This is a genomic window from Bradyrhizobium manausense (assembly GCF_018130615.1).
GTDB lineage: Bacteria > Pseudomonadota > Alphaproteobacteria > Rhizobiales > Xanthobacteraceae > Bradyrhizobium > Bradyrhizobium manausense_A.
The window spans coordinates 1-57,671 of record NZ_JAFCKB010000005.1 but is presented as its reverse complement, the minus strand read 5'-3'; the positions used below and the strand labels follow the sequence as shown (position 1 = coordinate 57,671).

The window sequence follows — 57,671 nt, the reverse complement described above, 5'->3', positions numbered from 1 at the left end:
ATTGCTTGGAGGACGCCAGCTTACCGACGTCATCCGCCTCGCGCGCGGAAATGACGACGTCGGTCGAGAAGATATAGTCGGCGTCGCGGCCGGAATCCTCGTCAAAGACCCAGCTCTTCAGGTCATTGGCATCGGCAATGCCGACCACGACCGGCTCGAGATCGAGATGCCGGTTGGAGACGTGCATCACCACGGCGCCGTGCGGGGCGAGCTTGTCCTTGTAGATCTTCATCGCTTCTTCGGTCGCGAGGTGAATCGGGATCGCATCCGACGAATAGGCGTCCACGATGATGAGATCGTAGGCGCCGTCAGGCTCCCTGGCGAAGGTGAGGCGTGCGTCCCCGATCACCGGCTTCAGCTCCGGCTGGCAACTGGAGATGTAGCGGAAATTCTTCGGATCGCGTGCGGCGTCGACCATGGACTGGTCGATCTCGAAAAACTTCCAACTCTCGCCGGGCTCAGCGGCGCAAGCCAGCGTGCCGGAGCCGACGCCAATCGCCGCGACCTTCAACGGTGCGCCCTTGCGCTCCCGGATCGCAGTGATGGCCTGACCGATGCCGCCGTCCTTGTGATAATAGGTGATCGGCTCGGGCCGGCCGGTGACCGGCGTGCCGTCATTATTGCGGAAGCGCTCGGCGCCGTGAATCGTGGTGCCGTGCATCAGCACGTGGAAATAGCCGCCCGGCGTCACCACGATCTTGTGGACGCCGAAGAAGCTGCGCACGGTGGTAACGCGGCCTTCATCGGCCGGATAGATCCGAGTCAACGCCAGCGCCACCGCGACCGTGGCAAAAATTTTCCAGCGGTCGGCATTGAGCGCCAGCGCCAGCAACGCCGCGAGCACACCGACGGCGCCGGCAATCCAGACGCGGTGATCCTCGAACCAGGTCGCCAGATCGCCCGTCATGTAGGACGGCGCAACGAGCACCGCTGCGAGGGCGGCAAGCGCCGGCCAGTACCATTTGACCACGCCCGCGAGACGTTCGTTCGCCGGCGGCCGGCACAGCGCGGCGAGCGCGACCAGGATCGGATATTCGGCGATCCATGAGAAGGTGAAGGGCGCGACGAGGCCGGCAAAGAGACCGCCGACCATGCCCCCGAACGACAGCGCGACATAAAAGCCGGTGAGATACTTCGCGGCAGGTCGCGTCCGTGCCAGCTCGCCATGGCAGGCCATGGCGATGACAAAGAAGCACAATTGATGACCGCCGAGCGTGAGCAGCAAATTCTGCTCGCCGCCAAAGGCGAGCAGGAAGATGACGCCCGCGATCGCGACCGGCTGCAGCATCAGCATCCATTTGTGTGGCAACAGCGGCCGCGACTGGAACACCACCACCCAGGTCAGAAGGTAAAGCGACAGCGGCAGCACCCACAACAGCGGCGCCGCCGCGACGTCGGTCGAGATGTGTGCGGTGACTGCGATCAGCAGGCCGGACGGCACCGCGGCAAGGAAAATCCAACGCAACCGTGTCACCAGGGGCGGTGTCGGTACGCTTGGGTCGTCGGTCCGCGCATCGGTCACCGCAAGCCGCGGCGAACGCAACAGCAGCACGCCGCAGCACGCGATCAGCAGGATCAGCAGGCCATAGCCGCCGGTCCAAAGCCGGTTCTGCGCGTGCAGCGTGAACATCGGCTCCAGTAGGAAGGGATAGGACAACAGCGCGAGAAAACTGCCGATGTTGGAAGAGGCATAGAGGAAGTACGGATCGCGCCCGTCGGGATGCCCGGTGCGCACGAACCAGGCTTGCAGCAGCGGATTGTTGGCAGCGAGCGCGAAGAACGGCAGGCCAATCGACATCACGAACAGGCCGAGCAGCCAGAATGCATATCCGGTGCTGGGCGGCTCGCCATAGGCGCTGGCGATGCCGAGCGGCAGCGTGACGAAGGCCGCGCCGAGCAGGCCCAGATGCACCACGACCGCCACCATGCGATTCCTGACCTGCATGAGGAGATGCGCGTAGGCATAGCCCGCCAGCAGTAGCGACTGGAAGAACACCATGGCCACCGACCACACCGCCGGCGAGCCGCCGAGCCGCGGCAGCACCATTTTCGTGAACAGCGGCTGCACCGAGAACAGCAGCAGCGCACTGACGAAGATCGCGGCCGTGTAGACCGTCAGCAGCAGCCGGTTGCGCGACGAGGACGGCTGCTCCGTGGCGGCGGGTTGCACGATCGAATCCATGGGAGCTCCGGCATTCCCCCGGCGGGCGCCGGGCGCGCGCAATGGAGCACACCGCGCCTGAACCGGCAATAAATGGTCTCGTGATGTTGCCGCAGCGACTGCTTGATATTAGACGGTCATTCCGGGGCGATGCAAAGCACCCAACTATGGTGCGCAATTGCGCACCTGGGAACCTCGAGATTCCGGGTCTGGTCCTTCGGACCATCCCGGAACGACGCCAGGAACATCATGAGCGAAACCGACGTCGTCATCATCGGCGCTGGCCATAACGGCCTCACCTGCGCGGCCTATCTCGCGATGGCGGGCTTGCGCGTGCATGTGGTCGAGCGCCGCAAGGTGGTCGGCGGAGCCGCGGTCACGGAGGAGTTTCATCCGGGCTTCCGCAACTCGGTCGCGGCCTACACCGTGAGCCTGCTCAATCCGCAGGTCATCCGCGACCTCGGGCTTGCCGAGCAGGGCCTGCGCGTGGTCGAGCGGCGCGCGCAGAATTTTCTGCCCGCGCCCGACGGCAACTATCTCCTCACCGGCGAGGGCCGGACAACAGCGTCCGTGGCGCGGCTCAGCATGCGCGATGCCGATGCGCTCGACGGGTTTTCGCGCGAGCTCGAAGAGATCGCCGACGTGCTGCGACAGTTCGTGCTCCGCGCGCCGCCGAACCTGCTCGCCAATTTTGGCCTTGGCGCGATCCGCGAGGCCGCGAACGCGCTGACGACGGCCAACATCCTGCGCGGGCTCACGCTGGAGCAGAGCCGCAGCCTGCTCGATCTCTTCACCCGCTCCGCCGGCGAGATCCTGGACGAGCGGTTCGAGCACGATCTCGTCAAGGCGCTGTTCGGCTTCGATGCCATCGTCGGCAATTATGCGAGCCCCTACGCCGGCGGCTCGGCCTATGTGATGCTGCATCACGCCTTTGGCGAGGTGAACGGCAAGAAGGGCGTCTGGGGCCACGCCATCGGCGGCATGGGTGCGATCACGCAGGCGATGGCGCGCGCCGCGCGCGCCCGCGGCGTCACGATCGACCTGGATACCGGCGTGCGCGAGGTGATCGTCGAGCGCGACCGCGCCGTCGGCGTGATCCTGGAGAACGGCGAGACCATCCGCGCGAAATACGTCGCGGCGAACGTCAATCCCAAACTGCTCTACACGCGGCTCGTGGCGGCTGATGCCTTGCCGGCGGATTTCCTCGCCCGCATCCGTCACTGGAAGAACGGCTCCGGCACCTTCCGCATGAACGTGGCACTCGACCGCCTACCCTCCTTCACGGCGTTGCCGGGCAATGGCGATCACCTCACTTCAGGCATCATCCTGGCGCCGAGCCTCGGCTACATGGACCGTGCGTATCTCGACGCGCGGGCGCAGGGCTGGAGCCGACAACCGATCGTCGAGATGCTGATCCCCTCGACGCTCGACGACACGCTGGCACCCGCGGGGCAGCACGTTGCGAGCCTGTTCTGCCAGCATGTCGCGCCCGAGCTTCCCGACGGCAAATCCTGGGACGACCACCGCGATGAGGTCGCCGATCTCATGATCGCGACGGTGGACGGCTACGCGCCGGGCTTTGCGGCAAGCGTGCTCGGCCGCCAGATCCTCTCCCCGCTCGATCTCGAGCGCCAGTTCGGGCTGCTCGGCGGCGATATCTTCCACGGCGCGCTGACCTTGAACCAGTTGTTCTCGGCACGGCCAATGCTGGGCCATGCCGATTACCGCGGCCCCCTGAAAGGCCTCTATCACTGCGGCTCCGGCGCCCATCCCGGCGGCGGCGTCACCGGCGCCCCCGGCCACAACGCGGCGCAGGCCATTCTGAGAGACTATCGCAGCCTGTTCGCAAGCCGTGGATAGGCCTGTGGATAGATATGTTGACAGTGCTGTGGGGAAGCCGTGGAAGCTTGGCTCGATCGCTTGGGACATGCGCGAGCAAGGCTGTGGAGAAGCGACAGGATAAACCGGGTATAGGCCGGTGGATGACGCGGCGATCATGAGTGGGCATCCGGTAATGTCTCAGTTTGAAATTTCGTCACTTGCGATCTGAAGAAATCACGTAGGGCGCAACCAACCCGCTCACACAATCATCAAAATCCTTCCCTTTGGCCTCGGGATATAGTCCTTTGCAGGTGCTCCAAGCGTCTCTGAAATGAGCGCTAAACTTCGCGTCAGGTTTGTTAGCTGTCAGCTTCAAAGCGAAGATTGCACCAAATATCACGGCGGCGGCGATCGCGACTCGTTTCATTGCTGCGTCCATCTCTTGCGAAGCTTACCGCTAAGTGCCGCCGATACCCCGCCGACCAACTGCGGCCAAGACCTTACGATTGATGTTTTCGCGTGTTTCCGCCTGCCTAACGGAAAGAACCCGCTTGAGCTTAGTATCTTGTAAGAATCTGTGAGACACTACCGGGCATCCGCAGCGACAACTGCCTTGGTCGCTCCCCCAAAAACGACTTCGCCCGCCGGAGGGCAATTCCTCAGCGGGCGGTCGTCGAAAAAGCCATCTATGAAGAAAGGAGCCCCCGTTGGGAAATGGGAGGCAGAAATTACTTCAAGGAGCTGCTAATCGAACCGAACTTGTCGTTCATCGTGGAGCCGAGGTTGTTCACCACGGTGATGATCGCCAGCGCGATGCCGGCCGCAATCAGGCCGTACTCGATCGCGGTCGCGCCGGACTCGTCGGACCAGAACTTCAGAACCATGCGCTTCAAGATTTGCCTCCATTCCATTCCAGGGTGTGTCGGGTGGTTCCAACACTCCGGAAATGTACGGAGCACAACCTACGGCCCAGTTAACCGGGGAACCGCAAGTTATACGGAAAATTGGGAACAAAAGTTCCCCAAATTGAACCCAACGGAACCCTATAATGCAGCCTTCTCCTACCCATCGCGCCAGCTTTTCAATCGGCAATGAGGCTGCTGCCAGGCGTGTCGTCGACGTTCTCACGGAGGTGTTTTTCGAGGGCGATGCGGCGGTTGCCGCCTTCGAGCGGCCGGACGGAGAATGGGACGTCACGCTGCATTTTGCCGAGGCGCCGGACCAGGCTTTGCTTCGCGAACTCGTTGCAACCTCAGCAGGAAATGCCATCGCAGCGAAGCTTGCCTTCGACACGGTCGAGGCCAAGGATTGGGTCAAGGCGAGCCTGCAGGACCTCGTTCCCGTGCCGGCCGGACGGTTCGTCGTCCACGGCAGCCACGATCGCGATCGCGTGGCGCCAAACAAGCTCGCCATCGAGATCGAGGCAGCGCTCGCCTTCGGAACCGGACACCACGGCACCACGCGTGGCTGTTTACTTCTGCTTGACCATGTCCTGAAACATGCACGGCCGAAACGCGTGCTCGACCTCGGCACCGGAACGGGCGTGCTGGGAATCGCCGCCGCCAGGACGCTGCATCGTGCGGTGCTGGCCTCCGACATCGATCCGCCTTCGGTGCGGGTCGCGGCCGAGAACGCGGCCCTGAACGAAGCCGGACAATATGTGCGGGTGATCCGGGCCACCGGCTTCGCTGCACCGGATTTTGCCAAAAGCGGCCCGTTCGACCTGGTGCTGGCCAACATCCTTGCCAATCCGTTACGCCAATTGGCAGGTCCGATGGTCCGGCACCTTGCGCCCGGCGCCCGCGTCATTCTCTCCGGCCTGCTGACCCACCAGGCGCCCGCCGTGATCGCGGCCTATCGCGCACGCGGCCTCGTGCCGCTCCGGCATCTGCGGATCGAGGGATGGAGCAGTTTATTGCTGCGGAAGATGGGATGAGCGAGGTGGGCGCTCTCTCGCCCCGCTTGCGGGGAGAGGGTTGGGGTGAGGGGGAGTCTCCACGGGGACGGTGAACGCGTGGAAAGTCCCCTCACCCGGATTGCTCCGCAATCCGACCTCTCCCCGCAAGCGGGGCGAGGTGAACAACGCCCTACTCCGCCGGCTTGTCGTCCTGGCGCAATGCGCGCTCGCCCTGCAAGGACCGCCTGGCGCGACGCTCGGCGAAACGGTCGATCATCTGGCTGATGATGCCGCGCGGCTTTTTCGGTGTCGTTACGGCCGGTGCGCGGCGCACCGGCGGCGAAATCTTTTCAAAGGTGAAAGATGGCATCGTGTGTCCCCTCGCCGTTGAGATGAACCACCCGCGCGAATTTCCTTGTTATCCGGACGAAGCGCAACTGCCGCATCCACTACTCCACTCAATTCGAACGGAACATTTTCAAGCACAGTCCATGCCAGATGAGATGGCAATTGCGTCCACATTGCGGACTGATCCCCATGATCCTAAACTGAGCCATGTTCGAAGCACACTTCCAGACATTCGAGGAGCCTGAGGCCGGTGTCGCATTGACGGCACGCCTGGCTGCACTCCGTGAAGAACTCGCCCGCCGCAAGTTGACCGGCTTCGTCATTCCGCGCGCCGACCAGCAGCAGAATGAATATGTGGCGCCCTCCGAAGAACGGCTCGCCTGGCTCACCGGCTTCACCGGCTCGGCGGGGCTCGCGGTGGTGCTGGCCCAGGAAGCCGCATTGTTCGTCGACGGTCGCTACACGATCCAGGCGGCCAAGCAGGTCGATGCCAAGGCGTGGTCAGTGGAATCGCTGATTGATCCGCCACCGGAGAGCTGGGTCTCGGCACATCTCAAATCCGGCGATCGCCTAGGATTTGATCCGTGGCTGCACACTTTTACGGCAGCTGAGCGGCTCTCTGCCGCCTGTGCCAAGGCCGGCGCCGAACTGGTGGCGGTCGACAGCAACCCGGTCGATACGGTCTGGCAGGACCGGCCTCAAGCCCCGGTCGCGCCGGTCGCGATCCACGGCCTGCAATATGCCGGCGTCGCCGAGGCCGAGAAGGTGGCGCAGATCAAGAGCGAGATCGAGAAGCTCGGCGCCGACGCGCTGGTGCTGTCGGACAGCCATGCGGTCGCCTGGACCTTCAACATCCGTGGTGCCGACGTCGCGCATACGCCGCTGCCGCTGTCCTACGCGCTGGTGCCCAAGGTCGGCCGTCCCACGATTTTCATCGACCACCGCAAGCTCTCGAACCTGACGCGCGATCATCTCGAGCAATCCGCCGACGTGCGCGAGCCCGATGCGCTGACGCCGACGCTGATGGCGCTCGCCAAGAGCGGCGCTGCGATTGCGCTCGACAGCGCCACGGCGGCCGATGCCCTCAGCCGCTTGATCGCCGGCGGCGGCGGCAAGCCGGTGCGCGGCAGCGACCCGATCGCGCTGCTGAAGGCCGTGAAGAACGCGACCGAGATCACGGGCACCCAGACGGCACACCGGCGCGATGCAATCGCACTGGCGCGGTTCCTCGCCTTCATCGATCGCGAGGCAGGAAGCGGCAAGCTCACCGAGATCGACGCCGTGGAAGCGCTGGAGACCTTCCGCCGCGACACCGGCGCGCTGAAGGACGTGTCATTCCCGACCATCTCCGGCACCGGCCCGAACGGCGCCATCGTGCACTATCGCGTCACGCGCAAGAGCAACCGGCGCATCGTGCCCGGCGACCTCCTGCTGATCGATTCCGGCGCCCAATATGAAGACGGCACCACCGACGTCACCCGCACCATGGCCGTGGGTGAGCCGACGGACGAGATGCGCGACCGCTTTACCCGCGTGCTGCGCGGCCATATCGCGATCGCGCGCGCAATCTTCCCCGACGGCACCACAGGCGCGCAGCTCGACACACTGGCGCGGCAATATCTCTGGGCCGCCGGCGTCGATTTCGAGCACGGCACCGGCCACGGCGTCGGCAGCTATTTGTCGGTGCACGAGGGACCGGCGCGGATCTCGAAGCTCGGCACCACGCCGCTGAAGCGCGGCATGATCCTCTCCAACGAGCCCGGCTATTACAAGACCGACGGCTTCGGCATCCGCATCGAGAACCTCGAGCTCGTGGTCGCCGCCGACATCAAGGGCGCCGAAAAATCGATGAACGCGTTCGAGACGCTGACGCTGGCGCCGATCGATCGGCGCTTGATCGATGTTGCGATGCTGGGCAAGGACGAGCTCGACTGGTTGAACGCCTACCACGCCCGCGTGCGGGCCGAAGTCGCGCCGGCGCTGGATGAGGCGACGAAGGCGTGGCTCGACCAGGCGACGGCGGCGCTGACGTAGCGCCGCGCATGGCGCTACGCGACCGGCGCAAGGCTTGACCGCTTTCGCCCGTACTCACGACGAAATTTGCACGCTCCTGACGCAGTTTGCCCGTAAAATAACGGCCTCCTGCACACTGTTATTATGACAGTCCCGGAATCGGTATAGCCGCATTCCGAAACGCCGATGTCCGTCTTGTGTGAGCACGCTACAGTCGATTCGACTTCGAAAGACGGACACTTATGCACGGCATGATCAGCAGGCCGCCGGACGCGGCAATGAAGAACATCGCGACCTCGCGCGTGGTGTTGCTGCTGCTGGTCGTCATGACCGGGATCGCGCCGATCTCGCTTTACATCCTGGTTCCGGCGCTGCCCGTGCTGGCGACGACGTTCGGACGCGACATCTCGATCGCGCAGATGACGGTGTCGCTCTACATGGTCGGCATCGCGCTGTCGCAGCTGATCATGGGGCCGCTGTCGGACAAGTTCGGCCGGCGCCCGGTGCTGCTTGGCGGCCTCGCGCTGATGGTCGCGGCGAGCGTCGCCTGCATCTTTGCCGAGACCCTGCCGCAGCTGATCGCGGCGCGCTTCTTCCAGGCGCTCGGCGGCGCGTCCGGCATGGTGATCAGCCGCGCCATCATCCGCGACATCTATGAGCGCGACCGCGTCGCCTCCATGATCAGCCTCGTGGTCGCCGCCCTGATGATCGGCCAGATGGTCTCGCCGCTCACCGGCGGCCTGATCGAGACCGCGTTCGGCTGGCGCGCGATCTTCTACGCCGTCACGATCGGCGCGATCGCCGTTGCTGTCGGCATCGCGTTGGCGCTGCCCGAGACGCGGCGCGATCGCGCGGTCGGCAGCGGCGGCTTTCGCAGCGACGTCGGCACTCTCATCAAGAGCCGTGCCTTCATCGGCTATGTGATGTGCCAGGTGCTGGCATCGCAGATCATCTTCACCTTCGCCGGCGGCGGTCCCTACATCGTCGTGACGCAGATGGGCCGCAGCAGCGCCGAATACGGCGCGTGGTTCGCCACGACCGGATTTGCTTATCTGGTCGGCAACCTGCTCTGCGTGCGCTTTGCGCCACGCCACTCGCTGGAAAAGCTGATCTGGTTCGGCCTCGGCCTGCAACTCTGCGGCAGCCTGTTGAACCTGCTATGGAGTTTGACCGGCTGGAACGAAGCGCCCGCCTGGCTGTTCGGCACGCAGATGATCGTGATGGTCGGCAATGCCTTCGTGATGGCGAATTCCGCCGCCGGCGCCATCAGCATTCGCCCCGAAGCCGCGGGCACCGCGTCGGGCGCGATGGGCTTCCTGCAGCAGGGCATCGGCGCGCTTTTGTCGCAATTCGGCGCCTATCTCGGTGGCCACTCCGCAACGACGCTGCCGCTGACCTCCGCCGTGCTCGCCATCTCGCTGCTCTGCGCCTCGACAATGCTCTTCATCGTCCCCCGCCGGGAGATAGTGGTGAGCGAGGAATTGATCGAACAGGCGGAAGAGGAAGAGACGGGGATGATGTGAGACTTTTTCTTCGTCATTCGGGGGCGCCTTAAAGAGGCGAACCCGGAATCTCAAACTTCCGGGTTCGATGCTTCGCATCGCCCCGGAACGACGGCACCGACTTCACTCCCCGATCAGCGTCAGCCACTCGTCCTCGGTCAGCACCTTGACGCCGTGCTTGTTGGCGTCGGCGAGCTTCGAGCCTGCACCGGGGCCGGCGACGACGAGGTCGGTCTTCTTCGACACCGAGCCCGAGACCTTGGCGCCGAGTCGCTCGGCGGTGGCCTTGGCTTCGTCGCGCGTCATCTTCTCCAGCGAGCCCGTGAACACCACGGTCTTGCCGGCAACCGCCGAATTGCCCTTCGGCTTCTCAGCGTCGACGATCTCGATCTCTTTCGTCAGCCGCTCGACGATGCCGCGATTGTGGCTCTCGCCGAAATAATCGGCGATGCTCTTGATCACGGTGTCGCCGATCTGGTCGAGCGCGTCCATCTCCGCCATCGCCTCCTCGTCGCCCTTGGCGACCTTGAGGCAGGCGTCGTGGAAGGCCTCCCAGGATCCATAGCCGCGCGCGAGCGCCAGCGCCGTGGTCTCGCCGACATGGCGCATGCCGAGCGCATAGACGAAGCGCTCCAGCGCGATTCTGCGCCGGCTCTCGATCGCGCCGAACAGATTGCGCACCGAGGTCGCGCCGTAGCCCTCGATCTCTTCGAGCTTGAGCTTGACGTTGCGCTTCTCGAGCGTGAAGATGTCGGCGGGCTCCTTGACCCATCCCTCATCGAAGAAATACTGCAGCTGCTTCTCGCCGAGACCGTCGATGTCGAAGGCGCGCCGCGACACGAACAGTTTTAAGTGCTCGATCTTCTGATAGGGGCAGGCGAACTCGCCCGAGCAACGGGCACGGGATTCCTCTTCGCCGGCCGCCGTCTCCCCGCGCACGACGTCGGTGTGCAGCGGGCACGGGCACTTCTTCGGGAAGTGATATTCCTTGGCACTCTTCGGCCGCTTGTCGAGGACGACGTCAACGACCTGCGGAATCACGTCGCCGGCGCGCTGGATCACGACGGTGTCGCCGATCCTGATGTCACGGCCCTCGCGCAGAACCTCGCCCTTGTTGCCGATGCCTTTGATGTAGTCCTCGTTGTGCAGCGTCACGTTCTGCACGATCACGCCGCCGACGCCGACCGGCTCGAGCTTGCCGACCGGCGTGAACGAGCCGGTGCGGCCGACCTGGATCTCGATATCGCGCAGCACCGTCATGGCGCGCTCCGCCGGGAATTTGTGGGCGATGCCCCAGCGCGGCGTGCGCGAGACGAAGCCGAGACGCTCCTGCCAGTCGATGCGGTCGACCTTGTAGACGACGCCATCGATATCGTAGTCCAGCTCGGCGCGCTCCTCCTCGATGCTCTGATGGAACGCGATCAACTCCTCGACAGAGTGGCACAGCTTGGTCAACGGATTGGTCTTGAAGCCGCAGCGCTCGAACCAACGGATCATGCCGCTCTGCGTCGCTTCCGGCATCGCACTCATCTCGCCCCAGGCATAGGCGAAGAAGCCCAGCGGACGCGAGGCGGTGATGGTCGGGTCCTTCTGCCGGAGCGAGCCCGCAGCCGAATTGCGCGGATTGGCGAAGATGGTGTCGCCGGCGGCCTTCTGGCGCTCGTTGAGCGCAAGAAAGGCCTTCTTGGTCATATAGACCTCGCCGCGTACCTCGCAGATGTCGGGGACGTCGCGCCCCTTCAGCTTCTGCGGTACGTCTTCGAGGGTGCGGATATTGGCGGTGACGTCTTCGCCTTCCGCCCCATCGCCGCGCGTCGCCGCGGTGACGAGTTCGCCGCCCTCGTAGCGCAGCGACATCGACAGGCCGTCGATCTTCGGTTCGGCGGAGAAACTGACCCTGTCGTCGTCGAGCTTCAGGAAGCGCACGATCCGGCCGACGAAGTCGCGCACGTCCTCGTCGGCAAAGGCGTTGTCGAGCGACAGCATCGGAACGGAGTGCCGCACCTTCCTGAAGCGCCCGGATGGCGCCGCGCCGACCTTCTGCGACGGCGAATCTCCGCTGACGAATTCCGGGAAGCGCTTTTCAATTGCATTGAAGCGCTGGCGCTGCGCGTCGTACTCGGCGTCTGTAACGGTGGGCGCATCCTCTTGATAGTAGCGCCTGTCATGCTCTTCGAGTTCGAGCGCGAGCCGCATGTGCTCGACCTTGGCCTGCGCCTTGGTGAGATCGGCAACGTCACGAAGCGTTCTGGATTTTGCTGCTCTGGCCATGGTGCTTGGATACGACGGAGCGGGCGGGAGGGTAAAGGCGGGTTAGTCTCTTTGTTCCCCGGATGCAGCGCAACGCGCCACGTCCGGGATACACAACTACGCCGTCGCCGCCTTGAGCAGTCGCTCCGCAGCCGCCCTCGCCTCGGCGGTGATCTCGGCGCCGGCGAGCATGCGGGCGATCTCTTCGCGGCGGTGGTCGGCGGCGAGCGCATTGACGCGGGTGGCGACGCGCTTGCCCTTGTCCAGGGCGTCCTTGGAGATCAGGAGATGCTGGTCAGCGCGCGCGGCGACCTGGGGGGCATGCGTCACCGCCATCACCTGCACCTTGCCGGCGAGCCGCGCCAGCCGCGCGCCGATGGCGTCCGCCACCGCGCCGCCTACACCGGTGTCGATTTCGTCGAACACCAGCGTCGGCGCCGAGCCGCGGTCGGACAGCACCACCTTGAGCGCCAGGAGGAAACGTGAGAGCTCGCCGCCCGAGGCGACCTTCATCATCGCCCCCGCCTTGGTGCCCGGGTTGGTCTGCACCCAGAACTCGACGCGATCGAAGCCTTGCGGGCCCGGCGCGGCTTCGTCGGTCGCGACCTGGGTCATGAATTTGGCGCGTTCGAGCTTGAGCGGCGCGAGCTCGGCGTTGACGGCCTTGTTGAGTTTTTCGGCCGATTTCTGCCGCGAGGCGGAGAGCTTTTTCGCGGCCGCCGCATAGCGGCTATCTGCCTCGATCGCGGCCTGCTCCAGCTTCTTCAAGCGCGAGGCACCGGCATCGATCAGCACGACATCGGCGGCGTATTTGGCGGCAAGCGCGGCCAGGCCGTCGACCGGCGTCGAATATTTGCGCGAGGCGGCGCGCAATGCGAACAACCGCTCCTCGATGCGTTCGAGCTCGGCCGGGTCGAAATCGGTTGCGGCGAGCGCCGCCTGGAGATGCTGGTCGGCCTCCTCCAGCGCGTTGATGGCGATGTCGATCGCCTTCACCGCGGGCTCGACCAGCGCCGGCGAGTTGACGCCGCGGCGTTCCAGCCGGCGCACGGCGGCCGACAGGGCCGCAACCGGCGAATTATGGCCGCCGACGACCTCCTGGGCCTCGCGCAGGTCGGAGGCGATCTTCTCGCCCTGCATCATGGTGGTGCGGCGTTGGGCCAGCGAGGTCTCCTCGCCGTCCTTGGGCGCGAGCTGCTTCAGCTCGCCGGACGCGTGGCGCAGATAGTCGGCCTCCCGCGCGGCGCGCTCCATGCCGGCGCGATGCTCTTCCAGCTCGCTATTGGCGCTACGGCGCGCATCCCAGAGGGTTTCGACGGCCGCGACGTCCTTCTCGAGGCCGGCAAAGGCATCGAGCAGGCGGCGATGGGTGGTGGCATCGACCAGCGCGCGCTCGTCATGCTGGCCGTGGATCTCCACCAGGGCGGCGCCGACGGCCTTCAACGTCTGCACGCTGATCGCCTGGTCGTTGATGAAGGCGCGGGTGCGGCCGTCGGCGAGCTGCACACGGCGGAGAATCATCTCGCCGGTGTCGTCGAGCCCGTTCTCGGCCAGAATTTTCGTCGCGGGGTGATTCTTCGGGATATCGAAGACGGCGGTGACCTGCCCCTGCTCCGCGCCGTGGCGCACGAGGCCGGCGTCGCCGCGGCCGCCAAGCGCCAGTGCAAAGGCATCGAGCAGGATGGATTTGCCCGCACCAGTCTCGCCGGTCAAAACCGCAAGTCCGGTGGCGAATTCGATATCGAGCCGTTCGATCAGGACGATGTCACGGATCGACAGACGCGCCAGCATGGAACCAGATTTCCTAGCCGAGACCTATAGGCCTATCTTCTTGAAGGTCCGGCTGATCCAGGACCCCTGATTCTCGCTCGGCTCGAGACCGCCGGATTTTACAAGATTATAGGCGTCCTTGTACCACCGGCTGTCGGGAAAATTATGCCCGAGCACGGCGGCGGCGGTCTGGGCCTCGCCGACGATGCCGATCGACATATAGGCCTCGGTGAGACGGTAGAGCGCCTCCTCGACGTGGCGCGTGGTCTGATACTGGGTCACCACGGCCTTGTAGCGGTTGATCGCGGCCGTGTAGTCACGCTTCTGCATGTAGTAGCGGCCGACATTCATTTCCTTGCCGGCGAGCTGGTCGCGCGCACCCTCGATCTTGGCCTTGGCGGAGGTCGCATATTCGGACGTCGGATATTTGCGTACCACCTCTTCCAGCGAGGCGATCGCCTTCTCGGTCCGGCCCTGGTCGCGGCTGATATCCGGGATCTGGTCGTAGTGCGAGGCCGCGATCAAATATTGCGCGTAAGCAGCGTCCGGGCTGCCGGGATGCAGGGTGACGTAGCGGGTGGCAGCGCCGATGCAGCTGTCATAGTCGCCACCCTGGTAGGACGCGTAGGCCGACATCAGCAGCGATTTGCGCGCCCAGTCGGAATAAGGATGCTGGCGGTCGACCTCTTCGAACTTCTTGTTCGCCGCCTTCATGTCCTTCTTTTCGTTCATGAGGTACAAGCCCTCATTGTAGATCTTGTCGGCAGGCTCCTCGACGAATGTATCGTCCTTGTTGGTGAACTTGTCCCACAGCGAGCCGGTGCCGCAGCCGGCCAGCGGCAACGCGAGCACAAAGAGGGTCGCGGCCTGAAGCAGCCCCCGGGCTCGCGGTGAAACCAAGAGATATCCGCGCGTCATACGCTGTGCCGACATGAATTTATGACCTGACGCCCTGTGATGCGGTGCCCGCCAGCCCATGATCCCCGTCACGGGCGCGAAATGTGACCGTGGCGCCTGCCGCGCGACCACGCCGGTGTAACCGAAAACGATTGTTAACCCATCGGATAGGCAGGCATTCCGCCCGGATTAAGGCGAAAGCGCCGCAATCCTAGTCGATCATGGTTACCAGGAGTTTCCCGGAGAAAGCGCCGCTTTGGCCGCGTGCCGCAGCAGGCGATCAGGACACGTCCGGCCCGTAGGCCGCGGCGATCCGGCCGCCAACGATACCGCTGCCGACCTCAACCACGTTACGCGTGGTGCGGCGGGCCGCCTCGCCTTCGACCACCCGCCAGGCGGTACGATCGGCCAGCAGCGCGGTCAGGACGGCGTGATTGAGCTTGTGGCCGCCCCGCACCGAGCGATAAGCGGCGAGCAGCGGCAGGCCAGCCAGCGCGAGATCGCCAATCACGTCCAGCACCTTGTGGCGGGCGCATTCGTCGGCGTAGCGCAGGCCCTCGGTGTTGAGCAGCCGCTCGTCGTCGAACACGACTGTATTTTCGAAGGAGGCGCCGAGCGCATAGCCCGCGCTCCAGAGCCGGGCAACATCACCCATCAGGCCGAAGGTCCGGGCGCGGCCGACGTCGCGGCGGAAGCGTTCCGGGCTGACGTCGAAAGCGTAGCTCTGCTGGCCGATGACGGGATTGGTGAAGTCGATCTCGACCTCGGCGCGGAAGCCATTGGCGTACGGACGGATCTCGCCGAAGGAGTCACCCATCTTGACCGAGATCGGCTTCAAAACCTGGATGAACCGGCGCTGCGCCGGCTGGCTGACGACGCCAGCCTGGTCGATCGCCGCGACGAAGGCTGCGGCGCTACCGTCCATGATCGGTACTTCGGGACCGTCGATCTCGATGGTGGCGTTGTCGACACCCATGCCGCGCAGCGCAGCCAGCACATGCTCCGCGGTGGACACCAGCGGACCGCTGCGATCGCCGAGGACGGTGGCGAAATCGGTCGCAACCACCTGCTCGGCGGTTGCCTGGATCTCGCGGTCACTTCCCTCAAGGCCGGTACGGACAAAAATAAAACCCGCATCGACAGGTGCAGGTCCGAGCGTAAGGGTGACGGGAAGGCCGGAATGAACGCCGACGCCAACCACGGTGGCTTGCGCGCGAAGCGTTGTTTGCCGGCTAAATTTCATTAGGAACCGCCCCACTACGACCCACTGCGACTTATACGAGACCCGATTGATCGATCGAGATCGACCGTCCGAATCTCCGTATCCCCAAGTCACGTCGAACCATAGTCACTGCCCCAAACAGCGCCAACTCACGCTTTTTTACCGATTGTTACCCCAAACCCGCCGTATTCGCGCCAAGGCTTAACCAAATTGCGCCGAGGTTTTGGGTCGTTACCGTCAGCTTTACTGAAGCACCGAACAGGTAATTAATGATTTAAAATCAGTTGCTTGAATGCGCAATCCGGATATGCACGGGACAAAAGGAAAGGTCCCGGCAAGCTTCCCGCCGGGACCTTTTTTCGTCTGCCTTATTGTAACAATTCTCAGGTCGCCTGCCGCCGCAGGAAGGCCGGGATATCAAGATGGTCGTCTCCCTGTGGCGCCGGCGCAACAGGTGCGGGGCGGCCATGAGCGTCGAGACCCTGCGGCGCGGGCCGGCGGGCATATTCGGATACCGGCTCGCTGGCAGCGATCTGCTGCTGCACCGTCCGCTGCGGCTTGCGCTCGGGCAGCGCCGGCATGGCGGGACCGGCGGTGCGGGCAGCGATCGGAGCCTCGGTCTCCTCGTCACGACGGCCGAGGCCGACATTGGCAAGGCGCTGCAGCAGGGACAGACGGGTCTTCTGCGGGGTCTCCTCTTCCACCTCGCCACGGGCCTGGCGAAGCTCGGCCTGGGCCGGCATCGGCAGCTCCTCGAGGCGCGGCATCCGCGGCGCGCGCGCCGGGGCCCGCTCGGCCTGCGGCGGGATGAAGGTGTCCGGCGTCATCGGCTCATGCATGGCGACGGGGGCCTGCTCGGGCTCCGGAAACAGCGTGGGCTTCTGCGCGATCGGGCGCACGGTGACGTCACCATAGGTCTGCGGGGCGGGCGCCTGCGGCACTTCCGCAACAGCAGCGGCGATGGCGGCCAGCGCCGCACGTTCGACATTCGGACGCGGCGCGACGGGCGCGGCTGCGACCGGCGCGGCGGCCGGGATCTGCGATTCCAGCTTCTGGGCGCGCTCGGCCAGGCGCTGGTTGTCGGCGCGGAGACGTGCGGTCAGGTCGGCAAGACGGCTCTCGGCAGCGGCGGCCGGAACTGCGGGAGCCTGCTGCAGCTGCTGCGGCGCGACATTCGCGACCGGAGCGGAGGTGGCCTGGCTGTTGCGGGCGATTGCATCCTTCTCGATGCCGGTCGCAACGACCGAGACGCGGATCAGGCCGTCGAGCGCTTCGTCGAAGGTGGCGCCAACGATGATGTTGGCATCCTGGTCGACTTCCTCGCGGATGCGGGTCGCGGCTTCGTCGACCTCGAACAAAGTGAGGTCCTTGCCGCCGGTGATCGAGATCAGCAGGCCCTTGGCACCCTTCATCGAGCTGTCATCGATCAGCGGATTGGCGATCGCGGCTTCAGCGGCGGTCAGCGCGCGCTTGTCGCCGGAGGCTTCGCCAGTGCCCATCATCGCCTTGCCCATCTCGCGCATGACGGCGCGGACGTCGGCGAAGTCGAGGTTGATCAGGCCTTCCTTGACCATCAGGTCGGTGATGCAAGCCACGCCCGAGTAAAGCACCTGGTCAGCCATCGCGAAGGCGTCGGCGAAGGTGGTCTTCTCGTTGGCAACCCGGAACAGGTTCTGGTTCGGGATGATCAGCAGCGTATCGACCACCTTGTGCAGCTCGGCAATGCCGGCTTCAGCGGTGCGCATGCGGCGGCCGCCCTCGAAGTGGAACGGCTTGGTCACGACGCCGACGGTGAGGATGCCCATGTCGCGTGCGGTCTTGGCGATGACGGGAGCTGCACCGGTGCCGGTGCCGCCGCCCATGCCGGCGGTGACGAACACCATGTTGGCGCCCGAGAGATGATCGCGGAGCTCGTCGATGACTTCTTCAGCGGCGGCCGCGCCGACGTTCGGCTGCGAACCTGCGCCGAGCCCTTGCGTCACCGCGGTGCCCATCTGCACGATGCGCTGCGCCTTCGACATCGTCAGCGCCTGCGCGTCGGTGTTGGCGACCACGAAGTCGACGCCCTGGAGGCCCGCCGTGATCATGTTGTTGACGGCGTTGCCGCCGGCGCCGCCGACGCCGAACACGGTGATGCGGGGCTTCAACTCGTGAATATCAGGGACGTTGATGCTGATGGTCATGTTTGCCTCTCGATCACGCGCGCGTGGGTTCGCCCCGGCCTGCGGCCGCGGGAGTTGGTGAAAATCGACAATTGCGGAAAGCGGTCATCAAAAGCCCTCGCGTAGCCATCGTCCGACCTTTCCGAAATAACCGCCGGTCCCTGTCCTGACCTGCTGCCGCGTATGCCGCGGTTCGACATGTTCGTGATGAACATATTGCGGGTAGACGAGAAGTCCGGCCGGCACCGCGAACGCGGCGTTCTTCGCCTCGTTGGGCAGCCGGCCAAAACCGAGCGGACGTCCGACCCGCACGGGCCGGCCGAGAATTTGCGTTCCGAGCTCGACGAGGCCGGTGAGCTGCGAGGCGCCGCCCGAAAGCACGACGCGGCCCTTGGGCTCTGCCGCGAAGGGCGAATCCTTCAGCTTGTCCCGAACCATTTCGAAGACTTCCTCGGCACGATGCTTGACGATGTTGGCGATGGTGGCGCGCGAAACGATCTGCGGCAGATCCTGGTCGTCACCGGCCGTCGGCACAGACATCAGCTCACGCGAGTCCGATCCGCCGGTGATGACGGTGCCGTATAACGTCTTGATTCGCTCGGCATCGGCAATGGTCGCCGAGAGTCCGCGCGCGAGATCCATCGTGATGTGTTGCCCGCCGACCGCAAATCCGGCCGCGTGCACGAAGCGGCCGCCGGAATAGACCGCGATCGTGGTGGTGCCCGCGCCCATTTCGACCACGGCGGCGCCAAGATCGGCCTCGTCGTCGGTCAGCACCGAAAGGCCGGCCACATAGGGGCTCGCCGCCATGGCCTCGACGTTGATGTGACAGCGTTCCACAGCCAGCATCAGGTTCCGCGCCACGGTGGCGTCACAGGTGACGACATTCATGTCGACACCGAACTGATGTGCGACCATGCCGCGGGGATCACGAATGCCCTTGACGCCGTCGAGCGTGTAGCCGACGGGCAGCGCATGCAGCACGGTGCGGCCCTCGCCGGTGGCGTGGCGCATGCCGGTGGAGGTGACACGGCTGACGTCGGCCGGCGTGACCGCGCCACCGCGAATGTCGGCCGCGGCTTCGACCAGCTGGCCCGAGAGACGACCGCCGGAGACCGACAGCAAAACAGAGTCGACCCGGACCTTGGCCATTTTCTCGGCAAGCCCGACGGCCTGGCGCACCGCCTGCTCGCATTCAGTGAGATCAACCACCGCGCCGGCCTTCATGCCGCGCGACTGGATCTGGCTGTAACCGATCAGTTCAACCGCATGGGTGCGGCCGCGCAGCGCTTCGCTCGGCGCCGACGGCTTCAGCCGCGCGATCATGCAGGCGATCTTGCTGGTGCCGATGTCGAGGCAGGCGACGAGGCCGCCGCGCTTGTGCGGCATCGGGCGGGTCTTCGGCGTCTGGGTGCGATCAAGACCGGTCATGCGGCGTCCCCGGCCTTCTTTTTCTTCTTGTCCTTGAACAGATCCTCGCGCGCCTTGGCGGCGTCGTCGGACAGCTGCACCACCAGACGGTCGGGCAGGCGCATGTCGATCGCGACGATGTCCTTCGAGAACAGCCGGTCGTCCTTGTCGAGCTTGGAGAGCGCAGCGAGCGCGTTACCGACATCCTGCTCCGGCAGGCGGATGTCGAGGCCGTCCTTCAGCCTCAGGTTCCAGCGCCGCTCACCGACATAGATCGCAGCCTTGGTCACCGCATTCACCTGCGGATAGCGCGCGAGCAGCGCCAGGAAGTCGCGCGCTTGCGTGTCGGCGCCCTTGCCGACCACGAGCGGCAGCGACAGGAACCGGCGCGAGACATAGGGTTCGAGCAGCGCACCGTCGTCGGCGATGACGGAGAGCCGGCCGGCCTCCTGCCACAGCGCGAACGCCTTGCGCTCGGTGATCTCGATCATGAGCTGGCCCGGATAGAGCTTCAACACGGTCGCGTCTGCGATCCAGGGATTGGCCTTGAGCTTGTCGCGGACGTCGTCGGCATCGAGGAACAGCAGCGATGAGCGGCCGCTGACGCCACCGATCGCGAGGATCTCGTCCTGGCTGAGCTGCTTGCGACCGTTGATCACGACCGAGGTGATGCGGAAGCCGGCCGAATTGGCCATGGCGTTGCGCGCATCGCTGACTGCGGTGACGAAATCCTGGAGATGGCCGCCCTTGACGATGCCGAGGCCGCAGCTGCCGATCAGCAGCAGCACGGTCAGGGTGATCCCGACCCGGCGCGGCGCATAGCGCTCGACCAACGCGACGATACGCGGCGGCGGCTCGCGCTCGACGACAGCCTTGGCCTTGATTTTCTGCTTGGCGATGGCGCGCTTCTCAGCGCGCTTGTCTTGTACCCACTCGCGCAGAAGCACGACCGCTCCGATAGCGGCCGCCTTCAGGTCAGCTTGGGGCCTCAGCGATCTCACAAACGACCGGGTGAGGCTTCCTGCACCATCCATTGCACGAGCTCGTCAACAGTTTGCCCACGACACTGCGCGGGTCCTGGCGAACATGACGTCTCGGACTTGCCGGGCCGGGTGATGGTCTTCGGTAGAAGAAGCCGCTCCCCTTCAAAGCGTTCGCCGGCCGGATACATCCGAGACGGCTCACGCACCGGCAGCCAAAACGCCATATGCGCCGCCAGCGTTAACCTTCGGACGTCCTGGTAAACAAAAGGTAAAATTCGTTAACGCGGGATGCTTTTTGCCGAGGCCAGTGAGGCAGTTGCGCCACAATATCCGGCATTTTACCGGTTTTGGCCGCCAAACCGGGCGTTTTGGCCAATCCGGCCGTTAACCAGTCCTAACTATTTCCCCACCCGCCGCACCGCCAGCTCGATCAGGTCGCGCAGGAAGTCGACGAATTCGATACCCTCGGCTTTCAGCGCCTTGGGGTAGAGCGAGGACTTGGTCAGCCCGGGCAGCGTGTTGGTTTCGAGATAGACCAGCCCCTTCTCCGAGACGATGAAGTCGGAGCGGGAATAGCCGGTGCAGGACATCGCGCGATGCGCCAGCATGGCCTGCGCCTTGAGGGCGGCGGTGACCTCGGGGGTGAAGCGGCCGGGGCAGATCTCCTGGGTCGACTTCAAGAGATATTTCGCCGCGTAGTCGAAATTGCCCTCGCCCGGAATGATCTCGATCGGCGGCAGCGAAATGATCGAGCCGTCGGTACGCTCCAGCACGCCGCAGGTGGCTTCGATGCCGGCGATGTAGGGCTCGATCACATATTCTTCGTGCCCGGCTGCGTTGCGGACGGCGACGAGATCCTGCTTGGCGTTGACGAAGATCAGGCCATAGCTCGAGCCATCGCGCGCGGGCTTTGCGATCAGCCTGCCGTATTCGGCGAAGGCGTCATCGATGTTCTCGAGCGCGATGTTTGCCGGCGGCGTCACGCCACCGAGCGCAGCAAAGCGCTTGGCCGCGATCTTGTCGAAGGCGAGATGCGAGGACGCCGAGCCGGAGCCGGTGAACGCCACGCCGCGCGCCTCACACATCACCTGCAGTTCGCCGTTCTCGGCGCATCCGCCATGCAGGCTCAGCACCAGCACACGGTCTTCCGCCTTGGCCTGGTCGAGCGCCTGCGCGAGCGGGATGCCGCGCGTTCCCGGCATAAACTCGTCCTCGAACGGACGGGCATGTTCGAGCAGCTGCTTCGACTGCACGACATGCACCTTGTCCTCAATATCCCAAAACCAAAGATCGGCCTCCGGCAGCGCCTGATGCAACGCTTGGGCGGACGCGACCGAAACCAGGCGTTCGCGGTTAGAGCCGCCGAAGAGGATGGTGATGCGCATTCGTACCCTCATACTTGGTCATTCCGGGGCGCGCGAAGCGCGAACTATGGTGCGCGGTTGCGCACCTGAGAATCTCGAGATTCCGGGTTCGATGCTAACGCATCGCCCCGGAATGACGGTGATCATGAAACCCCGACCCGCTTGATTTCCCAGTGCAGCTCAATTCCGGAATTTGTCTTCACGCGCTCGCGTACGGTCTCGCCCAGCGTCTCGATGTCGTGCGCGGTGGCATCGCCCGTGTTGATCAGGAAATTGCAGTGCATCTCCGAGACCTGCGCGCCGCCGACACGCAAGCCGCGGCAGCCGGCGGCATCGACCAGCTTCCAGGCGGAATGGCCGGGCGGATTCTTGAAGGTCGAGCCACCGGTCTTTTCGCGGATCGGTTGCGCGGTCTCGCGATGGCTTTGCACCTCCGCCATGCGCGCGCGGATCGCATCAGCGTCCCTGATCTCGCCGCGAAAGCGCGCGGAGGTGAAGATGATGGAGGGATCGACGCCGCTGTTGCGATAGTCGAATTTCATGTCGGCGTTGGAAAAGACGTGCTTGGTGCCGTCGCGCCCGACGCCGCGCGCCTCGATCAGCACGTCCTTGGTCTCGCCGCCATTGGCGCCCGCGTTCATGCGCAGCGCGCCGCCGATCGTGCCAGGAATGCCAAAATAGAATTCGAGCCCGCCGATATTGGCGCCGGCGGCCACCTCCGCGACGCGCTTGTCGAGCGCTGCCGCACCCGCGGTGACGATGTCACCGTTCGCAGTGGCCTCACCAAAAGCGCGCGGCGCGAGCCGGATCACCGCGCCCGCAATGCCGCCGTCGCGCACGATGAGGTTGGAGCCGACACCGACGACATGGACGGGAATATCGCTAGCGAGATGCGCGAGGAAATAGGCGAGATCATCCTCGTCCGCGGGCGTGAACAGCACCTGCGCCGGCCCGCCGACACGAAACCAGGTGAGCTCGGCCAGCGACTGGTTCGCAAGCAACCGGCCGCGCAGCTCCGGCATCGCAGCTTTGAGTGAGGGGGTGATATCGGGGAAGCTCATAACGCTTCCTCGAGTGCGGCGGGAGGGAGCGCAGTGTGCTGTGCGGCGAATAGCCGATGCGACATCAGCATTCACCCCAGCGCCTTCAACTGGTCCGGCAGCGCATACGCCCATTGCGTGATGTTGCCGGCGCCGAGACACACGACGAGATCGCCCGACTTCGCCACGCCCTTCACGATGCCCGCAAGCTCCGGCGCTGCCGGCAGCGGAATCACCTCGCGGTGGCCATGCGCACGCAGACCGGAGACGAAATGATCGCGGTCGACGCCATCGATCGGCGTCTCGCCCGCGGCATAGACGTCGGCAACGATCACCGCATCGGCATCGTTGAAGCAGGTGCAGAATTCCTCGAACAGCGATTGCAGGCGGGTGTAGCGATGCGGCTGCACCACGGCGATGATCTTGCCGTTGGTGGATTCCCGCGCGGCCTTCAGCACCGCCGCGATCTCCACCGGGTGATGGCCATAATCGTCGATCACGGTGACGCCGTTCCACTCGCCGGTCTTGGTGAAGCGGCGCTTGACGCCGCCGAAGCCGGCGATCGCCTTGCGGATTGCGTCATCCGAAACGCCGAGCTCGCGCGCGACCGCAATCGCGGCCGTCGCGTTGGAGGCGTTGTGACGGCCCGGCATCGGCAGCATGAGATCGGCGATCTCGTGCACGGCGCTGGTCTTGCGATCGCGGAACGCGACCTTGAATTTCGAGCCGCCGCCCATCGGAGTGAGATCAAGCAGCCGCGCGTCGGCCTGTGGATTCTCGCCGTAGGTGACGATGCGGCGATCCTCGATCTTGCCGACGAGGCTTTGCACCACAGGATGATCGATGCACATCACAGCAAAGCCGTAGAACGGCAGGTTCTCGACGAAATGCCGGAACGCATCCTGCACGGCATCGAACGTCTTGAAGTGATCGAGATGCTCGGGGTCGACATTGGTGACGATCGCCACGTCCGTCGGCAGCTTCAGGAACGTGCCGTCGCTCTCGTCGGCCTCCACCACCATCCAGTCGCCAGCGCCGAGACGCGCGTTGGAGCCGTATGCATTGATGATGCCGCCGTTGATCACGGTCGGATCGAGCCCACCAGCATCGAGCAGCGTTGCGACCATCGTGGTGGTCGTGGTCTTGCCGTGCGTGCCGGCGATCGCGACGCAGCTCTTCAGCCGCATCAATTCGGCCAGCATCTCGGCGCGGCGCACCACGGGGATGCGCCGCTCGCGCGCCGCCATCAGTTCCGGATTGTCGCGCTTGATCGCGGTAGAGACCACGACGACCTCGGCGCCGTCGACATTCTCGGCCTTGTGGCCGACGGACACCTTCGCGCCCTTCTTGCGCAGACGGTCGAGATTGTAATTGTCGGAGGCATCCGAGCCCTGCACGGCATAGCCGAGATTGACCAGCACCTCGGCGATGCCGCTCATGCCGATCCCGCCGATCCCGACGAAGTGGATGGGTCCGATCTCGCGCGGCAGTCTCATGCTTTGTCCTATGGTTCCGTCGTCATGCCCGGGCTTGTCCCGGGCATCCACGAATCCCAAGCTACTTCATGCAAGACGTGGATGCACAGCCACTCGGTATACCGAGTGCCGTCTCTTTTTAAAGGACCAAGTCGGGATAAATCCGACTTGGATGGACAAGCCCGGCCATGACGGCAAAAATACGAAAATCCGTCCGTTTAGGCTCAGATTCCCGCGACTTTGACCACCAAATCGGCCAGCCGCTCGGCGGCGTCGAGCCGGCCTGCCCCCTTCGCTGCGGCGGCCATGTCGGCAAGGCGCGCCGGCTCGGCGGCGAAACCGGAGATCTCGGCAGCAAGGCGGTCAGAGGTGAACTCGGGCTGAGGAATGCGGATGGCGCCGTCGACCTTGGCCAGCACGCCGGCATTGGCGAACTGGTCCTGGTCGATCGAGCCGGGCAGCGGCACCAGGATTGAGGGCCGGCCGATCGCGGCGAGCTCGGCCACAGTGCCGGCGCCGGAGCGCGACACCACCAGATGATTGGAGGCGAGCCGCGCCGGCAGATCGGTGAAGAACGGCGCCAGCTCGGCCTTGATCTTGAGCTTGCCGTAGACCGCGCGGACGCGGCCCATGTCTTCGTCGCGGACCTGCTGGGTCAGGATGAGCCGGCCCCACAATGCGGGCTCGAGCCGTTCGATCGCGCCCGGCACGATATCGGCCATGATACGCGCGCCCTGGCTGCCGCCGACGACGAGAAGGCGCAGCGGGCCGTTCACTTCGGGGGCGGCATATGGCACCGCCGCAGCGGCAAGCACCGCCGGCCGCATCGGCGTGCCGACCGTCGTGGTCTTGCCTGCCAGCGTCGGATCGCGGTCGAGCACGCCCGGCAACGATGTCGCGATGGCGCGGACGCGCCCCGACAGGAACCGATTGGCGCGGCCGAGCACGGCATTGGCGTCGTGGATGATGCCGGGCACGCCCGCGAATTTCGCAGCGATCAGCGGCGGCAATGTCGGATAGCCGCCGAAGCCGACGACGGCAACAGGCTTCAATCGCTTGATCAAGCCGTAGGCGGACAGCGTGCCGGTGGCGAGCGTGAGCCCGGCATAGGCGATCTGAAGCGGATTGCGGCCGCGCGCGGTCTCGCTCGCAACGACGTCGATCATGTCCTTGCTGAACAGCCCGCTGTAGCGCAGCGCGCGCTCGTCCGTAACAAGGCGCACGCGGAAACCACGCCGGATCAGTTCGACGCCGAGCGCCTCGGCCGGAAACAGATGGCCGCCGGTACCGCCCGCGGCGAGAAGAATCAGGGGGGACGTGTCCATGGTGAGGGACTTTTACAAGGTCTTTCTCGTCATTGCGAGCGCAGCGAAGCAATCCAGACTGCCCCCGCGGAGACACTCTGGATTGCTTCGTCGCTCCAGTGCAAAATTGCTTTGCAATTTTGTCACGAGCTCCTCGCAATGACGGCTTACGCGTAACTCCGCATCGCGTCGGCGTGGCCGCTGGCCTCGACCTCGGTGCGCGGACGCAGCCGTGTCAGAGCCAGCATCATGCCAACGCCGTAAGCCAACGACACGATCGAGGAACCGCCATAAGAGATGAACGGCAGCGTCATGCCTTTGGCGGGGATGAGCTGGAGGTTGACCGACATGTTGATCGCCGCCTGCACGCCGAACAGGATGGCGAGGCCCGAGGCGGCAAAGCGCGAGAACATGTCCTCGTTGGCATAGGCGCGCGACAGCGTGCGGATCACGACGAAGGCGAACAGCGCCAGCATGGCGAGGCACAGGATGATGCCGAACTCTTCGGCGGCGACCGCGAACACGAAGTCGGTGTGGCTGTCCGGCAGGCTGCGCTTGGCGATGCCCTCGCCAGGCCCCAAGCCGAACCAGCCACCGTTGTAGAAGGCCTCCATCGCGGTATCGACCTGGAAGGTGTCTCCGGAGGCCGGGTTCATGAAGCGCTTGATGCGGCCCGCGACGTGCGGAACGAACAGGTAAGCGCTGAACAGACCGGCCGCGCCGAGACCCGCAAGGCCGAACACCCAGATCATGCGCATGCCCGCGATGAAGAACAGCGAGCCCCAAACCATCAGGATCAACATGGTCTGGCCGAAATCCGGCTCCATCACCAGCAGCGACACCAGCATCAACAGCAGCACCAGCGCCATCGACGTCGCCGGCATTTCCGGCCGCTTGGTCGATTCCGCGAACAGCCAGGCCGCGATGACGACGAACGAGGGCTTTGCGATTTCGGAGGCCTGGATGTTGACGCCGAGCAGCGTGATCCAGCGCCGCGAGCCCTTCACCTCGGGGCCGATGGCGAGTGTCACGACGATCAGGATGATGCTGACGGTGAAGATGATCAGTGCGCTGCGCCGGATCGAGCGCGGCGACAGGAAGGAGACGCCGACCAGCACCATGAAGGACGGCGCCAGGAACATCACGTGGCGGCTGAAGAAGTGGAAGGGATCGAGGCCGATGCGGGTCGCGACCGGCGGGCTCGCCGCCAGCGACAGGATGACGCCGGTCAGCATCAGCACCAGGATCGCGCCGAGCAGCGGCTTATCGACGGTCCACCACCACTCGGTAAAGGGGGTGCGTTCTTCACGGGAGAGCATGGGCGGCCGCTTTCGGACAGAGGTCCGTCCATTGGTCGCCGAGGTTGGTTACCGCAGGGTTAAGGGAATGGATATCTTTGGCGATAGATCCGCCCGCGGCCCTATTCGTAGTCGATCGCGATATCCCCGGCACGCTGCTCGCGCTTGTAGATCTGGTCCGGCTCCGGAATGAAGCCGATCCTGACTGCCCGCTCGCTGCTCCAGGCGACGACGACCTCGAGATGCCCGCGCACGCTGACAAAGGTCGGCGTGCTCTCGGGCGAGAACGTCCGGCCGCGCGCAATGATGCTGGCTTGCGTGCTCTCAGGTACCGTCGTTCCGCACGTCTTCCAGACCACGACGACCAGCTTGGCGCCGCTCGGAGAGGCGAACAACTTCTGGCGAACGACGCGGCACGCGCCGAACTCGTGCATGACGCTATCGAAGAGGACGACACAGAGGAAACCGACCGGCACAGCCAGAGCGACGACAAGTCCGATCCAGCGTCGCCGCGGCATCCTCACACCACCGGCTTCACGCCCGGCAGCGCCTGCACCAATTCGCGGAACTTGGTGCCGCGGATCTCGAAGTTGCGGTACTGGTCGAAGGAGGCGCAGGCCGGCGACAGCAGCACGACTGCGTCGGCAAGCCCCGAGGCTTCCGCGTCACGCGCGGCATGGTCGACCGCGACATCAAGCGTCTGGCTGATCTCGTGCGCGACCGAACCAAGCGTGCCGGAAAACTCCTGCGCGGCTTCGCCGATCAGATAGGCCTTGCGGATGCGCGGGAAGAAGGAGGTCAGGCTGGTGATGCCGCCCGCCTTCGGCTTGCCGCCCGCGATCCAGAAGATGTCGGCAAAGGACGACAGCGCATGCGCGGTGGCGTCCGCGTTGGTGCCCTTGGAATCGTTGACGAACAGAACGTTGCCGCGGCGGCCGACCTGCTCCATGCGGTGCGCCAGGCCCGGAAAGCTGCGCAGGCCGTTCTGCAGCACATCCAGGCTGATGCCCATCGCGAGCGCGGCCGCGGCGGCGCAGGCTGCGTTCTGCGCATTGTGCTGGCCGCGCAGCGAACCGATGCCGCCGAGCTTCGCGACTTCGCTTCGCGCGCCGCCCGCCGTGCGCACGATGGTGCCGTGCTCGACGTGAATGCCGGAAGCCAGCGGATTCTTGACGGAGATCCGCACCACATTCTTGCCGGCGCGATCGAGCCGGTCGGCGATGTCGCGGCAATAGCCGTCATCGACGCCGATGATCGAGGTGCCGCCTGCCTGCACGCCTGCAACGAGGCGCTCCTTCACCGCGGCGTAATGTTCGATCGTGCCGTGACGATCGATGTGGTCTTCGCTGACATTGAGCAAGATGCCGACGGAGGGATCGAGCGAGGGCGTGAGGTCGATCTGGTAGGACGACATCTCGATGACGTGGACGCGGCCCATGCGCGGCGGCTCCAGCGACAGGATCGCGGTGCCGATATTGCCGCCCATCTGGGTGTCGTAACCGGCGACTTTCGTCAGATGCGCGATCAGGGCCGTCGTGGTCGACTTGCCATTGGTGCCGGTGATGGCGACGAACGGCGCGTTCGGGGCGTGACGGCGCCGCTCGCGGCAGAACAGCTCGATATCGCCGATCACCTCGACGCCGGCTTCACGCGCCTTCAGCACGCTCCAGTGCGGCACCGGATGCGTCAGCGGCACGCCGGGCGCGAGCACCAGCGCTGCGAAATTCGCCCAGGAGACGTTGCGCAGGTCCGCGGTGATGAAACCGGCCTGTGCTGCCTTGGCGACGTTCTCCGCATTATCGTCGGCGGCGATCACCTCGGCACCACCCGCTTTCAGCGCGTGGCAGGAGGCGAGCCCCGAACCGCCGAGGCCGAACACCGCGACCGTCTTGCCGGCGAAGGAAGTAACGGGGATCATGCCTAGACCCCGGTCATTCCGGGGCGACGCGACAGCGTCGAACCCGGAATCTCGAGATTCTCAGGTGCGCAACCGCGCACCATAGTTCTCGCTTCGCAAGCCCCGGAATGACAGCAAGATTGAATCACCGCGACCATGATCACCGCAGCTTCAGCGTGGAGAGGCCGGCGAGCGCCAACATCACCGAGATGATCCAGAAGCGGATCACGATCTGCGGCTCGGTCCAGCCGAGCTGCTCGAAATGGTGGTGGATCGGCGCCATGCGGAAGATGCGCTTGCCCGTGAGCTTGAACGACACCACCTGCACGATGACGGAGACCGCCTCCAGCACGAACAGGCCGCCGATCACCGCAAGCACGATCTCGTGCTTCACCGCGACCGCGATCGCACCGAGCATGCCGCCGAGCGCGAGCGAGCCGGTGTCGCCCATGAAGATCGAGGCCGGCGGCGCGTTGAACCAGAGGAAGCCGAGGCCGGCGCCGAGCAGCGCGCCGCAGAGCACGGCGAGCTCGCCGGTACCGGCGACATATTTGATCTGGAGATAGTCAGCAAACACCGCGTTGCCGGCGAGATAGGCGATCATCGCAAAGCTCGCGGTCGCGATCATCACCGGCACGATGGCGAGGCCGTCAAGACCATCGGTGAGGTTCACCGCATTGCCGGCGCCGACGATGACGAAGGCGCCGAACACGACGAAGAACCAGCCGAAATGCAGCACGGTGTCCTTCAGAAAGGGAATCGTCAGCGCGGTCGACGCGGGATCGCGGTTCAGCCGCACCAGCGCATAGCAGGCGACCAGCGCGATGATCGCCTCGATCAAGAGGCGCAGCTTGCCGCCGAACCCGCTCGTGGTCTGCTTGGTCACCTTGAGGTAGTCGTCATAGAAGCCGACGAAGCCGAAGCCGAGCGTCACCGCCAGCACGATCCAGACATAGGGATTGAGCGGATTGCACCACAGCACGGTGCCAACCGTGAGGCCGGACAGGATCATCAGCCCGCCCATGGTGGGCGTGCCCTTCTTGGCCAGATGCGATTGCGGACCGTCGGTGCGGATCGGCTGGCCCTTGCCCTGGCGGATGCGCAGATGATCGATGATCCAGGGCCCGAACAGGAACACAAACAGCGCGCCAGTGACGATGGCGCCGCCGGTGCGGAAGGTGATGTAGCGGAAGACGTTCAGAACGGTGCGCACGGCACCGAAGCTCGGAAATGTGTTGGAGAGCTCGATCAGCCAGTAAAACATTCAGACGGTCCTATGGCGCCTTTCGCACGCAGAGATTTTTCAGACGCAGATGTCGCCGCACGCGCGTTCGCGTATCTTCAGCATGGGGCGGGCGACCTCCAAGAAACTTGACGGCAGGAAACCGGCCGGTATTTGCACCGCAAATACGGTGGGATTCGGGAACGACGCTTTCCAAGCAGTTTACGCCTTTGCCTGCAAGGCGGCCACTAGGCCCGGCACAAACTTGTTGACCCAGAACATCTTCTTGCTGCCCTTGACAACCACGACATCGCCTGCCTTCAGCAGGCCCGCAACCTCACTGGCTCTAAGCGTCGCGGGATCGTCGTGCCAGCCGAGCCGTTTGCCGGCGGGAAGCGCGTCATAGAGGTGACGCATCAGCGGGCCGACGCAATAGATGCCGTCGATGCCGTCGAGATGCGTTGTGAGGGCGGTGTGGTAGCTTGGTGCGTCGTCGCCCAGTTCCAGCATGTCGCCAAGCACCGCAATGCGGCGGCCGCCGGTCATGTTGCGCGCCAGCAGACTTTGCAGCGCAGCAGCCACGCTCGCCGGATTGCCGTTAAAGCTGTCGTCAATCACGGTGACGCCACCGACCGCCTGCTCCACGCCGCGGCCGGTCATGATGCCGACGCGGTCGAGCTTGATGGCGAGCGTCGCCACATCGAGATGCGCGGCATGGATTGAAGCGAGCGCAGCGAGCGCGTTCTGCACGCGGTGTGGTGCGCCCGGCGTGAGACTGAATGCGATCTCCTTCTTGCCGATCCCGGCCACGATCTGCCAGCTCTCGCCATGTGGGGCGTGCGCGACCTCGTGCACCTCGGCTTTCTCCCCGAAGCGCACCACCTTGCCCTTCCAGTCGGGCGCCTTGATCCCGGCCGGCAGCACCAGCACGCCGTCCTCGGGCAGGCCGAGCGCGATCGACACCTTCTCGCGTCGGATCGCGTCGAGCGAGCCGAGCTTTTCCAGATGCACCGGCTGGACATTGACGACCAGCGCGACCGTTGGCCGCGTCAATTCGCTGAGCCGCGCGATCTCGCCAGTCTGGTTCATGCCCATCTCGACGACCCAGAGACTGGCATCGGGCCGGGCGTTGCACAGCGTCAGCGGCACGCCCCAGAAGTTGTTGAAGCTGGAGGGGCTCGCATAGGCATTGGGATAGGCCGCCAGAAATTCCTTGGTGCTGGTCTTGCCGGCGCTGCCGGTGAGCCCAATCACTGGCCCGCGAAATCGCGCACGTGCAGCGCGTGCGAGGCCCCAGAGGCCGTCGATCAGCGTGTCCTTCACCACGATCTGCGGAACGCGAACGCCCGCGATCTGATGCGGCACGATCATCGCAACCGCGCCGGAGGCTTCCGCCTTGTCCGCGAACTCCCAACCGTCGCGCGCGCTGGCGAAGGCCGAGATGAAGCCACCGCTCGGCGTACCGGATAGCGCAACGAACAGGCTGCCCGGCTTCACCAGGCGGCTGTCCTGGGTGACGAAGTCGATCGGCGTGTCCGGGAATGATCCATCCGCGCCCAGCGCACGCGCCACCTCGGCAACCGTCCATAATGGCCCGCTCATGCGACCCTCGATGCTAATGCGGCGGCGACCGCCTCGTGATCACTGAACGGCAGAACCTCGCCGCCGACGATCTGCCCGGTCTCGTGCCCCTTGCCGGCAACGAGCAGCGCATCGCCCCCTTCGAGCTCCTCGATCGCAGCGCGGATCGCCGCTGCGCGGTCGCCGATCTCGCGCGCGCCTTTCGCGGTAGCGAGAATCGCGGCGCGAATGGCCTCGGGCTTCTCGCTGCGCGGATTGTCGTCGGTGATGATGACGCGGTCGGCATTCTCCGCCGCGATCTCGCCCATGATCGGCCGCTTGCCGGCGTCACGATCGCCGCCGGCGCCGAACACGACAACCAGCCTGCGCTTCGCGTAAGGGCGCAGTGCCTGCAACGCTTTCGCCAGCGCATCGGGCTTGTGGGCGTAGTCGACGAAGATCGGCGCGCCGTTGCGCTCGCCGACGCGCTCGAGCCGGCCCTTGGCGCCTTCGAGATGCTCGAGGCTCGCAAACACATTGGCTGCATCACTGCCGGTGCCTATCGCAAGACCGGCCGACACCAGCGCATTCTCGATCTGGAATTCGCCGACCAGCGGCAGTCGCACCGCATAACTCTTGCCGCGATGCTCGAGCGCAAGCTTTTGCGAGAAGCCTTCGACCACCGCCTCGGCGAGACGGATACCCTCGCCTGACCCATCGCCGTTGCGGCCGACCGCCATCACGCGCAGACCGCGCGTCTTCGCAGCATCAACCGCCTCCGCCGAGCAATCATGATCGGCGGAGATCACCGCGGCGCCGCCGGGCGGAACGAGCTCGCGGAACAGCCTGAGCTTTGCAGCGAGATAATGCGCGACGGTCGGATGGTAATCCATGTGATCGCGCGAAAGGTTGGTGAAGCCGCCGGCGGAGACGCGCACGCCGTCGAGGCGATATTGATCGAGACCGTGCGACGACGCCTCGAACGCAAGATGCGTCACGCCCTCCTGCGCGATCTCATTGAGCTGCCGGTGCAGCGCGATCGGATCCGGCGTCGTCAGCGAGCCGTAGACGGTGCGCTTCGGCGAGACGAGGCCGATGGTGCCGATGCTGGCGGAGGCATGCCCCAGCCGCTCCCAGATCTGGCGCGTGAACGCGGCAACCGAGGTCTTGCCACTGGTTCCGGTCACAGCGGCGATGGTTGCAGGCTGTGCCGGGAAAAACTTTGCGGCGGCCATCGCCAGCGCGCGGCGCGGATTGCCGACAGCGACGAACGGCACCTTGCAGTCATCAGGCTCGTGATCGCCGACCACAGCCACCGCGCCGGCCGCGACCGCCGCATCGACGAAGCGCGCGCCGTCGGTCTTGCTGCCGGCGAGCGCAAAGAAGAGATCACCCGGCTTGACCACACGGCTGTCGAGCGCAATGCCGCTCACGTCGAGCGCCGCGACAGCGGGCTCGATTGCGGCATCATTGCCCAAGACATCCTGACCCAAGAGGTCGCGCAGCTTCATGGTCTTCCAGTTGCCGTGCCGGAAAGCCGAATCTTGAGGGAAATCCCCGACTCAGCAGCGGCTACGGCCTACCCGATTGATTACTGGGTTGTCCTAGATGCTGCAAGAATAAGGCGGTCAGCAGGCGGCAGGTCGTAGCGGGGCTCGATGCCGAGAAGCGGTCCGATCCGGGTAATGACGTTGCCGGCGGTCGGGACGGCGTTCCAGCCCGACGTGATGAAGCCGTAGGTTTCCTTCAGCGGCTGCGGCTCGTCGAGCATGATCAGGAGCTGGTATTTCGGCTTGTCCGCCGGCAGGATCGCGGTGAACGCGGTCAGCACCCGCTTCTTGGCGTAGCGGCCGTTGACCACCTTTTCCGCGGTGCCGGTCTTGCCGCCGATATAATAGCCCTTCACGTCGGCCTTGCGCGCCGTACCGATCTCGGCGTTCAGCCGCATCAGGAAGCGCATCTTGTCCGAGGTCTCGGGCTTGATCACGCGCTTGGCGATCGCCCGCGCCTCCTCCTCGGAGCGCTTGAGGAAGGTCGGCGGAATCAGAAGGCCGCCATTGGCGAGCGCGCTGACGCCCATCACCGCCTGCAGCGGCGCGACCGCCATGCCGTGGCCGAACGCGATGGTGATGGTGTTCAGCTCGCTCCAGCGCCGCGGCAGGATCGGCGAGGCGCTTTCCGGCAGCTCGGTGCGAAGCCGCTCGAGCTGTCCCATCTTGCGCAGGAACGCCTTGTGCGCCTCTACGCCCTGCGACAGCGCAATCCGCGCCGCGCCGACGTTGGAGGAGAAGGTGAACACCTCTTTCATGTTGAGGAAGCGGCCCTTCGGCTCGTCGTCATGGATCGCGAACTTGCCGTAGTGCAGCGGCCCGCGCGCGTCCCACAGCGAGTCGAGACCATATTTGCCGGTGTCGAGCGCCATCGCGAGCGTGAAGGCCTTGAAGGTCGAGCCCATCTCGTAGACGCCGGTGGTCAGGCGGTTGATGCGGTCGGGATCGTGGGCTTCCTTCGGATTGTTCGGGTCGAAATCCGGCACCGAGACCATCGCGATGATTTCGCCGGTGTTGACGTTGGTGACGAGGCCGGAGGCCGCCTTGGTGTGGAACTTCTCCTTGGCCTTGAGCAGCTCGTCGCGCAGCGCGTGCTCGACGCGCAGGTCGACCGACAGCTCGACCGGCTTCTGCAGCCGGTCGATGGCAAAGCCGGCGCGATGGAGATCGGCGAGGCCCTGGTTATCGAGCCACTTCTCCATGCCGGCAATGCCCTGGTTGTCGATGTTGACGAGGCCGATGAGGTGGGCGACCTCGTTGCCGGTCGGATAGACGCGCTTGTTCTCACGCAGGAAGCCGATGCCGGGGATGCCGAGCTTGTGGATGTCCTGCTGCTGCTTCGCCGTGATCTCGCGCTTGAGCCAGACGAAACCCTTGCGCGTTTTCAGGCGCTCGCGCACCTCGGCTTCGTCGAGGTCGGGCACCGTCGCGGTCAGAAGCTCGATCGCCTCGTCCTTGTCGATGATGCGGCGCGGCTCGCCGAACATGCTGGCGGCCTTGACGTCGGTCGCAAGGATCGCGCCGTTGCGGTCGACGATGTCGGGCCGCGCAGTCGCGACCACTTCCTGCGAGGCGGCGCGCCGCGCGCTGTGGGCGTCGGCGCCGATCGCGAACATCACGAGCCGGCCGCCGATCAGGGCGTAGATGGTTCCGAAGGCCAGCATCGCCAGGCCAACGCGCGCCCGGGCCTTCGCCTGGCGGTCGACATTGCGCCCGTAGAGCAGGCTGCGGACCAGGCGCTGCCGCCAGGGTTCGGTCGGCTTGGGTTTGGCCGGAGTCAAAGCGCTCATTGCTTGTCCTCAGGCTGAGGCACGGAGCCCGTTACGGTATCAGGATCGCTCGCTGCTTCGATGGTGTTGAGCATGGCGCCGATCGGATCGGGCTCGCCCGGCCTGAACATCCGCGGCGGACGATCCGGCAGGTTCTTCAGTGAATCATATTGCGTGCCGTTGACGGGCTTGAGCGGCAGATGCCGCTCGACGAGGCCCTGTAGCCGCAAGGGCGCATCGAGCTTGGCCCATTCGGAGCGCAGCTGCGCGATGGCGTCGCGCTGCTCGCGGATCTCGGCGTGCAGCCGCAGCACCTTCTCGGTGCGGGCGGTGGAATCCATCTTGATCCGGTAGACATAGGCGGCCGCGAAGATCAGCGCGCCGATGACGAGGAGGTGGATGAAGCGCATGTGCTAGCCGCCCCTCATCACGTCGGAGAGTTTTGGCCAGGACGATGGCTCGTCGTCGGCATGCACCGGCGCCGAAGTGCGCTCGGCGGCGCGCAGCTTTGCAGAACGTGCGCGCGGATTGTGCGCGACTTCCTCTTCGCCGGCGATCACGGGCCGCCGCGTCAGCAGCCGGAAGCTCGGCGCGCCTTGCGCCACTTCCGGCAGGTGCCGCGAGCCGCCGCCGGTCTTCGAGCGCTCGGAGAGGAAATTCTTGACGATGCGGTCTTCCAGCGAGTGGAACGAGACCACGACGAGACGGCCGCCGGGCCTGAGCACGCGCTCGGCCGAGGCAAGCGCAGTCTGCAGCTCCTCGAGCTCCTCATTGACGAAGATACGCAGCGCCTGGAACGTCCGCGTCGCCGGATGAATGTCGCCGGGCTTCGAGCGCACCACCCTGCCGACGAGATCGGCGAGCGCGCGTGTGGTCGTGAACGGCGTCTCCTGCCGGTCGGCGACGATGGCGCGGGCGACGCGGCGCGAATGGCGCTCCTCGCCGAAGAGATAGATGATGTCGGCGAGGTCGCTTTCCGACGCGCGCGCGACGACGTCGGCCGCCGTCGGTCCCGTCTGCCCCATCCGCATGTCGAGCGGACCGTCGAGGCGGAACGAGAAGCCGCGACCGGCCTGGTCGAGTTGCATCGAGGAGACCCCGACGTCCATCACGACGCCATCGACAGCGTCGACGCCTTGCGCCGTGCAGACCTCGGCGAGATTGGAGAAGCGGTCCTCGACCAGTGTCAGCCTGCCGGCGGAACCCGCGACCAGCTCGGCGCCGCCGGCGATGGCGGTGCGGTCGCGATCAATGGCAATGAGCCGGGTTCCCGGCACTTCGAGAATGGCGCGGCTGTAGCCGCCGGCGCCAAAGGTGGCATCGACATAAATACCGCCCTCGCGCGGCGCGAGATGCTCGATCGCCTCGCGGCCCAGCACGGGAATGTGCGGCGCGGCACTCATGCGTCGCGCCCGCCAGGTACGCAGGAGAGCAGGCAGGTCAAACCGGGGGCGAAGCAGCCCATCACGCCTCGAATAATTCCGCGTCGCGGCGGTTCCACGACAAAGCCCCAATCCAGCATACGCGCCGAGCCCGGTCGTCCCAGGCGGCAGACCCGGTGTTCCCAGTGGAATATGTCGGGCAACCATGGGATTTCGAGCCAAAAACGCTTTTGGCCGCCTCCGGACGCGGGTCGGCTCTTCATCTCTCAGTAACGGCGCTTAGCGTTAAGAAAGCGTTGATCGGCTCGTTACAAGTCGAAAAGGTCCTTGGGCGGTGATGCGTCATCCACACACTGAGCCGAAAATGCGCCCGTTAACCGCACCGCGCGATTGCGCGAACCGGACAGTAAAGAAATAGTAAAGAGAAGGGCTTGGCCCATTATCCTGTCCGACCTGAGTTTGTTTATGTCGTCCGGTCCGTCCACGCCGTCTGGAACTGATTCGAAGCGTCAGCGCGTTCTCCCGGTTCCCAAGGCCGCGGCGAACATGCGGACCTTCGAGCCGGATTCGTCGACCGTCTCCGACATCATCCCCTCGCCCAACCATGGCGAGCGCAACAAGGGCCGGCAGCCCGACATGATCGTGCTGCACTACACCGGCATGCCCGACGTCGAGGGCGCGCTGGCGCGGCTGTGCACGGCGGGCACCGAAGTGTCGGCGCATTATGTCGTGCTGGAGGACGGCCGCATCGTTCAATGCGTCCCCGAAGCACGGCGCGCCTGGCACGCCGGCGTCTCGTCCTGGGCCGGCGAGGACGACATCAACTCCTGCTCGATCGGGATCGAGATCATCAATCGCGGCCACGATTGGGGCTATCCCGAATATCCGCTGCGCCAGATCGCAGCGGTCATCGCGCTATGCCGCGGCATCATCCTTCGCCGCAAGATCGTGCCGCAACGGGTGCTCGGTCATTCCGACGTCGCGCCCGCGCGCAAGAAGGATCCCGGCGAAAAATTTCCCTGGCATTCGCTGGCCAATTCCGGCGTCGGCCACTGGGTGACGCCCGCCCCGGTCGTGCGCGGCGAAACCCTGATGCTCGGCACCATCAGCGACGCGGTGCTGAGCCTGCAGCAGGCGCTCGCCCGCTACGGCTATGGCGTGCCGCTCACCGGCAAATACGACGCTGCGACGATGGAAGTCGTCACCGCCTTCCAGCGCCATTTCCGCCCGGCGCGGCTCGATGGTGTTGCCGATCATTCGACGCTGACGACGTTGCAAGCGCTGCTGGGGAGCCTGCCGGCGGATGGGACGGCCGTCGCGTCGAAGTGACGGCGCTAGTCGTCCATCTCCCTCACCCGCCGCGCATATAACCGCCGCAACGGCTCCAGCTGCGTCGCCTCGCTCGCCACGGCATAAGCCTCGCGCGCCTCCTGCTTTCGCTCCAGCCGCCGCAGCAAATCCGCGCGCACCGCGGGCAGCAGCTCGTAGCCATCGAGGCCGCCGCGCGCCGTGATCGCGTCGACGAGATCGAGCGCGCGCGCCGGGCCGTCGACCATCGAGATCGCGGCGGCATGGTTGAGCTCGATCACCGCCGACGGGCTGATGCGCAGGAGAACCTCGTAAAGGCCGGCGATTTGCCGCCAATCGGTCGCCTCGAAGCTCGGCGCGCGGGCATGCAGCGCGGCAATCGCGGCCTGCACCGCATAGGGCCGAGGCCGGCCCGGCACACGCAGCGCGTCATCGACGAGTCGCAGGCCCTCCTGGATCTGCGCGCGATCCCAGAGCGAGCGGTCCTGCTCTTCCAGCAGCACGATATCGCCAGCCGCAGTCTCGCGCCCGGCACGGCGCGCATCGTGCAGCAGCATCAAGGCCAGCAAGCCCTTGATCGCGGCGCGATCGGGCATCAGGCGATCGAGCAGGCGGCCGAGCCTGATCGCCTCGACCGCGAGATCGGGCCGCATCAAATCCGCGCCTGAGGTCGCGACATAGCCTTCGGTGAAGACGAGATAGATCACAGCAAGCACGCCGTCGAGCCGCGGCGCCAGCGCGCCGCGCTCGGGCACTTCATAGGGAATGCCCGCAAGCCTGATCTTCTGCTTGGCGCGAACGAGGCGCTGCGCCATCACATCCTCACCGACGAGAAAGGCGCGCGCGACCTGCGCGGCGGAGAGGCCGCACACCGTGCGCAGCGTCAGCGCGACCTGAACCTCGGGCGCGAAGGCCGGATGGCAGCAGGTGAAGATGAGCCGCAGCATGTCATCATCGAGCATGGCCGGCGGCTCGACCGGCGCATCTGCGTTGAACTCGAGCTCATGCAGCAGCGCCTGCTGCTTGCCGCGAAAGGCGGCCCGGCGGCGGACGCGGTCGATCGCCTTGTTACGACCGACATTGACCAGCCAGGCGCGCGGATTGTCGGGGACCTCGCCCGCCGACCAGCGCTCCAGCGCCACCGCAAAGGCGTCCTGGAGCGCGTCCTCGGCGAGATCGAAATCGCCGACGAGGCGGATCAGCGTGGCCAGCGCCCGCCCCGCCTCGTCGCGAAAGATCTTGTCGATGTCGGTCGCGGCAATCACTTGTAGATCATGACCGGCCTGACTTCGATCGAGCCGTCCCTGGCTCCGGGAATCCGAGCGGCCAGTGCGACGGCGGCGTCGAGATCCTTGGCGTCGACCAGATAGTAGCCGCCAAGTTGTTCGCGCGTCTCCGCGAACGGTCCGTCGGTCGTCAGGGTCTTGCCATCCCGCACACGCACGGTGGTCGCGGTGGTGCTCGGCTGGAGCCCGTCACCAGCCTTGAAATGGCCGCTCTGGATGATCGACTGCGTGTAGGTGCCGTATTCCTCAGACATCTTCTGACGGGCGGCAGGGGTCATGTTGCTCAACTGAGCTTCGCTCCGGTAGATCAGCAGCAGATACTGCATGGGTCACTCCTGTTGTTCGGCTTGATCGCCGACATCAGTCGAACGGGGGACGCACCAAACGACATCTTCAGGATAATTTATTTCGGGCAAGGCGTGCGCGGCGATATCGCCTTGACGGAACCGTCACAAATGCTCCATGCGTAGCCCGTCAGTCGGCCGGACGGCCGCTCCGGCAGGTGCCGAAAGGCCGCCGGGGAGGAAAGTCCGGGCTCCCTTGACATGCGGTGCCGGATAACGTCCGGCGGGGGCGACCCCAGGGAAAGTGCCACAGAGAACGAACCGCCCGCCTTCGCCCCTTCGGGGCTTCGGCGAGGCAGGCCCGCCGGGCTTGCCACGTCGTAGCAGCGCCAGCTGCGTAGACGGGTAAGGGTGAAAAGGTGCGGTAAGAGCGCACCGCGGCGCCGGCAACGGAGCCGGCATGGTAAACCCCACCGGGAGCAAAACCGAATAGGGACGGCTTAAGCGGGCTGTTCGCGCAAGCGATAACGCCGCGGGGCGATGTCAGGCCCGCCGTCCGGGTAGGTTGCTCGAGGCCATGTGCAAACATGGCCCCAGAGGAATGGCCGTCACGTATCGTGCGCGCAAGCGGACGGTGCCCTACAGAACCCGGCTTACAGGCCGGCTGATCTCTTGCAACGAGGGGTTCGATGCTGACGCATCGGGCCCCTCACCATTTTGGGACCGAGCGAGCAGCCAGGGGGCGTGCGCAGCACGAACCCGGAATCCATCGAGCGGCAGAGATCGTTGCGGAATGGATTCTCAGATGCGCAATTGCGCATCATAGCTCTCGCTTCGCGAGCCCCGGAATGACGACTGTGAGTTAGGCGACGATCTCGTTCAACACACCCATCAGCGCCTCCGGCGCCGTGACGTTCGGCGCGTGACTGGCGTCGAGCTCGAAATAGCGCCAGCCCTCCTCGCTCCTGGTTCGCTTGGCGAACTGGCCGAACACATCGCCCGGCGGAATGCGTTTGCAATAGATATAGCTGCGCGGCATCGCGGGGTCGCCGTGCCCGAGCTTCAGCTTCGTCTCGAAGCATTTGATCGGCATGTCGATGCGGCGCGCGTTGAGCCAGTCGAGATCGGCTTGCGGCGTATCCGGCGGCGGCGGATTCGGCGGGATGCGGTAACCATCGCCGGCGGCCGCCGCCTTGCGCATCGGCTCGCGGCCGGCCTCGTTGAGATCGAACAGCGACTGGCCGTCGCGCGGCACGAAGGCGTCGAGATAGATCAGCTGCGCCACGCGCTCTCGCGCGCGGTCGGCAACGCCGGTGGCGACCATGCCGCCATAGCTGTGGCCGAGCAGCACGATGTCATTGAGGCCCTCGAACTTGATGACGTTGAGAATGTCCTGGACATGCGTCTCGAGATCGACCGCGGGACTGGCGAGATGCGATCGCTCGCCGAGCCCGGTGTAGGTCGGCGCGACCAGGCGGTGCCCGGCCTGCGCCATCAGCGGCTGCATCTTCCGCCACGACCATCCGCCGGACCACGCGCCATGACAGAGCAGGAAGGTTTTTGCGCGTGAAGTCATCGGCGTTTCCATCGTTCTTGTTTTGATACGACGGAGTGTAGCGTCGGCCTGTGCGATGTAAACGCCGCGACGTGCCTCAGGCCGCGCGCGGCGCTTTCACCAGCACAGGCGCAAGCTGACCGGCCTCGCGCCGCAGCTTGCTCGCCTCAAAGCCGTGCATGCCGATCTGCCATTGCAGGCCGACGATGGCGCCCTTGGTCGGTTGCAGCAGCGCGAGCGAAGCAAACAACGTCACCGGCAACCACACCGCCAACTGCAGCCACACCGGCGGCGCATAGGCGGTCTCGACCGCGAGGATCGCCGGCACCACGAGGTGGCCGACCACGACCATCACCAGATAGGCCGGGAAGTCATCGGCGCGCTGGTGAAACAGTTCCTCGCCGCAATGGTCGCAGGCGTCTGCGACTTTGAGGAAGCGGCCGAACAAATGGCCTTCGCCGCAGTTCGGGCACTTGCCGCGAAAGCCGCGCCACATCGCCTTTGCCAGAGAGACTGAACCGGTCGCCATGACCCCACCTCTTCCGTTTTGCTGATCCATACAATAATATCTTGTATCCATACATTCAAAGGACATGGAGCCAAATTGCATGGATTGGACTCCTACAATCTCGGAGCTCACCGGGCCGCGTTACCAGCGCATCGTCGAGGCCATGGAGGCCGACATCGCCGCCGGCCGGCTGGTGCGCGGACAGCAACTGCCGACGCAGCGCGCACTCGCCAAGGCGCTCGGCATCGACCTGACCACGGTGACGCGCGCCTACACCGAGGCGCGGCGCCGCGGCATCATGGAGGCCCGCGTCGGCCAGGGCTCGTTCGTGTCGGAAACCAGTGCACGCCGCGCGGTCGACCTGCCGCATCCCGTCGCGATCGACCTCTCGATGAACGTGCCGCCGCACCCGCTCGAAGCGCAGCTCGATGAGCGCATCATCGCTGGCCTCGAAGCCATTCGCGCGCAATCGGGCCTGACTGCATTCCTGAATTATCAGCCGCCCGGCGGCAGCGCGCATGAGCGCGAGGTCGCCGCGCGCTGGATGCGCGCGCGCGTTCCGCATGCCCATGCCGACAGGCTCGTGACCTTTCCCGGCGCGCAGACGATCCTGTTCAATCTGCTCGCGCACCTTGCGCTGCCTGGCGACGTCGTGCTGACGGAAGCCCTCACCTTCCCCGGCATCAAGGCGGCCGCGGCGCAGCTCGATATCAAGCTCGTCGGCGTCGCCATGGATGACGGCGGCATCCTGCCCGATGCGCTCGCGAAAGCCTGTCGCACCCACAGGCCGAAAGCCGTCTATCTCATTCCGACGCTGCACAATCCGACCACAGCGACGCTTGCTCCCGAACGGCGCAGTGCAATCGCAAAGATCATCCGCGATGGCGACACAACGCTGATCGAGGACGATGCTTACGGGCTGCTCGACCGCTCGGCCTCGCCGATCGCCAACCTCATCCCCGAGCGGACATATCTGGCGACCACGCTGTCAAAATGCATCGCACCCGCGCTGCGCGTCGCCTATCTGCTGACGCCCGATAGCGATGCACAGCTTCAGATGCGCGGCCACTTGCAGGCCACCGTGCAGATGCCGGCGCCGCTGATGGTCGCGCTGGTGACGCATTGGCTCGAGAGCGGCGTCGCCGACCGTATCATCACCGCAATCCGCAACGAGGCCGTCGGCCGCCAGCAGCTGGCGCAGCGCGCCTTGAAGGGCTTTAAGTTCCAGGCGAAGCCAGCCGCGCATCATCTGTGGCTGCGTTTGCCGGAGGGGCGGCCGGACGTCGCGGCGCATCTGCTGCGCAACGGGCTCGCGATCGTCGCCGGCGAGGCTTTCACCGTCGGAGAACCACCACCGCACGCGGCGCGCGTCTCGCTCGGCGCAGCGCGCAACCGATCGGAATTGACGGAGGCGCTGCGCATCCTCGTCGGCGCGATGCACAAGCCCGCCGATACCAGGCAGATCGTCTAGCACACATCTATTGATGCTGACGGCGCCGCATCTGTGCTATGCGCCATCAGGCGATCGCGGCTCGGGATTGTCCGCAACCGACAGGAATTCATTGGTGGAAACATTCACTTACGCGCTGATCCTGTTCGGCGCGCTGGCCGGCGGATTTGTCTCGGGGCTCGCCGGATTCGGTACGGCGCTGATGGCGCTCGGCATCTGGCTCTACGTGCTACCGCCCTCGCTCGCGGTGCCCCTGGTGCTGATCTGCTCGGTGATCGCGCAGACCTCGACACTGCCGTCGATGTGGAAGAGCTTCGACCTCTCGCTGGTGTGGCCGTTCCTGATCGGCGGGCTGATCGGCGTGCCGCTCGGAACCATGCTGGTCGCCTCCGCCGATCCAAAAGTGTTCAAGCTCAGCGTCGGCGTGCTGCTGCTGATCTTCTCGAGCGCGCTCTACTTCAACAAGAAGCAGTTCGCCATCACCTTCGGCGGCCGCATCGCCGACGGTGCGATCGGCTTTGCCGGCGGCATTCTGGGCGGCCTCGCCGGATTGTCGGGACCGCTGCCGATCCTGTGGGCCAACATCCGCGGCTGGAACAAGCACGAGCGGCGCGGCATCTTCCAGCTGTTCAATTTCACGGTGCTCGCCACCGCGCTGGTGCTGCAGACGGCCTCGGGCCTGGTCGCATTCAAGGTGGTCTGGCTCGCGATGGTCGCATTCCCGGGCACGCTGATCGGCGCCTGGGCCGGCGCGCGTGTCTATCACGCGCTGAGCGACAAGCATTTCGGCGATGTCGTGCTCGGCCTGCTGTTCCTGTCGGGCCTTACTCTCGTCTGGAACAGCATCGGCGCGCGTTGACTTCTATCTTTGCCTACTTCGCCAGCGCCAAGCCGCCGGCGACACCGACGCCGAGCACATAGATCCAACCCGGCGCAAAGTCGAACAGATGGGAGTTCAGCAGCGAGGACAGCATGTTCTGCACCACGACCAGCAGGCCTATCCAACAAGCCAGCCCCTCACCGCCGAACATCAGCAAATGCGCAAACCACAGTGCATAGAGAACGAGGACGCCCAGGACGCCCCATTGCACGGCCACGCTCAAGGTCTGATTATGCGGATTGCTGACGATCTCTCCGCGCAGCGGATTGTCGTGCGGGTCAGCGGCCACGCTTGCGAACAGACCGCGGATCGAGCCGGTGCCGTGACCGATCAGCGGCGCATCAGCGATGAATCCCAGCGATTTCCGCCAATATTCCAGACGTGAGCCCATGCCGCTCACCTTCTTGTCCTGCGCACTCATCTCATAGTCTCCCTGGAACTTCGCAACGGTCGCGCGCAGGTGCGGCGAGACGGACCAGAGAGCGACCGCAACCAGAATCATCCCGCTCGCGGCCAGCAGGGCCTTACGCCAGCGCAGATGCAGCAGCGCGAACACAGCGACCAGGATCGGCAGCGTCACCAGCGCCGTGCGCGAGACCACGACGAAAATCATATTGACGAGAAAGCCGAGCAACAACGCTGCGAGCAGCGTCGCGATGCGGGTGCGGCCTTCACGAAACAGCGTCACGATCGGATAGACCAGCGCGATCGCGCAGAGCCCGAATTCCTGGCTCTGGTCGATATAGTTACGCACGGCGACGCCGCTCTCGACCTTGTAGGGTCCGCGCGACAGATAGAGCTTCAGCGACCAATCAGGGTCGATCGCGACGGCAAAGGAGTACAGCATCAGCAGCGCGCAGGAGGCGAGAAAAGCCGCGAACACCCAGTTGCCGAAGGGCCAACGCTCGAACTGATAGATCAGGAGCGGGATCACCAGGAGCTTCAACACCGGCCCGATTGCGTGCAGCCTTTCCGGCCATGACACGTCGGACCAGAGCATTCCGACAAGGGCGAGACCCACCAGCGCGATCGGCAGCAGGCAGACCGGGCGGAGCAGCGAACGCGGAAACTCACGCAGATCAACAAAGGTGAAAGCGATCAGCCAGGGGATCAGCGCGAATGTCACACCCGTCGTCGTCCACGGCAGCAACAACGCGACCAGCGCGACGAAACGTGCCGGTGTGCGATAGCGCGCCGCCCAGATCGCGGAGAGCATGGACGGTCGCTGCTCGTTCAAGACCTCGGTCATTCCCATTCCATGCAGGCGCGCACGATCCCGCGGCCCGGCAAACTAGCCGGAGCCGCGGGTGGGCGACAAGCGTGGATGCGCCGCTACGCGGGCTCCCGCACCGGCGGGGCAATGGATTCGGGCGTCGCCTGCTTCGGAGCGTCCGCCTGCTGGCGCGGGACCAGGCGTTTCCCGAACTCGCGGCGCAGCAACCACAGGCTCTGGACGGCCTGGAGAGTTGTCGCTGCGTTCGACAGATACCAGACATACTCGATCCGAAAACCCGGCCGCGTCGACAGAAAAATAGCCGGCAGCGAATAAGTGAGGACGCGCGTTGCCGAGCTCCACAATACCGGCTTGGTGTTGCCGAGCCCCTGAAACATGCTGGAGCAGGTGAAGATCAACCCCTGCGCCACCATGTTCAGCGAGATCATCTTCAGAAACAGTAACGCAACCCTCATTGTCTCCGGGTCATTCGAGAAGCCGGCAAGCAACAGTCCGGGCGCGAGCTGCACGAAGATCGTGAGCACGAACATCACGACGGTCGCAATCAGCGCCGCCCTGACGAACGTCTCCCGCACCCGCTCGCTGTTCCCCGCACCGAAATTCTGGCCGACAATCGGCCCCGCCGCGAGAGCGACGGCAAGGGCCGGCATCTGGATCAAGCCGATGAGGCGCGTGCCGATGCCAAAACCTGCCTGAGCGGCAGGACCAAGATCGCGCAGCACGTAATAGATCGCGGCCATGAAGATGAAGATCATCGCGAACTCCCCACCCGCGGGCAGGCCGACATTGAGGATCCGCCTCCACTGCCGCAGCTGCGGACGCCATTGCGCTGGATGGAAGGCGACATAGCGCTCCAGCCTGCTAAAATAGGCGAACAGCATCAGCACGCCGATGAAGACAGCGATCGAGCTTGCGAGGCCCGCTCCGGCGACACCGAACGCGTGCCCCGTGCCCCAGCCCGTGATCAGCACCGGTGCCAGCGCGATATTGATGAGCACCGCAAGCACCTGCACCAGCATGCTCGGCCGCACGATGCCAGTGGCCCGCAGCGCAGCCCCCATCACCTGCGTGATGAATTGCAGCGCCAGCGCCGGCACGAACCAGTGAAAATAGGTGGCTCCAGCGTCGATCGTGGCCTCGTCGACCGCGATCGCGCGCATATAAGGGCGCGCCAGTGCTAGGCCGGCGAGCAGCGTCAACAACCCGAACAGCACCGACAGCACGACCGACTGGTTGAAGATGAGATTGGCGTCGTCACGATCCTTGCGACCCACGGCATGCGAGACCAGCGCCACCGTGCCGACGCCGAGCACCTGCATCAGCCCGTTGACGAGAAAGCCGGCATTGCCGGCCGCCGCGACGCCGGCCACCGCGGCATCGCCCAGCCCGGACACGAAGTAGAGGTCGACCAGCTGACAGATCATGATCGTGATCATGCCGACCACGATCGGTGGCGCCATGCTCAGGATGTGGCCCACGATGGAGCCGCGCGTCAGGTCCTTCATCTCATTCACCCTTCACGGATTCCTTCGGCCGCGTGACGGCAGGACTTGCGCCCCGCCGCCGCGCGTCATTCCGCTGCTGCGATATGCCCGAGCTCCACCACCTGGCGCTCGAACAGGCTGCGATAGATGCCTCCTGGCTTGCCCGCGAGCAGAGCGTGCGTGCCCTGTTCGACGATCTCGCCGTGGTCGAACACCAGGATGCGATCAAGGCTGCGCACCGTCGACAAACGGTGTGCGATCACGATCGAGGTGCGGCCCTTCATCAGCCGCTCCATCGCCTGCTGGATTAGCGCCTCCGATTCCGAGTCGAGGCTCGAGGTTGCCTCGTCCAGGATCAGCACCGGCGCATCGGCCAGGAAGGCGCGCGCCAGCGCCACACGCTGCCGCTCGCCGCCCGAGAGTTTGACGCCGCGCTCGCCGACCAGCGTGCCGTAGCCCTTCGGCAAACGCAGGATGAAGTCGTGCGCATTCGCCAGCCGCGCCGCCTGCTCGATCGCCTCGAGGCTGGCACCGGGCCGGCCATAGGCGATGTTCTCCGCAAGCGAGCGGTGAAACAGGATCGGGTCCTGCTGCACGATCGCAATCTGGCTGCGCAGCGATTGCTGCGTGGCCTTCGCGATATCCTGCCCGTCGATCAGCACGCGGCCGCCGGTGACGTCGTACAGCCGCTGCACCAGCTTGACGAACGTCGTCTTGCCGGAGCCGGAGCGGCCGACGAGGCCGACACGTTCGCCGGCGCGGATCCTGACCGACAGCCCGTCATACAGCGGCGCGCGATGGCCGCCATAATGGAACGTGACGTCGTCGAACACGATCTCGCCGCCCTCGATCGCGATCGGCCGCGCATCGACGGCATCCGCGATGCCGATCGGCTCGTCATGGATCGCCACCAGCTCCTCCATGTCGTTGACCGAACGCTGGAGGTTGTTGATGTGCATGCCGACATCCCGCAAGTAAGCGTGGATGACGTAGTAGCTCGTCAGCACATAGGTGACGTCTCCGGGCGAGGCATGCCCGTACATCCACAGCAGCACCGAGCCGCCGATCACGGAGCCCCGCAGGCATAGCAGCAGCGAGAGCTGCGCCATGGCGGTGTAGTTGTAGCGAAACCAGGTCCGCCGCACCCGCACGCGCCAGCGCATGATGACGCGGGCCAGCCGCGCATCTTCCCGAGCTTCCGCGCCAAAGGACTTCACCACCGCATTGCATGTCAGCGCGTCCGCCAGCGTGCCGCCGACCTTGGTGTCCCAGGCATTGGAGACACGCGCGGCCGGCGCGATGTAGCGGGTCGAGAACAGCACCGTCATGGTGACATAGAGAAGCGCGCCGAGCGCGATCACTGCGCCGAGCGAAGCCCAGTGCACGCCGAGCAGGATCATCGATCCGATCAGGACGGCCAGTGACGGCAGCAGCGCCAGCAAGATGGTGTCGTTGAGCAGGTCTAGCGCCCACATGCCGCGCGTGACCTTACGCACGGTCGAGCCCGCAAAGGAGTTGGCGTGCCAGTCGGTCGAGAAGCGCTGCACGCGCAGGAACGCGTCTTGCGCGACGTCGGACATGATCTTCAGCGTGAACGGCACGATCACCTGCAGGCCACTCAGGCGCAACACCATCGACGCCGCACCCAGCACCACGATGCCACCCAGCGCCACCAGCGCGGCATGACGGGCATCGGGCTCGGACGGGCCGCGCGTCAGCGCATCGACCAGATGCCCGGAGAACACCGGCATGAATAGGTCGGCGACCGTTGCGCCGAGCAGGCCCACCGCGATGGCAAGCGTGCGCCCCGGCTGCTTCAGCCAGTGCCGGAACACGAAGGGCAAGACCACGCGAATAGCCGCGGGCTTCTTTGAAAGAGCGGTCATGACATCATCCGGCCGCTGTCGGCGCGGGCCGGCTCCATCGATGGACGCAAGCCGGCCGCGAGGGCCGAGACGGCGTCACTTAAAACTGACTTTGACTTGGGAAGCGGAGCGATCGGGACGTTTGGGCAAAACCCTGGCCCAATCGAAGCTGGCGGAAGCGACCTCTAGCAGGTCGAAAAATTACCGAGCCAGACCATCATCGAGCGCGGAAACGCGATCTGCGAATGCGACGAAATCATGCAAATCTCTCCCCGGTTCGATTGAATGAGGTGCGCTTTATAGATGTATGATTCGCGTTTTGCAACGCCTCCCGCGCGAGATCACGCACGAGTGTTGCATTTTGGTGCGACGCGCCCGGTCCTGATGCGCAATTGCGCATTAGGCCGGGCGACGACACCGTATGCGTGGCTCGCTCAGTGCGCGTCGCCGCCACCGCCGAACGGCGAGGCCGGCTTGTTCAGCAGCGTAACCAGCACGCTGAGGCCCAGATAGAACAGTGTCAGGATGAAGAACGCGTCGCCAAAGCTCATCACCACGGCCTGACGGTGCACGATCTGGCTGAGCTGCTTCATCGCCATCAGCGAGGAATCGCCGAGCCCCTGGAATTTCTGCATCAGCATGGTCAGGGTTTCGGTTGCGGTTGCATTGCCCCAGGTCACGCGCTCCTGCAGACGCGCGATGTGCAAGTCGGCGCGATCGTTAAGCACGGTATTGATGACGGCGAGCCCGACCGCACCGCCGAGATTGCGCATCAAATTGAACAGGCCGCTCGCATTCTTCACCTTGTCAGGCGGCAGCGTGCCAAGCGCGATGTTGTTGGTCGGCACCATCGCGAACATCATGCCGATGCCGCGCAGGATCTGCGGCACGAGCAGCTCGTAGAAATCGTAATCGCGCGTGATCCAGGTCATCTGGTAGGAGCCGATCGCGAACACGATCAGGCCGAATGCAATCATGTAGCGCATGTCCAGGCTCGCCATCAGCCGGCCGACCAGCGGCGCGACCAGGAACATGGTGATGCCCGAGACGAACATGGTCTCGCCGATCATCAGCGCGCTGTAGCCGCGCACCTCGGCGAGATAGCGCGGATAGATGTAGGTCAGGCCGTAGAGGCCGATGCCGATGCAGAACTGCAGCATGGAGCCGACGGCGAAATTGCGATTGGTGAAGGTGCGCAGATTGACGATCGGTTCGGCGGCCGTGAATACGCGCACGAAAAAGGCAATCGCCGAGACGGCGCAGATCCAGGCGCAGATCGCCACCGACGTGTCCTGCAGCCATTCATATTGCGGGCCTTCTTCCAGCACGTATTCCAGCGTGCCGAGGAAGCCGGCCATGAAGATCAGGCCCCACCAGTCGAAGCGATCGAGCAATTCGAAATGCGGCTCGTCGAAATCCACCAGCGCCCACACGCCGAGGGTGATACCGATGCCGGGCACGACGTTGATGAAGAACAGCCAGTTCCACGACATCAAATCGGTGATGTAGCCGCCGACGGTCGGTCCGATCGTGGGAGCCAAGGTCGCAACAAGCCCGATGATGGGGCCGACGATGTGGAATTTCGACCGCGGAAACACCGTGTAGGCCGAGGCGAACACCGTCGGGATCATGCCGGCGCCGAGAAAGCCCTGAAGCGCGCGCCAGAGGATCATCTCTTCGATGGTCGTGGCGAAGCCGCACAGCAGGCTCGACATCGTGAAGCCGGCGGCCGAGATCGCAAACAGCAGCCGCGTGCCGAAGGCGCGCGACAGGAATCCGGAGAGCGGGATCGCGATCACTTCGGCGATCAGATAGGCGGTCTGAACCCAGGAGACCTCGCTCGAGCTCGCCGAGAGGCCGGCCTGGATTTCACTCAGGGAGGCCGAGACGATCTGGATGTCCAGGATCGACATGAACATCCCGAACACCATGATGATGAAAGCGAACAGCCGCTTCGGCGCGATGCGCTCCGAGGCGGGGGCCGCCATCATGGCAGGTGAAGCAGTCGTGGCGTTCGCCATGTTTTCAGCTCAGGTTGGAGCAGGCTGCGAGTTGGGTGCACCTCTCCCGCTTGCGGGAGAGGTCGGATCGCATCGAAGAGGCGATCCGGGTGAGGGCTTTCTCCTCTTGGGGAGTCTCCATGGAGGAGAGACCCTCTCCCCAACCCTCTCCCGCAAGCGGGAGAGGGAGCGCACCTGCATGAGAGGCTGCGCCGCGGCTCATATCGCCACGTCCTACTGCGGATGGATCATGGTGGGATCGTCGAGATCGATCTCGCTGTCGGCGTCGGCGGCGCCCTTATTGGTGTCGACGGTCGCGTAGACCGACATGCCGGCGCGGAGCAGGTTCTGCTTCGCGACCGCCTTCGGCACGCGGATCCGAACCGGCACGCGCTGCACGATCTTGGTGAAGTTGCCGGTGGCGTTGTCAGGCGGCAGCAGCGTGAACACCGAGCCCGCGCCGGCCGCGATGCTGTCGACGACACCGGAGAATTTGCGCATGCCGTAGGCATCGACCTTGATCGTCACCGGCTGGCCGGGACGAATGCGCTTGAGCTGCGTCTCCTTGAAATTGGCGTCGATATAGACGTCGTCGAGCGGCACGACATTGCCGAGGCGCTGGCCGACGGCGACGAAGTCGCCGGCGTTGACGAGGCGGTTGGAGAAGATGCCGTCGACCGGCGCGCGCACCGCCGTGAAAGCAAGGTCGCGCTCGGCCTTGGCGAGCGTGGTCTTGAGCTCGGCGAGCTGCGCCTGGGCTTCGGCCTTCTGCGCCTTGGCGACATCGACATTGCTGACGGCGACGTCGTAGGCGGCCTGCGCGGCCTTGACCGCGGCCGCCCCCTGGTCGCGACCCGCTTCCGAGGTCTCGAAGGTGGCGCGCGAGGCAAACCCCTTGTTGCTCAGCGCCTGCTGGCGCTCATAGTCGAGATCGGCGCGCTTGAGGCCCGCTTCCGCCGAGACGAGCTGCGCCTTGGCCTGCGCGACCTGGCTGTCGAGCGCCGCGATCTGGCGGCCGATGCGATCGATGGTGGCCTGCTGGGTCGCGATCCGGGTCGCGGCGGCGTCGACCGCGATCTTGTAGTCGCCGTCGTCGATGCGCAGCACGGTGTCGCCGGCGTGCACCAGCGTGTTGTCAGGGGCTAGGATCGAGGAGATATGGCCGGCCACGCGCGCGCCCAGCATCGTGTTGTTGGCGCGGACATAGGCGTCGTCGGTGGAGACGAAGAAGCGGCCCACCAGCGTGTAGTAGCCGGCATAGCTTGCCGCCGCGAGCGCCAGCACGAGGCCGATGCCCATCATGACGAATTTGCGCTTGCCGGATTTTGGCGCGGCAGCGGCTGGCGCGGACGGGGCCGGCTGGTCGGTCACGGGCTTCTCCGGAGCCTCGCCGGTGCGGCGCTTGGTCTCTTCGACCACATGAGAGCGCAGCTGTTCGGCGAGGGCTATTGCCTTCCCGGTCCCAGCTTCACCGTCTGCCGGCGTCGTCTCCACCGCTTCCTGCCGGAGGACGCGCGCAGCCTGGTCTCTCGATGTGGCCATCAAGGCCTCCCCCATAAACGCGATCCGGGGCAGCCGTCGCACGGCCGCTTTCCCGCTCGCCCATCCCAAATACCATTGACCGAACGGTTCGGTCAATATACTTAATATTCCCGGGCGGACCCTATTGGCCCGAATCCTTTATTTAGGTTTCATGCTTCGACCCCGATCCGAAAACCTTCCGAGACGCTGAACCAATGGTTGTAGCCGGCCCTGAACCTCTGCGCGTCCTCCAGGAGGAGGACAGTTCGAAGCGCCGCCAAATTCTGGCCGGCGCCCGTAAGGTGTTCATGGATCTCGGTTTTGACGGGGCCAGCATGGGCGAGATTGCGCGCGCGGCCGGCGTCTCCAAGGGCACGCTCTACGTTTACTTCGCCGACAAGAGCGCGCTGTTCGAAGCCATCCTCGAGGAGGAAGCGCTGTTTCACGGCCAGGTCGCGTTCAACTTCGACCCCGCCCGCGACGCCGAGACCACGCTGAAGGATTTCGGCCAGGCTTATCTGCATCTGCTCTGCCGGCCCGGCGGCGGATCGGCGATCCGCACCGTGATGGCAATCGCCGAACGCATGCCCGACGTCGGCCGCCGCTATTATTTGCGCGTGCTGGACAAGACCATCAACCGGCTGTCCGAATATCTCAAAGCCCATGTCGCCTCGGGCGATCTTGAGATCGACGATTGCGACCTGGCCGCTTCGCAGTTCATGGAACTATGCAAGGCCTCACTCTTCCTGCCGTTCGTCTTCCAGGCCGCGCCGCCGCCATCGGAGGAGCGCATGAACGAAGTGATCGACAGCGCGACGCGGATGTTCCTGGCCGCATACAAGGCGAAGTGAGCGGCAGCCGCCCGCGCGTTGCGCAGCGGAAACGCGCGGCACTATATTGAGTGCCATGTCCCGTGATCTTCGCCCGCCGGTCGATATCCTCCATTACGAGATCGTCCAGGAACAGGCCTCCGCGCTTGGACGCCTGGGCCGCACGCTCGAGCAGGCGCTCGCGCAATTGCGCGAATTCGATGCCGCCCACGCGCTGCCGGAGACGCCGGCCGCGATGCAGCCGGAAAGGCGCAAGCTGGTGATGGAGGCCGGCCAGGCGCTCTGGATGTTCGTGGTGCAACGCGAGGCGACCGGCCTGCGCGACAGCCGCCACATCATGCGGACCTACGACGTCCCGGCCGAGGTGCAGCGCTGCATGGGGCTGGCGCCTGCGCCGTCGAAGCCGGCCTCGACATGATGCTCTAGCTCGGCAGAGCCTCTTCCATCTTGCGCCAGCCATGCAGGACCTGACGCGGCTGCCGCGCAAGGGCGAAGGCATGGCCGCCGCCGGCCGGCTGATCATGGATGCGATCGATGGGATGGCCGGCATAATGGCACAACAGCAGCGTGCCGACGGCGCCGTGACCGACGAAAAGAACATCGCCCGGCCGATTGCGTGCCAGCACCGCTTCGGCTTCACGCACGATGCGCGCCTGCGCGTCGATCGCGCGCTCCCAGCCGCGGACGCTGAGATGCGGCTCCGCAAAAAACCGATCGGCGACCTCCTCGAACTCGTCCGGCCTCAGAAAACCGGTCGCCGAGCGATCGTTCTCATGCATGGCCTGGCGGATCTCGATCATGATGCCGAGCCTGCCGGCAATGATCTCCGCCGTCTCGATCGCCTTGCGCTCGCCGCTGGAGACGATCTGCGTGGTGCGCGCAAGCCAGTCGACGTTCGCGATCGCCTCGGTCCGCGTGCGCCCGACCGGGCTGAGGCTCCATTGCGGCACTGGCACGGCAGGATCGATTTGCACCTGCGGATGGGTGAGATAGCGGACGATATCGGCGGGCATGATGGATCTCTGTCTCTCCTCGTCATTGCGAGGAGCCCTTGCGACGAAGCCATCCAGACAGCCGCTGCGGTGACAATCTGGATTGCTTCGCTACGCTCGCAATGACGGCGGGAGGACGATTTTAGCAAGACAATGGCTAGTCGTCCGAGAACTCGTCTTCCTCGTTGATCTTGTCGCGCTTGCTCTTGTGCGCGCCGAGCGAGCCGGTCACGTAAGGATCGCGCGAATTCGCGTAAGGATTCCGCCGCTGTGCGCGCGCGGCGACCTCTTCGCCGGAGACCGCGGCCGGCTGGCAGATCAGGCGGCGGCTGGCGCGGCGCATCAGATCGACGTGGATGTGATCGTAGTGATAGACGTTCGAGCCCGGCGCCAGCACCGTGGTGAAATGCGCGCATGCGCCCGACTGGACGTCGCGCAAGAACCCCTGCTCTTCGGGCATGCCGTGCCAGCCGTCCTTCACGGTGATGCGGCGGCCATCGGCGAGCACGAAGGCGGCGACGTCGAGCGCGTTGCCGAAGGCGTGCTCGGAGATATGGGCGTGCGGATTGCCGTTCATGCCGCGACAGGAATAGGCGGAGATCTGCTTGATCTCGACCACGCGAGCACCGAACCAGCGCATCGCCGACGGCTGTACGCTGTCGGCGAACCAGCGGTCGAGCTCGGACACAATCGGACAGGCGAGCGTCGCCGTCGGCTTCACCGCGATGGGACCGACCGCGGTGACGGGATTGCCTTGCGCTGGACCGAGCCGCGGCAGCGCTTGTTGAGTCGGCGCCTGTGAATACGGCGCCGGACCGGGCTGCCGCGCAGGATAGCTCGGCGCATTCATGTAGCGCGCTGCACCCGCGGCATCAGTGCCCTCGGGCGGCAAATCGATCTCGTCGTCCTGGGGCGCCACGCCGGGCGCGCTGAGTGATACCGGGCCGGAAGAGGCGCCATAGCCGGCGGGCTGGCGCACTGCGCTCTCGGGATAGTTCGACCGCTGCGGATAGTTGGATGCCGGATAATTCGATTGCGGCTGGCTCACCGGCCAGCGCGGCTGGTTGCCGACATTGCCGGGCGGACGCAGCTCCTCGTCGGCAAAACCGTAGCTGCTCGAACCCTCACCGATGGCCGCGACCTTCAGCGGGAACTCGGCGCCGCACATGCCGGGGCCGGAGATCGGATCGATCCGGACGATGTCGGCACTTTCCTTCACGGCGCCCGATTTCAGGCACGCCGCTTCGGCCTCGGCTCGCCACGGTTCACGTTCGGCCTGGAAGAAGCCGCGTCCGCAACCCGCGAGCGAAACAAGGACGATGGAGCCGACGAGATACAAACGAACTCCGCGCGTCATGCGCGCACGTTCGGTGAATTTACTTAAAGACTCTTCAACGTGTTGATTTCAGCTTTCCTTTACCATGACGCTCCCACCGCCGCAGCCGAACGACAGCGACGCTGACTTTTTTCGAAGGTGGGCTTCTGTTAACCATGATGCCCAGAGGGAGTAATCCCAAGAGCCGTCCCAGGGAGCAACGCCATGACGTTCGTCGGGAGACTGAGCGTTATTACCGCGTACCTCGCCATGGCCTTCGTCGGCGCCATCGTGCTCGGCATGATCTAGCAGCGTCCATCGACCTGATCGCAGGGATCGCCCGGCGGCCGGGCGTCTTGCGTTGCTCAGAAGTTCGAGCAGTCCGATCCGGTGATGCCGCCGATCTTGAAATCGCGACACATCATGCCGGGATTATCAGGATCGGGATAGCGATCATCCTTCTCGCGCACGGTGCGGCTGAAGCGCCAGCCGCGCTGGCGCATGCAGCGCTTGTACGCTGCCGACGTCGCGGTGCCGTTCTGCGGCGCGCCGAATTGCGCATCGCAGAAGGAGCTGTCGACCTTGAGCGCGTCGTCGCCGCGCTTCTGCTTCAGCACATTGGTCCAGATGTCGGTGTCGGCGTGAGCCGGGATCGCGCTGCCGATCAGCAGCGCAGCGATGAGGCTGAGGCGTTTCATCAGCGATCTCCTTGCGGGCGTCGTCAGCTATCGGTCGCGTGCAAGCGAGATGCAGGTTCGGTACGAGACGATTACAAATCGGACAGGAGAGACGCGTTGCCCTACGACCGCGCGTCCCACTGCCGCGACGTCATGATCAGCGGCTCCGGCCGCGCCTCGACCCGTATCCAGTCATTGCCGGTGCACCAGAAGTGGCCGAGCGCGCAGGCTTCGACGTGGAGCGTGCCGGAGCTCTTCAGCGTCATCGTCGCATAATAGGTATTGCCGCTGGAGCGCCTGTAGATGTTGCCGGTCCAGACGTCGTGCGCTTTCGGCTTCATGTTGACCAGCACGCTCTCGCCCCGGGTCGATGCCTCGGTCAGCACGAAGCCGCACAGCGCGGGGCCGCAGCGTTCGATGCGGACCGTGCCGTTGGCGCCGTCGCTCTCCCATTCGCCGAGCGGCATATAGGCCGTCTCGTCGTCACTGCGCGGTGAGATCGTCGTGGCCGGCATGATCTTGGGGTTCGGATTAGCGACCGGTGGCTCTGTCGGCGGCGGGGGAAGCGTCTTCGGCGGATCCAGGCGTGACAGCTCAACACGCGGCGGATTGGGGCTCAGCGCCTCGAGTTTTGGCGCCGGCGGCGGCACGACGGTCTGTGACGTCGCGGCGGCAAGCAACGGGGCGGACGGTGCGACGACCGTCGCTTGCGCCGGCCTGATCGAGGTAGCGGGATAAACCGGCTGTGGCGCCTGGACCACGGGTGCAGGCGCGGGTGGCGGGGCTGATGCCGCACCGCCATCGTCCGTCGTTCGCAGGATTCGGCTTGAAACCGAAACACAGGCCGTCGATCGGCAGTTGCGCGGTGCCTCGACATGGAACCGATGGCCGCTGATCGTGAAGGCATAGGAACCGGCCTGCGCCGCGGGCGCGATCGCCGTCAGTGCGATCAACGTGGCAGGTAAAATCGCAAGCCGTTTCATCGACGTCTCCCCTTCACTCGCGAGGATGCTACCCAGGCGAAGGGCGGCCGAATGTGCGCTGGCTCACCCAGGCAGCCGTTGTGAGGTCCGTCACAGAAGGCTTCGCGGCTTCGGCATAGGGTCGAACCACATCCGGTCCGCGACCGACTCCAGTCCATATCGGGACCCCAGCCATTTCGGAGGTTGTCATGAACAAGCTCACCGTCGCCGCCACCGCCCTCTTGCTCGCGTCGACCGCCGTTGCGCATGCCGGCAACGCGATCTCGTTCCAGATCGAAGGCCAGCGCATCCGCATCGAGACGCCGCGCAACTGCGCCTCGCTGGATTGCGTCACCATCGTGGCGCCGGGCCTGTCGAACAAGCCGATCAAGCTGAACAACATCAACCTCAACGGCCTCGGCTCGAAGGACGATGACGACAGCACGCCTCCGGTGACGACGGCAAAGCCGGCACCGGCGCCGGTGCAGCAGCAGTCCGTCGCCCCGGCACCGGTGCAGGCCACCGCACCAGTCGCGCCCGCTGCTGCTCCTGCCGCTCCGGCCCCGGTCGTTGCCGCCGCACCGTCCGTCGACACGACCACGCCGCCTGCGCCGGTTGCAGCCCCTGCTCCGGTTGCCGCGCCCGCGCCGGTCGCCGCTGCTCCCGCCTATGCGCCGCCTCCGGCACCAGCGCCTGCTCCCGCTCCTGCTCCCGTGCAGGCCGCGAACACGCCGATCGGCGTCTGGGCCACTGAGGAGAACAAAGGCAACGTCCGCGTCGAACAGTGCGGCAGCAATCTCTGCGGCTATGCCGAGAAGACCAATGAGCGGATCCTGATCAACATGAAGCCCGACGGCGCCAAGTGGAGCGGCCGCATCCACGACCCCGATTCCGGCCGCAACTACGACTCGACGATCGCCATGAAGGGCCCGAACGCGATGCGCGTGCAGGGCTGCGCCTTCGGCGGCATGTTCTGCGGCGGCCAGACCTGGAAGCGAGTGAGCTGACGCGCGAAGCGCGTCATCCCGGGGCGATGCAAGCACCTGAGGATCTCCCGCGGCACGTACAAATCTTCGTCATGCCCGGCTTGTCCCGGGCATCCACGTTCTTCGTCCGACGCATCAAGACGTGAATGGCCGGGTCAAGCCCACGGCTGTCCGGTTTAGGTTTGAGGAAGACTTAGGCACATCTGCCGCTGATCTTGGACGGTCGGCGGCGGGGCG

General features: G+C 65.2%; 47 protein-coding genes and 1 other RNA gene (1 of these 48 running past the window's edge). 11 read left to right on the top strand and 37 right to left on the bottom strand.

From position 1 onward, the window contains the following. Positions 1–2,182: the 5' portion of a fused MFS/spermidine synthase gene (locus JQ587_RS11545; RefSeq protein ID WP_212425376.1), read on the bottom strand. Its footprint begins 101 nt before the window's first position; the window shows 2,182 of its 2,283 coding nt (coding positions 1–2,182); its start codon is at positions 2,180–2,182; its stop codon lies off the left edge, out of view. A gap of 228 nt (positions 2,183–2,410) precedes the next feature. Here JQ587_RS11545 and JQ587_RS11540 point away from each other — a divergent pair, with 228 nt between their 5' ends. Further along, complete coding sequence (locus tag JQ587_RS11540; RefSeq protein WP_212425375.1) at positions 2,411–4,021, top strand: phytoene desaturase family protein; 1,611 nt, start codon at positions 2,411–2,413, stop codon at positions 4,019–4,021. Positions 4,022–4,196: 175 nt separating this feature from the next. Here JQ587_RS11540 and JQ587_RS11535 read toward each other — a convergent pair whose 3' ends face one another. Beyond that, positions 4,197–4,409 carry a hypothetical protein gene (locus JQ587_RS11535; RefSeq protein ID WP_212298890.1) on the bottom strand — a complete coding sequence of 71 codons (213 nt, stop codon included), beginning with the start codon at positions 4,407–4,409 and terminating at the stop codon, positions 4,197–4,199. Between the two features lie 301 nt (positions 4,410–4,710). Then, positions 4,711–4,866 (bottom strand): Flp family type IVb pilin, encoded by a 156-nt coding sequence (locus tag JQ587_RS11530; protein ID WP_433995249.1) that lies wholly within the window; start codon positions 4,864–4,866, stop codon positions 4,711–4,713. A 164-nt stretch (positions 4,867–5,030) separates the two neighbouring features. Here JQ587_RS11530 and JQ587_RS11525 point away from each other — a divergent pair, with 164 nt between their 5' ends. Continuing rightward, positions 5,031–5,918: a 50S ribosomal protein L11 methyltransferase gene (locus JQ587_RS11525; protein WP_212425374.1), complete on the top strand. Its 888-nt coding sequence runs from the start codon at positions 5,031–5,033 to the stop codon at positions 5,916–5,918. Positions 5,919–6,069: 151 nt separating this feature from the next. Here the strand turns inward: JQ587_RS11525 and JQ587_RS11520 are convergent, their stop codons facing one another. After that, entirely contained in the window at positions 6,070–6,249 is a 180-nt protein-coding gene (locus JQ587_RS11520; protein ID WP_212425373.1) for a hypothetical protein, read from the bottom strand. A 185-nt stretch (positions 6,250–6,434) separates the two neighbouring features. Here JQ587_RS11520 and JQ587_RS11515 point away from each other — a divergent pair, with 185 nt between their 5' ends. Beyond that, positions 6,435–8,261 (top strand): aminopeptidase P family protein, encoded by a 1,827-nt coding sequence (locus JQ587_RS11515; RefSeq protein WP_212425372.1) that lies wholly within the window; start codon positions 6,435–6,437, stop codon positions 8,259–8,261. Positions 8,262–8,482: 221 nt separating this feature from the next. Then, positions 8,483–9,763: a multidrug effflux MFS transporter gene (locus tag JQ587_RS11510; RefSeq protein ID WP_212298895.1), complete on the top strand. Its 1,281-nt coding sequence runs from the start codon at positions 8,483–8,485 to the stop codon at positions 9,761–9,763. 102 nt (positions 9,764–9,865) lie between these two features. On the opposite strand, the gene ligA is transcribed toward JQ587_RS11510, so the two are convergent. From ligA to rsmH, 20 genes are all read right to left on the bottom strand, one after another. Beyond that, positions 9,866–12,013, bottom strand: coding sequence for an NAD-dependent DNA ligase LigA (gene ligA / locus JQ587_RS11505; protein WP_212425371.1), 2,148 nt, complete (start codon positions 12,011–12,013; stop codon positions 9,866–9,868). 96 nt (positions 12,014–12,109) lie between these two features. Next, positions 12,110–13,783 carry a DNA repair protein RecN gene (recN, locus tag JQ587_RS11500; RefSeq protein WP_212425370.1) on the bottom strand — a complete coding sequence of 558 codons (1,674 nt, stop codon included), beginning with the start codon at positions 13,781–13,783 and terminating at the stop codon, positions 12,110–12,112. Positions 13,784–13,807: 24 nt separating this feature from the next. Next, positions 13,808–14,695 carry an outer membrane protein assembly factor BamD gene (locus JQ587_RS11495; RefSeq protein ID WP_212298898.1) on the bottom strand — a complete coding sequence of 296 codons (888 nt, stop codon included), beginning with the start codon at positions 14,693–14,695 and terminating at the stop codon, positions 13,808–13,810. A gap of 244 nt (positions 14,696–14,939) precedes the next feature. After that, complete coding sequence (gene lpxC / locus JQ587_RS11490) at positions 14,940–15,902, bottom strand: UDP-3-O-acyl-N-acetylglucosamine deacetylase (RefSeq protein WP_212298899.1); 963 nt, start codon at positions 15,900–15,902, stop codon at positions 14,940–14,942. 362 nt (positions 15,903–16,264) lie between these two features. Further along, positions 16,265–18,064: a cell division protein FtsZ gene (gene ftsZ / locus JQ587_RS11485; RefSeq protein WP_212298900.1), complete on the bottom strand. Its 1,800-nt coding sequence runs from the start codon at positions 18,062–18,064 to the stop codon at positions 16,265–16,267. A gap of 87 nt (positions 18,065–18,151) precedes the next feature. Next, positions 18,152–19,474 (bottom strand): cell division protein FtsA, encoded by a 1,323-nt coding sequence (ftsA, locus tag JQ587_RS11480; RefSeq protein WP_212298901.1) that lies wholly within the window; start codon positions 19,472–19,474, stop codon positions 18,152–18,154. Beyond that, positions 19,471–20,487, bottom strand: coding sequence for a cell division protein FtsQ/DivIB (locus JQ587_RS11475; protein WP_212298902.1), 1,017 nt, complete (start codon positions 20,485–20,487; stop codon positions 19,471–19,473). Before JQ587_RS11475 ends, ftsA begins: the two co-directional genes overlap by 4 nt. A 347-nt stretch (positions 20,488–20,834) precedes the next feature. Further along, positions 20,835–21,821: a D-alanine--D-alanine ligase family protein gene (locus JQ587_RS11470; RefSeq protein ID WP_212298903.1), complete on the bottom strand. Its 987-nt coding sequence runs from the start codon at positions 21,819–21,821 to the stop codon at positions 20,835–20,837. Between the two features lie 122 nt (positions 21,822–21,943). Beyond that, positions 21,944–22,861: a UDP-N-acetylmuramate dehydrogenase gene (murB, locus tag JQ587_RS11465; protein ID WP_212425369.1), complete on the bottom strand. Its 918-nt coding sequence runs from the start codon at positions 22,859–22,861 to the stop codon at positions 21,944–21,946. 71 nt (positions 22,862–22,932) lie between these two features. Further along, a complete protein-coding gene (murC, locus tag JQ587_RS11460; protein WP_212425368.1) occupies positions 22,933–24,336 on the bottom strand; it encodes a UDP-N-acetylmuramate--L-alanine ligase in 1,404 nt (467 codons plus the stop codon). A gap of 203 nt (positions 24,337–24,539) precedes the next feature. Beyond that, a complete protein-coding gene (locus JQ587_RS11455; RefSeq protein WP_212425367.1) occupies positions 24,540–25,640 on the bottom strand; it encodes a UDP-N-acetylglucosamine--N-acetylmuramyl-(pentapeptide) pyrophosphoryl-undecaprenol N-acetylglucosamine transferase in 1,101 nt (366 codons plus the stop codon). Between the two features lie 146 nt (positions 25,641–25,786). After that, entirely contained in the window at positions 25,787–26,938 is a 1,152-nt protein-coding gene (ftsW, locus tag JQ587_RS11450) for a putative lipid II flippase FtsW (protein ID WP_212298907.1), read from the bottom strand. 101 nt (positions 26,939–27,039) lie between these two features. Further along, positions 27,040–27,435 (bottom strand): hypothetical protein, encoded by a 396-nt coding sequence (locus tag JQ587_RS11445; RefSeq protein WP_212425366.1) that lies wholly within the window; start codon positions 27,433–27,435, stop codon positions 27,040–27,042. Between the two features lie 2 nt (positions 27,436–27,437). Further along, a complete protein-coding gene (murD, locus tag JQ587_RS11440) occupies positions 27,438–28,835 on the bottom strand; it encodes a UDP-N-acetylmuramoyl-L-alanine--D-glutamate ligase (RefSeq protein WP_212425365.1) in 1,398 nt (465 codons plus the stop codon). Positions 28,836–28,974: 139 nt separating this feature from the next. Next, complete coding sequence (gene mraY / locus JQ587_RS11435; protein ID WP_212425364.1) at positions 28,975–30,078, bottom strand: phospho-N-acetylmuramoyl-pentapeptide-transferase; 1,104 nt, start codon at positions 30,076–30,078, stop codon at positions 28,975–28,977. Between the two features lie 180 nt (positions 30,079–30,258). Next, a complete protein-coding gene (locus JQ587_RS11430) occupies positions 30,259–31,638 on the bottom strand; it encodes a UDP-N-acetylmuramoyl-tripeptide--D-alanyl-D-alanine ligase (RefSeq protein WP_212298911.1) in 1,380 nt (459 codons plus the stop codon). Next, complete coding sequence (locus JQ587_RS11425; RefSeq protein ID WP_212425363.1) at positions 31,635–33,107, bottom strand: UDP-N-acetylmuramoyl-L-alanyl-D-glutamate--2,6-diaminopimelate ligase; 1,473 nt, start codon at positions 33,105–33,107, stop codon at positions 31,635–31,637. Before JQ587_RS11425 ends, JQ587_RS11430 begins: the two co-directional genes overlap by 4 nt. 80 nt (positions 33,108–33,187) lie before the next feature. Further along, positions 33,188–34,936 (bottom strand): peptidoglycan D,D-transpeptidase FtsI family protein, encoded by a 1,749-nt coding sequence (locus JQ587_RS11420; protein ID WP_212298913.1) that lies wholly within the window; start codon positions 34,934–34,936, stop codon positions 33,188–33,190. After that, positions 34,933–35,325: a cell division protein FtsL gene (gene ftsL / locus JQ587_RS11415; RefSeq protein WP_212425362.1), complete on the bottom strand. Its 393-nt coding sequence runs from the start codon at positions 35,323–35,325 to the stop codon at positions 34,933–34,935. Before ftsL ends, JQ587_RS11420 begins: the two co-directional genes overlap by 4 nt. Before the next feature lie 3 nt (positions 35,326–35,328). Next, a complete protein-coding gene (gene rsmH / locus JQ587_RS11410; RefSeq protein WP_212425361.1) occupies positions 35,329–36,318 on the bottom strand; it encodes a 16S rRNA (cytosine(1402)-N(4))-methyltransferase RsmH in 990 nt (329 codons plus the stop codon). Positions 36,319–36,843: 525 nt separating this feature from the next. Here rsmH and JQ587_RS11405 point away from each other — a divergent pair. Then, entirely contained in the window at positions 36,844–37,626 is a 783-nt protein-coding gene (locus JQ587_RS11405) for an N-acetylmuramoyl-L-alanine amidase (RefSeq protein WP_212298916.1), read from the top strand. A gap of 5 nt (positions 37,627–37,631) precedes the next feature. On the opposite strand, the gene JQ587_RS11400 is transcribed toward JQ587_RS11405, so the two are convergent. Together JQ587_RS11400 and JQ587_RS11395 are read right to left on the bottom strand one after the other, a co-directional pair. Then, positions 37,632–38,867, bottom strand: coding sequence for an RNA polymerase sigma factor (locus JQ587_RS11400; protein WP_212425555.1), 1,236 nt, complete (start codon positions 38,865–38,867; stop codon positions 37,632–37,634). Continuing rightward, positions 38,867–39,217: a YciI family protein gene (locus JQ587_RS11395; protein WP_212298917.1), complete on the bottom strand. Its 351-nt coding sequence runs from the start codon at positions 39,215–39,217 to the stop codon at positions 38,867–38,869. The genes JQ587_RS11400 and JQ587_RS11395 overlap by 1 nt, the downstream gene beginning before the upstream one ends. A 148-nt stretch (positions 39,218–39,365) precedes the next feature. Here JQ587_RS11395 and rnpB point away from each other — a divergent pair. Then, positions 39,366–39,847: RNase P RNA component class A (gene rnpB / locus JQ587_RS11390), an RNA gene on the top strand. Positions 39,848–40,037: 190 nt separating this feature from the next. Here rnpB and JQ587_RS11385 read toward each other — a convergent pair. Both JQ587_RS11385 and JQ587_RS11380 read right to left on the bottom strand, forming a co-directional pair. Beyond that, positions 40,038–40,751, bottom strand: a complete 714-nt coding sequence (locus tag JQ587_RS11385; protein ID WP_212425360.1) for an alpha/beta fold hydrolase — start codon at positions 40,749–40,751, stop codon at positions 40,038–40,040. A gap of 76 nt (positions 40,752–40,827) precedes the next feature. Beyond that, complete coding sequence (locus JQ587_RS11380; protein WP_212425359.1) at positions 40,828–41,289, bottom strand: DUF983 domain-containing protein; 462 nt, start codon at positions 41,287–41,289, stop codon at positions 40,828–40,830. Positions 41,290–41,338: 49 nt separating this feature from the next. On the opposite strand from JQ587_RS11380, the gene JQ587_RS11375 reads away from it, so the two are divergent. Together JQ587_RS11375 and JQ587_RS11370 are read left to right on the top strand one after the other, a co-directional pair. Beyond that, the gene (locus JQ587_RS11375) at positions 41,339–42,709 is read left to right on the top strand and encodes an aminotransferase-like domain-containing protein (RefSeq protein WP_212425358.1); all 1,371 of its coding nucleotides are present in this window, start codon (positions 41,339–41,341) and stop codon (positions 42,707–42,709) included. 94 nt (positions 42,710–42,803) lie between these two features. Further along, positions 42,804–43,547 carry a sulfite exporter TauE/SafE family protein gene (locus JQ587_RS11370; protein WP_212298921.1) on the top strand — a complete coding sequence of 248 codons (744 nt, stop codon included), beginning with the start codon at positions 42,804–42,806 and terminating at the stop codon, positions 43,545–43,547. A gap of 13 nt (positions 43,548–43,560) precedes the next feature. On the opposite strand, the gene JQ587_RS11365 is transcribed toward JQ587_RS11370, so the two are convergent. From JQ587_RS11365 to JQ587_RS11345, 5 genes are all read right to left on the bottom strand, one after another. After that, entirely contained in the window at positions 43,561–44,817 is a 1,257-nt protein-coding gene (locus tag JQ587_RS11365) for an O-antigen ligase family protein (RefSeq protein WP_212425357.1), read from the bottom strand. Positions 44,818–44,900: 83 nt separating this feature from the next. Then, a complete protein-coding gene (locus JQ587_RS11360) occupies positions 44,901–46,307 on the bottom strand; it encodes an MATE family efflux transporter (protein ID WP_212425356.1) in 1,407 nt (468 codons plus the stop codon). 65 nt (positions 46,308–46,372) lie between these two features. Continuing rightward, entirely contained in the window at positions 46,373–48,172 is a 1,800-nt protein-coding gene (locus JQ587_RS11355; protein WP_212425355.1) for an ABC transporter ATP-binding protein, read from the bottom strand. A 413-nt stretch (positions 48,173–48,585) separates the two neighbouring features. Continuing rightward, positions 48,586–50,172, bottom strand: a complete 1,587-nt coding sequence (locus JQ587_RS11350) for a DHA2 family efflux MFS transporter permease subunit (RefSeq protein WP_212298925.1) — start codon at positions 50,170–50,172, stop codon at positions 48,586–48,588. A 213-nt stretch (positions 50,173–50,385) separates the two neighbouring features. Then, positions 50,386–51,693, bottom strand: a complete 1,308-nt coding sequence (locus JQ587_RS11345; protein ID WP_212425354.1) for an HlyD family secretion protein — start codon at positions 51,691–51,693, stop codon at positions 50,386–50,388. A 194-nt stretch (positions 51,694–51,887) separates the two neighbouring features. On the opposite strand from JQ587_RS11345, the gene JQ587_RS11340 reads away from it, so the two are divergent. Continuing rightward, positions 51,888–52,523 (top strand): TetR/AcrR family transcriptional regulator, encoded by a 636-nt coding sequence (locus JQ587_RS11340; RefSeq protein ID WP_212425353.1) that lies wholly within the window; start codon positions 51,888–51,890, stop codon positions 52,521–52,523. 55 nt (positions 52,524–52,578) lie between these two features. Then, on the top strand, positions 52,579–52,920 hold the full coding sequence (locus JQ587_RS11335) for a DUF6665 family protein (protein WP_212425352.1): 342 nt from the start codon (positions 52,579–52,581) through the stop codon (positions 52,918–52,920). Between the two features lie 4 nt (positions 52,921–52,924). Here the strand turns inward: JQ587_RS11335 and JQ587_RS11330 are convergent, their stop codons facing one another. From JQ587_RS11330 to JQ587_RS11315, 4 genes are all read right to left on the bottom strand, one after another. Then, complete coding sequence (locus JQ587_RS11330; protein ID WP_212425351.1) at positions 52,925–53,515, bottom strand: histidine phosphatase family protein; 591 nt, start codon at positions 53,513–53,515, stop codon at positions 52,925–52,927. Positions 53,516–53,651: 136 nt separating this feature from the next. Next, complete coding sequence (locus JQ587_RS11325) at positions 53,652–54,851, bottom strand: extensin-like domain-containing protein (RefSeq protein ID WP_212425350.1); 1,200 nt, start codon at positions 54,849–54,851, stop codon at positions 53,652–53,654. Between the two features lie 323 nt (positions 54,852–55,174). Next, the gene (locus tag JQ587_RS11320) at positions 55,175–55,507 is read right to left on the bottom strand and encodes a hypothetical protein (protein WP_212425349.1); all 333 of its coding nucleotides are present in this window, start codon (positions 55,505–55,507) and stop codon (positions 55,175–55,177) included. Between the two features lie 101 nt (positions 55,508–55,608). Further along, complete coding sequence (locus JQ587_RS11315) at positions 55,609–56,469, bottom strand: DUF2147 domain-containing protein (protein ID WP_212425348.1); 861 nt, start codon at positions 56,467–56,469, stop codon at positions 55,609–55,611. A 188-nt stretch (positions 56,470–56,657) separates the two neighbouring features. Here JQ587_RS11315 and JQ587_RS11310 point away from each other — a divergent pair, with 188 nt between their 5' ends. Continuing rightward, a complete protein-coding gene (locus JQ587_RS11310) occupies positions 56,658–57,455 on the top strand; it encodes a DUF2147 domain-containing protein (RefSeq protein ID WP_212425347.1) in 798 nt (265 codons plus the stop codon). Positions 57,456–57,671: the final 216 nt, after the last annotated feature.

What these genes read in the sequence shown, in the direction of transcription:
- JQ587_RS11540 (WP_212425375.1), top strand. Translation starts at nt 2,411, where the DNA reads ATGAGCGAAACCGACGTCGTCATCATCGGCGCTGGCCATAACGGCCTC.
- JQ587_RS11535 (WP_212298890.1), bottom strand. Translation starts at nt 4,409, where the DNA reads ATGAAACGAGTCGCGATCGCCGCCGCCGTGATATTTGGTGCAATCTTC.
- JQ587_RS11530 (WP_433995249.1), bottom strand. Translation starts at nt 4,866, where the DNA reads ATGGTTCTGAAGTTCTGGTCCGACGAGTCCGGCGCGACCGCGATCGAG.
- JQ587_RS11525 (WP_212425374.1), top strand. Translation starts at nt 5,031, where the DNA reads ATGCAGCCTTCTCCTACCCATCGCGCCAGCTTTTCAATCGGCAATGAG.
- JQ587_RS11520 (WP_212425373.1), bottom strand. Translation starts at nt 6,249, where the DNA reads ATGCCATCTTTCACCTTTGAAAAGATTTCGCCGCCGGTGCGCCGCGCA.
- JQ587_RS11515 (WP_212425372.1), top strand. Translation starts at nt 6,435, where the DNA reads ATGTTCGAAGCACACTTCCAGACATTCGAGGAGCCTGAGGCCGGTGTC.
- JQ587_RS11510 (WP_212298895.1), top strand. Translation starts at nt 8,483, where the DNA reads ATGCACGGCATGATCAGCAGGCCGCCGGACGCGGCAATGAAGAACATC.
- ligA (WP_212425371.1), bottom strand. Translation starts at nt 12,013, where the DNA reads ATGGCCAGAGCAGCAAAATCCAGAACGCTTCGTGACGTTGCCGATCTC.
- recN (WP_212425370.1), bottom strand. Translation starts at nt 13,783, where the DNA reads ATGCTGGCGCGTCTGTCGATCCGTGACATCGTCCTGATCGAACGGCTC.
- JQ587_RS11495 (WP_212298898.1), bottom strand. Translation starts at nt 14,695, where the DNA reads ATGTCGGCACAGCGTATGACGCGCGGATATCTCTTGGTTTCACCGCGA.
- lpxC (WP_212298899.1), bottom strand. Translation starts at nt 15,902, where the DNA reads ATGAAATTTAGCCGGCAAACAACGCTTCGCGCGCAAGCCACCGTGGTT.
- ftsZ (WP_212298900.1), bottom strand. Translation starts at nt 18,064, where the DNA reads ATGACCATCAGCATCAACGTCCCTGATATTCACGAGTTGAAGCCCCGC.
- ftsA (WP_212298901.1), bottom strand. Translation starts at nt 19,474, where the DNA reads ATGACCGGTCTTGATCGCACCCAGACGCCGAAGACCCGCCCGATGCCG.
- JQ587_RS11475 (WP_212298902.1), bottom strand. Translation starts at nt 20,487, where the DNA reads ATGGATGGTGCAGGAAGCCTCACCCGGTCGTTTGTGAGATCGCTGAGG.
- JQ587_RS11470 (WP_212298903.1), bottom strand. Translation starts at nt 21,821, where the DNA reads ATGCGCATCACCATCCTCTTCGGCGGCTCTAACCGCGAACGCCTGGTT.
- murB (WP_212425369.1), bottom strand. Translation starts at nt 22,861, where the DNA reads ATGAGCTTCCCCGATATCACCCCCTCACTCAAAGCTGCGATGCCGGAG.
- murC (WP_212425368.1), bottom strand. Translation starts at nt 24,336, where the DNA reads ATGAGACTGCCGCGCGAGATCGGACCCATCCACTTCGTCGGGATCGGC.
- JQ587_RS11455 (WP_212425367.1), bottom strand. Translation starts at nt 25,640, where the DNA reads ATGGACACGTCCCCCCTGATTCTTCTCGCCGCGGGCGGTACCGGCGGC.
- ftsW (WP_212298907.1), bottom strand. Translation starts at nt 26,938, where the DNA reads ATGCTCTCCCGTGAAGAACGCACCCCCTTTACCGAGTGGTGGTGGACC.
- JQ587_RS11445 (WP_212425366.1), bottom strand. Translation starts at nt 27,435, where the DNA reads ATGCCGCGGCGACGCTGGATCGGACTTGTCGTCGCTCTGGCTGTGCCG.
- murD (WP_212425365.1), bottom strand. Translation starts at nt 28,835, where the DNA reads ATGATCCCCGTTACTTCCTTCGCCGGCAAGACGGTCGCGGTGTTCGGC.
- mraY (WP_212425364.1), bottom strand. Translation starts at nt 30,078, where the DNA reads ATGTTTTACTGGCTGATCGAGCTCTCCAACACATTTCCGAGCTTCGGT.
- JQ587_RS11430 (WP_212298911.1), bottom strand. Translation starts at nt 31,638, where the DNA reads ATGAGCGGGCCATTATGGACGGTTGCCGAGGTGGCGCGTGCGCTGGGC.
- JQ587_RS11425 (WP_212425363.1), bottom strand. Translation starts at nt 33,107, where the DNA reads ATGAAGCTGCGCGACCTCTTGGGTCAGGATGTCTTGGGCAATGATGCC.
- JQ587_RS11420 (WP_212298913.1), bottom strand. Translation starts at nt 34,936, where the DNA reads ATGAGCGCTTTGACTCCGGCCAAACCCAAGCCGACCGAACCCTGGCGG.
- ftsL (WP_212425362.1), bottom strand. Translation starts at nt 35,325, where the DNA reads ATGCGCTTCATCCACCTCCTCGTCATCGGCGCGCTGATCTTCGCGGCC.
- rsmH (WP_212425361.1), bottom strand. Translation starts at nt 36,318, where the DNA reads ATGAGTGCCGCGCCGCACATTCCCGTGCTGGGCCGCGAGGCGATCGAG.
- JQ587_RS11405 (WP_212298916.1), top strand. Translation starts at nt 36,844, where the DNA reads ATGCGGACCTTCGAGCCGGATTCGTCGACCGTCTCCGACATCATCCCC.
- JQ587_RS11395 (WP_212298917.1), bottom strand. Translation starts at nt 39,217, where the DNA reads ATGCAGTATCTGCTGCTGATCTACCGGAGCGAAGCTCAGTTGAGCAAC.
- JQ587_RS11385 (WP_212425360.1), bottom strand. Translation starts at nt 40,751, where the DNA reads ATGACTTCACGCGCAAAAACCTTCCTGCTCTGTCATGGCGCGTGGTCC.
- JQ587_RS11380 (WP_212425359.1), bottom strand. Translation starts at nt 41,289, where the DNA reads ATGGATCAGCAAAACGGAAGAGGTGGGGTCATGGCGACCGGTTCAGTC.
- JQ587_RS11375 (WP_212425358.1), top strand. Translation starts at nt 41,339, where the DNA reads ATGGATTGGACTCCTACAATCTCGGAGCTCACCGGGCCGCGTTACCAG.
- JQ587_RS11365 (WP_212425357.1), bottom strand. Translation starts at nt 44,817, where the DNA reads ATGACCGAGGTCTTGAACGAGCAGCGACCGTCCATGCTCTCCGCGATC.
- JQ587_RS11360 (WP_212425356.1), bottom strand. Translation starts at nt 46,307, where the DNA reads ATGAAGGACCTGACGCGCGGCTCCATCGTGGGCCACATCCTGAGCATG.
- JQ587_RS11355 (WP_212425355.1), bottom strand. Translation starts at nt 48,172, where the DNA reads ATGACCGCTCTTTCAAAGAAGCCCGCGGCTATTCGCGTGGTCTTGCCC.
- JQ587_RS11350 (WP_212298925.1), bottom strand. Translation starts at nt 50,172, where the DNA reads ATGGCGAACGCCACGACTGCTTCACCTGCCATGATGGCGGCCCCCGCC.
- JQ587_RS11345 (WP_212425354.1), bottom strand. Translation starts at nt 51,693, where the DNA reads ATGGCCACATCGAGAGACCAGGCTGCGCGCGTCCTCCGGCAGGAAGCG.
- JQ587_RS11340 (WP_212425353.1), top strand. Translation starts at nt 51,888, where the DNA reads ATGGTTGTAGCCGGCCCTGAACCTCTGCGCGTCCTCCAGGAGGAGGAC.
- JQ587_RS11335 (WP_212425352.1), top strand. Translation starts at nt 52,579, where the DNA reads ATGTCCCGTGATCTTCGCCCGCCGGTCGATATCCTCCATTACGAGATC.
- JQ587_RS11330 (WP_212425351.1), bottom strand. Translation starts at nt 53,515, where the DNA reads ATGCCCGCCGATATCGTCCGCTATCTCACCCATCCGCAGGTGCAAATC.
- JQ587_RS11325 (WP_212425350.1), bottom strand. Translation starts at nt 54,851, where the DNA reads ATGACGCGCGGAGTTCGTTTGTATCTCGTCGGCTCCATCGTCCTTGTT.
- JQ587_RS11320 (WP_212425349.1), bottom strand. Translation starts at nt 55,507, where the DNA reads ATGAAACGCCTCAGCCTCATCGCTGCGCTGCTGATCGGCAGCGCGATC.
- JQ587_RS11315 (WP_212425348.1), bottom strand. Translation starts at nt 56,469, where the DNA reads ATGAAACGGCTTGCGATTTTACCTGCCACGTTGATCGCACTGACGGCG.
- JQ587_RS11310 (WP_212425347.1), top strand. Translation starts at nt 56,658, where the DNA reads ATGAACAAGCTCACCGTCGCCGCCACCGCCCTCTTGCTCGCGTCGACC.